Here is a 55,469-nt window from a genome sequence, read left to right as displayed (position 1 = left end):
TTGGGGCGGCGACACGGTCCGGACGAGCGGACCGTTGATGCTTTCGCTCACGGCCATTGGAGAGTTACCTCAAGGAACGCTGCTTGCGCGGGGTGGGGCTCACCCGGGAGACGATATTTATGTTTCCGGTACGCTGGGCGATGCGGCGCTCGGCCTGGAAGTGTTGAGGGCGAAATTGGATGACCTCAGTCCGGAAGACAGGGCGCAGCTCGTCCGGCGCTACAGGGAACCGGAACCTCGCTGTTCGCTCGGGCCGCGGCTGCGGGGGGTGGCCAGCGCCTCGCTCGACATCTCGGATGGCCTCTTCGCCGATCTCGGGCACTTGTGCGGGCAATCCGGCGCGGGCGCGCGAATCGAAATGGATCGGCTGCCCCTTTCGGATGCAGCGCGGAGAGCTGTGGAAGGACAACCGGAGCTTTTTCAGCTGATCGTCGGGGGGGGAGATGACTATGAAATCCTCTTTGCCGCTCCACCCGAAAAGGCCGGGCAGGTGGCGGCTGCCGCTGCGGAAGCCTCTGTCAGCGTGACCCGGATCGGTGAAGTCAGGGAGACTGACGAAGGGGTGAAGCTTGTGGACCGCGCAGGGCAGCCAATTCCGCTCAAGCAATTGGGATATCGCCACTTTTAAGCTCCGGGGCGTTTCTGTCTGCCGGTTGCTTTCCTAATGCGTATTTGGCATCTTTCCGCGCGATTTCTGCATTCGGCAGGGGGGAGGACTTCCGGCGTCAATGCTGGAAGGAAGAGTGGTAATTCCCGCCGGTCATCCTTCGAGGGAACCTAAGGAAAAAACAATGAGCACTGCTTTGTGGGCTATTATCGGCTGCGGCGTGCTTGCTGTCCTCTACGGTATCTGGGCTGTGCGCTCGGTGCTGAAGCTGGACGCGGGCAATGCACGTATGCAGGAGATCGCGGCAGCGATCCAGGAAGGCGCAAGCGCATATCTCGCGCGTCAGTACACGACCATCGCCATCGTCGGCGCTGTGATTTTCGCCGTGGTCTGGTACCTTCTCACGCTGAAGGTTGCCGTCGGCTTCCTCGTCGGCGCGACGCTGTCGGGAGCCGCTGGTTATATCGGCATGCTGGTTTCGGTGCGCGCCAATGTGCGCACGACGCAGGCATCGAGCACAAGCCTTGCGGCCGGTCTCAGCGTTGCTTTCAAGTCGGGCGCTGTTACGGGCATGCTGGTTGCCGGTCTCGCGCTTCTTGCTGTTGCTGTGTATTACTCTGTTCTTACGGTCCACCTCGGCTATGCGCCGGGCTCGCGTGAAGTCATCGATGCGCTTGTCGCGCTTGGCTTCGGCGCTTCGCTGATCTCGATCTTCGCGCGCCTCGGCGGCGGTATCTTCACGAAGGGTGCTGACGTGGGCGGCGATCTCGTGGGCAAGGTCGAAGCTGGTATTCCCGAAGACGATCCTCGTAACCCGGCGACCATCGCGGACAATGTCGGCGACAATGTCGGTGACTGCGCGGGCATGGCGGCGGACCTGTTCGAAACCTATGCCGTGACCGTGGTCGCGACGATGGTTCTTGCCTCCATCTTCTTCGCGGGCGAGGGGATCGCCGCGATGATGACTTATCCGCTGGCCATTGGCGGCGCGTGCATCGTGACGTCGATCATCGGTACGTTCTTCGTGCGTCTCGGCAAGAGCAATAACATCATGGGCGCGCTCTACAAGGGCTTCATCGCCTCGGCCGTGCTCTCGCTCGTCGCGCTCTACTTTGTCACCGACTGGGTGATCGGGCTCGACACGGCCTTCACCGTGGGCGCGCTGAACTTCACTGGCATGACGCTCTATTATTGCGGTATCGCCGGTCTGGCCATTACCGGCCTCATCATCTGGGTCACGGAATACTACACTGGCGTAAACTTCCGCCCGGTGAAGTCGATTGCCGCTGCGTCGGCAACCGGTCACGGCACGAACGTGATCCAGGGACTGGCGATTTCGATGGAAGCAACGGCTCTGCCGGCTCTTATCATCGTCATTGGTATCTTGGTCACCTACAGCCTTGCCGGTCTCTTCGGTATCGCCATCGCCGTGACGACGATGCTTGCGCTTGCGGGCATGGTGGTCGCGCTCGACGCTTTCGGCCCTGTGACGGACAATGCCGGTGGCATCGCCGAAATGGCCGACCTGCCCGAAGACGTTCGCAAAACGACGGACGCTCTCGATGCCGTCGGCAACACGACGAAGGCCGTTACCAAGGGCTATGCGATCGGTTCGGCGGGCCTCGGCGCGCTGGTGCTCTTTGCGGCCTATACGGAAGACCTGAAGTTTTTTGCGGCTAACTCCGACACTTACGGGTACTTCGCCGGTGTCAGCCCCGACTTCTCGCTCTCCAACCCCTATGTGGTAATCGGGCTCTTCCTTGGCGGGTTGCTGCCTTATCTCTTCGGTTCGATGGGAATGACCGCTGTCGGCCGTGCCGCCGGTTCCGTGGTTGAGGAAGTGCGCCGTCAGTTCAAGGCCGATCCGGGCATCATGGCGGGCACGTCCAAGCCCGACTATGCGCGTGCGGTCGACATGCTGACCAAAGCGGCGATCAAGGAGATGATCATCCCGTCGCTTCTGCCGGTCCTTTCGCCGATCGTTCTCTATTTCGCGGTGAATGCGGTCGCCGACAAATCGGCCGCCTTCTCCGCGGTTGGCGCGATGCTACTCGGCGTTATCGTGACGGGGCTCTTCGTTGCGATTTCCATGACGTCCGGTGGCGGCGCCTGGGACAACGCGAAGAAGTACATCGAAGACGGTAACTATGGCGGCAAGGGCTCGGAAGCTCACAAGGCCGCTGTGACTGGCGATACGGTCGGCGATCCCTACAAGGACACCGCCGGTCCGGCCGTCAACCCGATGATCAAGATCACGAACATCGTGGCGCTCCTGCTTCTTGCGGTGCTCGCGCACTAGCAAGTCTGGTGTTTCCAAAAGACAAAGCCCCGCGGAGCGATCCGCGGGGCTTTTTTATCGTGAGCCTGCGACGGCAAGTCCATTTGACCTTGTGGGGCTTTAACGAAAGACTGATTTCGGGGCGTTGCAAGGAGGTATTGCGTGCTGGAGGTGTCCGTTTTCTATGAGGTGGCGATGCTCCTGATGCTTGCATCGGTGATTGGCCTCATCGGTGTACGGCTACATCAGCCCATGATCGTCAGCTTCATCGTTGTCGGGATGCTTGCCGGACCGGCCGGTTTCGACATCGTTCAGTCCACCGGGCATCTGGAGCTCTTGTCCGAGCTGGGTGTCGCCCTGCTGTTGTTTCTTGTGGGGCTCAAGCTCGATCTCAACCTTGTCCGAACGCTGGGCGCGGTCGCGCTGAATACAGGCCTCGGACAGATCGCCTTCACGTCGCTCACGGGCCTCTTGATATGTCTGGGCCTCGGTATGCCGATGCTGACGAGCGTCTATGTTGCGGTCGCGCTGACTTTCTCCAGTACAATCATCATCGTCAAACTGCTCTCGGATAAACGAGAACTGGATGCGTTGCACGGCAGGATCGCGCTGGGCTTTCTGATCGTGCAAGACCTTGCCGTGGTTCTCGCAATGGCGGTGATGTCGGCGTTGACCGCCGACGCGGCGGGCGGCGGCGGACTCGGCGGCGCGCTGCTGGGGCTTGCGGCTGGCGCCGTGCCTCTCCTTCTCCTGTGGCTGATCGTCTCGTGGGTGGCGAGCCCGCTCCTTCAGAGCATGGCGAAGGCGCCAGAACTGCTGATCGTCTTTGCCCTCGGTCTTGCGACTGCCTTTGCCGCGCTTGGTGACTATCTGGGTTTCAGCAAGGAGCTTGGCGGTCTCATAGCAGGGGTCGCACTCGCGACCACACCTTACCGCGAAGCCATCGCTTCACGCCTGGCCAGTCTTCGTGATTTTCTTCTTGTCTTCTTTTTCATCTCGCTCGGAGCGCATCTGGATTTGCGGGTGGTTGGAGCGGCGGTGGGAGATGCGCTGTTGCTTTCGTTTTTCGTGCTGATCGGAAATCCTCTGATCGTCATGGTGATCATGGGGGCCATGGGCTACCGGAAGCGGACGGGGTTTCTTGCCGGACTGACGGTTGCGCAGATCAGCGAGTTTTCGCTCATCTTTATCGCGATGGGATTGGCGCTTGGGCACGTGGATGAGGAAGCCGTCGGACTGGTTACTCTTGTCGGCGTTATCACGATCGGTCTCTCGACCTACATGATCCTCTACTCACAGCAGCTTTATGCATGGGTTGAACGTTTTCTCGGTGTTTTCGAACGCCGGGTCGCGCATCGCGAGGAGAAATACCTCGAAGGCAATGTGGGCGAACGCTATGATATTCTTCTCGTGGGGCTCGGACGATATGGGAGAGCGCTTCATTCCCGCTTTTCCGATGCGGGGTTCAATATCCTGGGCGTCGATTTCGATCCCGATGTCATAAGGCAATGGAAGGAGAGCGGCGCGACCGCGGTTTATGGCGACCTCCTGGATCCGGACATGTGCGAAACGCTCCCTGTCGACGGCACCAAATACGTCGTTATCGCTGTCCCCCCGCACGAAATCGGTCTGACGCACGAGGATCCCCGGATAACGCTTGTCGAGGCGTTGCGGCAGCGCGGCTATAGCGGGCAGATAGCCGCGATCGGCCGAAGCGAGAGCGACATGGCGGTGCTTCGCAAGAAGGGCGTGGATATCGTTCTTAGTCCGTTTGCGGATGCCGCCGAACGCGCAATGGAAAGGCTTTTTGCAAGGCCTGCTTCCGCCGGGTAAGGGGATGACAATGGCATCTGGAGACAAACATGTCTGCTAACGAAGAAAGACAGGTTTTGCCGGGGATAAGGAGCATCCTTATAGCGACGGATCTGTCCGGCCGTTCAGACAAGGCGCTCGCACGGGGGCTCCTGCTTGCCGCAGCCTATGGAGCAAGCGTCAAGGTCGTGCATGTCGTCGATGACGATCAGCCGAAATCGCTGGTTGAAGACGAGGCCGCGCGCGCCGCAGATCTTATTCAGGCGATGGTGAAGCCGATGGCGGACCGCTTGAAGATCGCGGCTCCCGAGATCGATATATGGCGGGGGCTTGCCTCCGTTGCGATTGCGAAGCTAGCCACGGAAACAAAACCCGATCTTCTGGTCATGGGCGCGCACCGGCGGCAGCTCTTGCGCGATGTTTTTGTGGGTACAACCGTGGAACGTGTCATCCGAACCTGCGAGCGGCCCGTCTTGATGGTCAATCTCGATGCAGATGTTTCGTATCGGAAAGCTCTCGCCGCGGTCGACCTGTCGCAACACTCAATCGATGCCTTGACGTTCGCGTCCAGGGTTGGATTCCTGGGCTGCGAGAAGCTGGCGATTATTCACGCTTTCGTACCGCTCGCAGACGGGCTCATGCGCTACGCCGATGTCGAGAAGAGCAAGATCGATGAATATGTGGAATCGATAGCGGACGATGCGCACAAGGCGCTGGTGCATATGTTGAGCGAGGAAGGGCTGACGGCGCTGGACCCGGAAATGATCGTCGAGGAAGGCGAAGCTGTCGGCGTGATCAAGGCGGCTGTCGAGCGCCTCAATCCCTCGCTCGTCATTCTGGGAACGCGAGGGCAAACGGGATTCAAGCGGATGCTTATCGGCAGCGTTGCCAATGCGGTGCTTCGTGACGTGGAATGCGACTTGCTGGCTTTCCCCAAGCGCACGGGCGAGGACTGAGATATCCCCGGTAGCGCCGCCCGCTAGCGCCGGTTGGTGGGATTACCTGTACCGACCGAAGGAATTCCCGAGCTCTGGTTGTTGAAGCGGCCAAGATTGCCGAAGAGCTGGCCAAGGATGGTGAGCTCCTTGCCGCGAGTCGGGGTCTTGCGATCGACAAAATTCACGATCTGGCCGTCCTCCAGACCGTAGTAGGCCACTTGCTGGACAACATCGGTTTTATCGAAGTAGACAGCGGCGACGGAGCGCTCGACTTCCTCTGGTGCATAAAAGGCGACAGTTTCGAACTTGCTCGAAATGTAGTACCAGGCCTCCCCATCGACGGTAGAAACGGTCGAGGGGGAGCCCATGACGCTCCTGACCTGTTCCTTCGACGAGCCGGATTGAAGCTGGTCGAGATCCGCAGGATCGAAGATATAACCGCGTTCCTCTATCAGAGGCGAGCAGGCCGACATCGTGACGGCGCCCATTGCCAGACAAACAGCTGTCAGGGCGAGACGGGCAGGGCGGCGCAGTCGGAACGATGTCATTGCAGAGGCCTCCTGGAGCCTGAAAGGTCTGCCGTTGACCTACCCTTGTCGCGGGGTAAATTCAATCGGCATGTACAATATGGGCCAGAACCTACCACCTGAGGCTGGAGTGAAGCCATGATATGGAAAAGGATTTTTGGCCGTTCCCGTAGTGACGATACACCATATGCGCTTTACGGGGCGCTGGTGGATCAGGCCCGGAACCCAATTTTTTACACCGATATGGGCGTCCCGGATACAGCGGAAGGCCGATTCGAGATGGTTGCGCTGCATGTCCATCTGGCGCTGCGCCGGCTGCGGGCGGGTGGCGAGGCAGGCAAGGAACTTGGCCAGAAGATTTTCGATTTGCTGTTCGACGATATGGACCAGACATTGCGCGAAATGGGCGTTGGCGATCTGTCCGTGGGCAAGAAGATCAAGGCTCTTGCCTCATCCTTCTATGGGCGGATGCAGGCCTATGATGAAGGGCTTGCCGATCTGGACGGCGGCAAGCTGGAAGCAGCCCTGCGGCGGAATGTGATACCGGATTCCGCGGGGGCTGAAACAAATGCAATGGCCCTTGCGGGATATGTTCGAGCAACCGATGACGAGCTTTGCGCCCAGCCCGTTGAAGAAATGATTGCCGGGCGGGTGATATTTACGCGCCCGAAGCCGCTTGCCACTGCGGGGGCTTCCTGATGGGGCCAGGACCGCACCAGAATTTCAGGCTGTTTGTCTCCGCGAGCGATGTACCGCCAAGCGGCAAGGACGTTCATTTCGAGGCTGACAAGGCGGTGTTGAAGGAGCTTGCAACCCGCTTCGGCATCGTCGAGGTCGTGGCGCTGTCGGGCTCCGCGAAAGTACGGCCTTACAAGAAGGCCGGTCTGACGGTGGAGGCGAGTTTCAAAGCGGAAGTGGTGCAAAGCTGTGTTGTCAGCCTCGAGCCGGTTCGCGAGACAGTTGAGGAAAGTTTCACCCAGCGATATCTGCCCGAGCATATGATCGTGCCGGATGTGCCGGAAGAATCGACCGAGCGCGAGATCGAAATAGATATCGAGGCCGAGGATGCGCCCGAACCGATGACGGGGAACGGTGTGGAAATCGGTGAGGCTGTGGCGGAAAGGCTGGCGCTTGCACTCGATCCTTATCCCCGCAAGCCGGGTGCCGCTTTCGAGCGACCTGCGGAGGAGACGGGCGACGCTCAGGAAAGCAAGCCAAATCCCTTTGCCGCGCTGGAAAAACTGAAGAAAAATTCTTGAGTTGGCACGATTCGGTGCCGCTTCCGGCTATTGTCTGACACTCGCAAGGCTGTATCTTCGGGGCGCGCGCGGACCAGGTTTGCGATGGGCGCCGGATCAACGATGGGGGTAGCCGGGTGACGCAAGGATTGACGATAGCTCTGGACGGGATGGGCGGCGACCACGGACCGGAAACGGTTATCGGTGGCGCCGAAGTCGCGTCCGTTCGTCGGCCCGATGTGCGTTTCCTGATTTTCGGAGACGAAGCCCAAATCCGGCCATTGCTTGAGAAACATCCCCGGGTCGCGCAGGCGAGCGAGATTATCCACACCGACGTCGCCATTTCGATGGACGACAAGCCGAGCCAGGCGCTGCGCCGCGGCCGCAAGACGAGCAGCATGTGGATGGCGATCGACGCGGTGAAGGAAGGCCGCGCCCAGGCTGCCGTCTCTGCGGGTAATACCGGTGCGCTGATGGCGATGGCGAAGGTGATCCTGAAGACGATCCCGAATGTCGAACGGCCTGCGCTTGCTGCGCTGTGGCCCACGGCGCGTGGCGAGTGCGTGGCGCTCGATCTCGGTGCGACGGTCGGAGCGGATGCCTATCAGCTCGTTCAGTTCGCAGCGATGGGCGAAGCCTTTGCGCGGGTGATCTTCAATATCGAACAGCCGACTGTCGGCCTTCTCAATATTGGCGAGGAGGAGGTCAAGGGAACCGAAGAGGTGAAGGCGGCCGCGCAGATGCTGCGTGAAACGAAACTGCCGATTCGTTTCCACGGTTTCATTGAAGGCGACGATATTTCGAAAGGCACCGTCGATGTGGTGGTGACCGATGGCTATACGGGCAATATTGCGCTGAAGACAGCCGAGGGAACCGCCCGGCTGATGGTGACTTTTTTGCGCGGCGCGATGCAGAGCTCGCTGATGTCCAAGATCGGCTATCTCTTTGCGCGCGGCGCATTCAAGGCGCTGGCCACGAAAATCGACCCGCGCGCGTCGAACGGCGCGGTCTTTCTCGGGCTGAACGGGCTTGTCGTGAAGAGCCATGGCGGCACGGATGCCATTGGTTTTGCCGCTGCAATCGATGTGGCAGCCGATGTCGCGTCGGCGGATCTTGTGGCCAAGATCTCTGCCGATGTCGACCGCCTGACGGGGATCGAGAGTGCCCGGCGTGCACAGAACAATGAAATAGCGGAATCCGAGGCAGCCCTGTCGTGAGTGTTATCAGAACCGTCGTTACCGGCGTCGGCAGCTACCTGCCGTCGCGTGTTGTCACGAATGAAGATATTTCGAAGATCGTCGATACGACCGATGAGTGGATCGTGGAGCGCACAGGCATCCACAGCCGCCACATCGCCGCAGAGGGCGAACTGACGTCGCATCTGGCGCTCGCCGCCGCACGCAACGCCATTGCCGATGCGGGGATCGACGTCCAGGAGATCGACACGATCATTCTGGCGACGACCACGCCGGACAATACATTCCCCGCGACCGCAACCACGGTGCAGGCGGAGCTTGGCCTCTATCACGGGGCGGCCTTCGATATTCAGGCCGTTTGCTCGGGTTTCGTCTATGCCATGACGATTGCCGATACTTTCATCAAGACCGGCCAGTCCAAGACAGCGCTGGTGATCGGGGCCGAGACGTTCTCGCGGCTGCTCGACTGGACCGACCGGACCACTTGCGTGTTGTTCGGCGATGGCGCGGGCGCGGCCATTGTGACCGGGGAGCAGGGGGCGGGGACAAATGCCGACCGCGGTATCCTTACTGCCCACCTTCATTCAGACGGACGCTACAAGGAAAAGCTCTATGTCGACGGAGGGCCTTCCTCCACACAGTCGACCGGCCATGTACGTATGGAGGGCCGCGAGGTCTTCCGTCATGCGGTCGTCAATATTGCGGAGGCGATCAAGGAATCGCTGGAGGCAACAGGGCTTACGGCAGAGGACATCGACTGGTTTGTGCCGCATCAGGCAAACAAGCGCATTCTGGACGGCACGGCAAAACGGATCGGGTTACCGCCGGAGAAGGTGGTGATGACGGTCGGTGAGCAAGGCAATACATCCGCGGCTTCCGTTCCGCTCGCGCTGGACACGGCGGTGAAGGATGGGCGAATCAAGCGCGGTGACCTCGTATTGCTGGAAGCGATGGGCGGGGGCTTCACCTGGGGGTCGCTTCTTTTCAGATTCTAGGTGAAATACCGTCCGGGAAGGCGCGGCGAACCGCCTGAAATTACGAGATATCCTGAATCTGCTGTATCAGGGAAAACTGCCATCCCTTTGATATTGACGGGTTTCCGGGCGGGCAATAGGCTTCACAACGAAACTTCAGAGGTGGAGGCCATGGGGGATACAGTCACGCGCGCGCATTTGAGCGAGGCGGTCTATCAGGAAGTCGGTCTGTCACGAAACGAGTCCGCGGAACTCGTCGAGCTCGTGCTGGCCGAGATAGCCGACAGTCTTGCCAAGGGCGACACGGTGAAGCTTTCGTCATTCGGTTCGTTCTCGGTTCGCAAGAAGGGCGGCCGGATGGGGCGTAATCCGAAAACAGGCGAGGAAGTGCCGATCAAGCCGCGGCGGGTGCTTGTTTTCCGGCCGAGCCATGTGCTCAAGGAGCGCATCAACAGTGCGCTCAGCGGACAGCCGGCAGCCGCCGAATAAACCCTCGAGGACGCGCCCTTGAGTAAGTCCGAGTTCATACTTCGGATTGAGGAAGACCAGCAGGGGCCTCATTTGTCTGTGCAAAAGTCACCCGACGCCTTTCGGACCATCAGCGAGGTCGCGAGCGAACTCGACGTGCCGCAACACGTGCTGCGATTCTGGGAGAGCAAGTTCAACCAGATCCGGCCGCTGAAGCGGGGCGGCGGGCGGCGCTATTACCGGCCCGAAGATGTGGACCTGCTGCGGGGTGTGCGAACGCTGCTCTACAATGACGGCTATACGATCAAGGGAGTCCAAAAAGTCTTTCGCGAACAAGGCATTAAGTTCGTCACGGAAACGGGGCGCGGCACTGTGGACACCTCTCTTGCGGAGCTGGCACGCGAGGCCGTGGAACGCGGCGAGCAAGAAGAGCGCGAACCTACTGCAAAGCCCGTCAGCGCGAGCGGACGCAAGCGCCTGGAGGTGCTGCTGGAAGACCTCATATCGCTTAAAGACGAGATCGACGAGACCTTGTGGGAGAGCGAGGACGAGGAAGGCTGAGCCCCCCTCGAAAATCCGAAAATTCCTTAAAAAATGCGGGTTTGGGCCGTTGCCGCAATTGAAAGCGGCGTCTATATTCCGCGCCTCTGGAAGGGGATTCCCCTTCTGGCGACACCGGTTAGTCGGAGCGTAGCGCAGCCCGGTAGCGCACTTGTCTGGGGGACAAGGGGTCGTCGGTTCGAATCCGGCCGCTCCGACCATTTCCGCCTCGAAAGAGGCAAGGTATCCGCGAGCCTCAAGGAGCCAGCTTCATGATTGGCCAGATTCTTCCGATCGTCCTCTTCCTCGTCGCGATCTTCGTGCTGAACAAGATCGTGACCGGCCGCTTCGGCTGAAGCGGGGATAAAGACGGCCTTCGGACAGGCGACTGTCACAAGAACGTCATCAAACCGTCATAAATGGAAAGCGGATGCGTCAGGCGTCCGTTTTTACGCCTCGTCTGGACGGACCATCCAGACGATGAGGTATTTGGCGGGAAATGCCCAAATTACACCAGCGGTGATGTAATAGAGGAACTGGACCAGGCCGTGTTCCGGCAAGTGTCCGCTCACCGCAATCGTCATGATCAGAAACGAATAGAGCGTGAGGCCGATCAGCAGGATGATCGTGCCGATGAGTTTGCGGGTGCGGATGCCGAGGCGCATGGGGCCGTCTCCGGGCTTTTCATTTTTGCGTTGGGTCTTACGCCGGGTTCGAGGTTGCCTTCCATACGGCATCCGCGAGAATTGCGCAAAGCGGGGAAGGCCGCGCGAGGGGATGCGCGGCGACCTGTCGCGGCGGTGTGCGGCTAGGCTTCGGCCAAGGGGCGGGGTAAGAGTTTTCCATGAGCGTTCTTCCACGGATCAACGCGGTCGAGAGGGCCGATGCAAACCGGCGGGCCATTGCCTGGTGGCTGTTCGGCGTTGCCGCGCTTGTCTTCATCATGGTGGTGGTGGGCGGCCTGACGCGGCTGACCGAGAGCGGGCTGTCGATCACCGAATGGAAGCCCGTGACGGGCGCACTGCCGCCGATGAGTGAGCAGCACTGGCAGGAGGAGTTCGACCTCTATCGCCAGATCCCGCAATACCAGCTCATCAACAAGGGCATGTCGCTCGACGAGTTCAAGACGATCTACTGGTGGGAGTGGAGCCATCGTTTTCTCGGGCGGCTGATCGGCTTCGCCTTTCTCGTGCCGTTCCTCTGGTTTGCGGTGACGCGCCGCATCGAGCGCGCGATGGTACCGCGGCTGCTCGGGCTTTTCGTTCTGGGCGGGATGCAGGGTGCGCTCGGCTGGTGGATGGTGAAGAGCGGGCTCGTCGACCGGACGGAGGTGAGCCAGTACCGCCTGGCCGCGCATCTCGGCCTTGCGACGCTTATCTATGGCGCGCTGATCTGGACGGCGCTCGACATGTGGCACGGGAAGGGCTCGCGGTTCCTGAGCGGGCTATCCAAGGCCGCGCTGGCGCTGATCGTGCTCATCTTCGTACAGACGATCCTCGGCGCCTTCGTGGCCGGCATCCGCGCCGGGCTTATCTACAACACATGGCCGCTGATGGCGGGCGCGATCATCCCCGACGGGCTTCTGGCGATGAAACCCGTCTGGCACAATTTCTTCGAGAGCCATCTGACCGTGCAGTTCCAGCACCGGATCATGGCCTATCTGCTGCTGGCGGTGACGGGATGGCATGCCTGGCGCGCGCGGAAGACGGAAGCGGCGGGCACGGCGAACCTGCTGTTCGCGGCGGTTGTCGCGCAGGCTGCGCTCGGCATCTGGACGCTGCTCTGGGTGGTGCCGATCCCGCTCGGCGCGGCGCATCAGGGCGGCGCGATGATCGTCTTCGGCATTGCTGTGTGGCATGCGCACAGGCTGGCGAAGTAGGGACGCGGTTGCGCTACCCCTCCCCAAACGGTCTTCGACCGAAAGCCCTACGCTTTCGCTCCGGGCGTTCGAGGCTCGACAAGGTCCACCGGACCTTTTCGTTCGCTTGCGCGAACCGCCTCTCACCCCACAGGGGGAGGGTGGGTGAGTTCTGTGTTTGTGGTTCCTGGATTGCTTCGCTTCGCTCGCAATGACGGGCTTTAGTGAAGAGGGACGGCGCGTTCCGCGCCTTCTGGATTGCCGGGTCACGGACCTACGGTCCGGCCCGGCAATGACAGTTAAAGAAAGACGTGGGTGGCCCGGTCAAGCCGGGCCATGACGTGTTGGGGCTGCTAAGCCTTCAGGGCCTGGTCGAGGTCGGCGATGATGTCGCCGGCGTCCTCGATGCCGACGGAGAGGCGGACGACATCGGGGCCCGCACCGGCGGACTTCTTCTGATCGTCCGTCAACTGACGATGCGTTGTCGAAGCCGGATGGATGATGAGGCTGCGCGTGTCGCCGACATTGGCGAGGTGGCTGAGCAGTTCCACCTTGCTCACGAGCTTCACGCCCGCGTCATAGCCGTCCTTGAGGCCGAAGGTGAAGACGGCGCCCGCGCCCTTGGGCGAATATTTCTTCATCAGCGCATTGGACGGATCATCTTCGAGACCGGCATAGGACACCCATGAGACCTTCGGGTGGCCCTTCAGGAACTTCGCGATCTCAAGCGCATTGTCGCAATGCTTCTGCATGCGCAACGGCAGCGTTTCGATGCCGGTGACGATCATGAAAGCATTGAAGGGCGAGATGGCGGGGCCAAGGTCACGCAAGCCGAGAACGCGGCAGGCGATGGCAAAGGCGATGGGGCCGAAGGTCTCGTGGATCTTCAGGCCGTTATAGGAGGGGCAGGGCTCGGAAAGCGTCGGGTACTTGCCATCCTTCGACCAGTCGAACTTGCCGCCATCGACGATGATGCCGCCCATCGAATTGCCGTGGCCGCCAAGGAATTTCGTTGCCGAATGGACGACGATATCCGCGCCGTGGCTGAGCGGCTGGCAGAGCCAGGGCGAGGCAAGGGTGTTGTCGACGATGAGGGGAATGCCTGCCTCATGCGCGATTTTCGCGATGCCCGCAATGTCGGTGACGAGGCCGCCGGGGTTTGCGAGGCTCTCGATGAAGACGGCTTTGGTCTTCGGGCCGATAGCCGCCTTGACCGCGGCGAGGTCCGTCACGTCGGCCCAGTCGACTTCCCAGCCGAACTTCTTGAAGGCGTGGCCGAACTGGTTGATCGAGCCGCCATAGAGCTGCCTGGCGGCGACGAAATGGTCGCCCGGTTCCAGCATGGTGTGGAAGACGATCATCTGGGCGGCGTGGCCCGAGGCGACGGCGAGCGCGGCCGTGCCGCCTTCAAGCGCGGCGACACGCTCTTCAAGCACGGCGGTCGTCGGGTTGGTGATGCGGGTGTAGATGTTGCCGAAAGCCTGAAGGCCGAAAAGCGAGGCCGCATGATCGACATCATCGAAGACGAAAGAGGTCGTCTGATAGATGGGCGTCGTGCGCGCGCCGGTCGTCGGGTCGGGCTGCGCGCCTGCATGAATGGCGAGAGTTTCGAATTTACGGTCGGTCATGTTTGCCTCTTTGGTTTTCTTTCTTGTCTTGCGTTCCGTCTGCCCCCTCACCCGATCCTCGCTGTCGCTCGGATCACCCTCTCCCCGGAGGGGAGAGGGAAGGGGCCCGCCGAAGAGGCGTAGCCGGTGAGGTGGGAAGGGTGAGGGGGGCTACATCCCCAGTCTCGGCATTTCGATTTTCGGGCAGCGGTTCATGACGACGCGCAGGCCGGCGGCGCGGGCGCGCTCAGCGGCTTCCTCGTTCACGACACCGAGCTGCATCCAGACATATTTCGCACCGGCCTCCACGGCTTCGTCCGCGACGGGGCCCGCCGCTTCGGAATTGCGGAAAACATCGACCATATCTATTTTTTCTGGGCCGATCTTCTCCGCAACGTCGCGAAGTGACGCATAGACGGTTTCGCCGTTCAGTTCCTTGCCTGTGAGGCCGGGGTTCACGGGGATGACGCGGTAGCCCTTGCCTTGCAGGAAACGCATGACCTCGTGGCTGTCGCGCGCGGGGTTTGCGCTGGCGCCGACAAGGGCGATGAGTTTCGTGTTCTTCAGGATGTGTTCGACGTCGCCGGGTTCGACTTCACTCATTACCTGTCTTCCCATTTCGGTTCGCGCTTTTCGATGAAGGCGCCGATGCCTTCTTCCGCGTCGCGGGCGAGCATGTTCTTCACCATGACTTCGCTTGCGTAGTCATAAGCCTCGGCGAGCGGCTTTTCGAGCTGTTCGTAGAATGCCTGTTTGCCGATGGAGACGGTAAGGGCGGATTTCGACGCAATAATGTCTGCGAAACGCGAGACGGCGGCATCGAGTTCCGACGCGGGGACGGCGGCGTTCACGAGGCCCATTTCTGCGGCGCGGGCAGCCGGGATCATCTCGCCGGTCAGCAGCATTTCCATCGCGTGCTTGCGCGTGACGTTGCGCGAGAGGGCGACCATGGGCGTCGAGCAGAAGAGGCCGATATTGACGCCGGGCGTCGCGAACTTCGCTTCCTCCGCCGCGACGGCGAGATCGCAGCTTGCGACGAGCTGACAGCCCGCGGCGGTCGCGATGCCATGCACACGGGCGATGACGGGTTTGGGACAGTTCACGATCGCCTGCATGAGCGTGCTGCAAAGTTTCATCGTGTTCTGAAAGAAGGCGCGGCCGCGATCATCATGCTGGCGAGCGGCGGTGAGTTCCTTCAGGTCGTGGCCGGCGCAGAAGCCGGGACCGGCGCCTGCGAGCACGACGGCGCGGATGGAGGCGTCCTGACCGATGGCCTCGATCTCGCGGGTGAGGGCGATCATCAGCTCTTCGGAGAGGCTGTTGCGCTGCTTCGGGCGGTTGAGCGTGAGGGTCGCGACGCCGTTCGCATCCTTGCGCATGAGGACGGGCTCGGCAGGGGCCGCTTTTCCGGCGGGCTCTTTCGCTGTCTGGCTCATGACGCTCTCCCTTTGTTTCTTTTGAGGGAGCATAGCGGGCGGGAGGGGAGGAGTCAGGTTGCCGTTTCTTTTCCTGCCACCCGCCCCCAAGGGCGGGTGGGAGGAAACGCTGAATGTTATCGCTCGAGCCGGTAAAGCACGTGGCGCTTCAAGGGGTGGCCGTCCGGCACGTTCGGATGGTCGAAATCGTCCGCGCGGGCGCGGGTCATGCCGAGGCGGGCCATGACGGCTTGCGAGCGCGTGTTGGTGGCGGCGGTGAGGGCGACGATTTCCTCAAGGCCGAGAGGGCCGAAACCATGCGCCAGCGCGGCGCGGGCGGCCTCGGTCGCATAGCCCTTGCCCCAATGTTCATGGGCGAGGCGCCAGCCGATCTCGACGGCCTGCGCGGGCGGGGCGGGCACGAAGGGCGCGGCGAAATCCACCACGCGGATGCCGGTGAAGCCTATGAAAGGGGCGATGCCGGGAAGCTCAAGCGCCCAGAAGCCGAAGCCGCGCTGTTCGATTTCCGATTGGAGGCGGCGGGCGACGGCATCGCTTTTCTCGCGCGGGAGAGGGCCCATCAGCGTTTCCATGACGCGCGGGTCTGCCGACATGGCGGCGAAGGGGGCGAGATCGGCCTCGCGCCAAGGGCGAAGGATGAGGCGGTCTGTCGCGAGCGTGGTCATGGTGGTCCTCCGGGGCGGGTTTTAGCGCGGGCGGCGTTTTTTGTCGCGGCGCAGCTTTGGGGTAAAAGCGGCGGGCAGTAGAGGGAGGGGCGTATGGCCGATCTGAAGCCGGTGATGAGCGTTGCGGAGCTGGAAGCCTTCATGGAGCGCGAGTTCCCGCAGATGCGGATGGGGGCCGATACGACGCGGATCGACGCGGTGGGGCCCGGTTTCGCGCGGCTGAGGCTTGGCTTTTCGGAGCGGAACCTGCGCCCAGGGGGCACGATTTCCGGGCCTGCCATGATGGCGCTGGCGGATTATGCGATGTATGCGGCGGTGCTGGCGCATGTCGGGCCGGTGGCGCTGGCCGTGACCACCAGCCTCCATATCGACTTCATGCGGCGGCCGGAACAGGCGGATATTCTGGCGGAAGCGCGGCTGATGAAGCTCGGCCGGGTGCTGGCGGTGGGGGCAATCGAGCTTTCACAAGAGGGCTTGAGCGGGCCCGTCGCCCATGCAAGCTGCACCTATTCGATACCGCCAAGGGGCTGAATGAGGTATCGAGATACCCCATTCGTAAAAGCCTGCGAATAAAGCGTTTTTCGCGCGGGGTGCCGGTTCAATGTTGTTGACAGGGAGGGCCTGAGCCCCTAGAAGCAGCGCCGAACCGGGCGGCTTTTCAGCCGTCCCCTCCAGATTTGCAGACGCCCAGGATTTTTCGCAATGAAGACCTATTCCGCGAAAGCCTCCGAAATCGAAAAGAAGTGGATCGTGATCGACGCCGAAGGCGTCGTCGTGGGCCGCCTTGCGTCGCATGTCGCGAATATCCTTCGCGGCAAGCACAAGGTCACCTACACGCCCCACATGGATTGCGGAGACCATGTCATCGTCGTGAACGCGGGCAAGGTCGCGCTCACCGGCAAGAAGTATGACGACAAGCGCTACTACCGCCACACAGGCCACCCCGGCGGCATCAAGGAAACGAGCCCGAAGCGCATTCTCGAAGGCCGTTTCCCGGAGCGCGTTCTCGAACTCGCCGTGAAGCGCATGATCCCGCGGGGGCCCCTTGGCCGCCAGCAGCTGACGCATCTCCACATCTACGGGGGTGCCGAGCATCCGCATGAGGCGCAGCAGCCCGAGAAGCTCGACTTCGCTGCCCGGAACCGCAAGAACGTCAGGATCGCATAATCATGTCCGAAACAACCACGCTCGAAGGCCTGAAGGACGCGATGGAAGGCACCGAGGCCGCTGCCCCGGTCTCGACCCCGGATGCGAACGCCGTGCCCGCCGTTCAGAAGCTCGACAAGTTCGGCCGCGCCTATGCGACCGGCAAGCGCAAGAACGCGGTCGCCCGCGTCTGGATCAAGCCGGGCTCCGGCCGGGTCAAGATCAACGGCCGCGAGCTCGAAGTTTACTTCGCGCGCCCCGTTCTGCGCATGATCCTCAACCAGCCGCTCGTCGTTGCGGCGCGCGAGAAGCAGTACGACATCACCGCGACGGTGGTGGGCGGCGGTCTCTCGGGCCAGGCGGGTGCGATCCGTCACGGGTTGTCGCGCGCGCTGACCTATTTCGAGCCGGAACTGCGCGGCGTGCTCAAGAAGGAAGGCTTCCTCACGCGCGACAGCCGTGTGGTCGAACGCAAGAAGTACGGCAAGGCGAAGGCCCGCCGCAGCTTCCAGTTCTCGAAGCGCTGATCCCTTTCACGGGTTCTCGAAGAAGGCGCTTCGTTTCGCACGAAGCGCCTTTTTTGTTTTTGGACTTCCCCCACCCGGGAAATACGCGGTGCGCATTTCCCGACCTCCCCGCAAGAGGGAGGTGGGACAGAAAGAGCAGAGAATATGACCACGAAGGTTTTCATCGACGGCGAAGCAGGCACGACGGGATTGCAGATAAGGGCGCGGCTGAACGGGCGCGACGATCTCGATTTCATTTCGCTGGGCGAGGACAAGCGCAAGGATGCGGACGCGCGGAAGGAAGCCCTGAACGAGGCCGACATCGTGATCCTGTGCCTGCCGGACGATGCGGCGAAGGAAGCCGTGTCGCTTATCGGAAATGCGCGCACGCGCGTGATCGATGCGTCGACGGCGCATCGCGTCGCCGATGGCTGGGTCTATGGTTTCCCGGAAATGAGCGCGGAACAGCGGCAGGTGATCTCGGGCGCGGCGCGGGTCACCAATCCGGGCTGTTATCCGACGGGCGCGATTGCGCTGGTGAAGCCGCTGGTCGATGCGGGTCTCGTGCCGGAAGGCTGGCCGCTGACGGTGAACGCGGTGTCGGGCTATTCGGGCGGCGGCAAGCAGATGATCGCCGAGTTCGAGGATGCCGATGCGCCGGGGCACACGAAAGAGGCCTACCGCGCCTATGCGCTCTCGCTCGCGCACAAGCATGTGCCGGAAATGCAGAAGAATATGGGGCTCCAGAACCCGCCGCTCTTCACGCCGAATGTCGGGCGCTATGCGCAGGGCATGATCGTGGAAGTGCCGCTGCAGCTCTGGGCGCTGCCGGGCGATGTGCCGCTGACGGCGCTGCACGAGACGCTGGCTGAAGCCTATGACGGACAACGCTTCGTGTCGCTCGCGCCTTACGATGAGATCGCGGCGACGGCGAAGCTCGATCCCGAACAACTCAACGGCACGAACGAGCTCAAGCTTTTCGTTTTCGGCAATCCGAAGACGAAACAGGCGCGGCTGATGGCGCTGCTCGACAATCTCGGCAAGGGCGCATCGGGGCAGGCGGTGCAGTGCCTCAACATCATGATCGGCGCGGATGAGGCGCTGGGCGTGAATCTTTAGGTTTGGTCGCGTTTCCGGACGGCGAACCGGCATCCACTTCGCCTGGAAACGCTCCTAGACCTTCAGCAGGATGACGCCGCAAGCGACGACGCCCGCGGCGGCGACCGCGCGCCAGCCGAGACCTTCCTTCATGATGAGGCCGGAGATGAGGGCGGCGAAGACGACGCTCGTCTCGCGCAGCGCCGCGACAGGGCCGAGCGGTGCCAATGTCATGGCCCAGATCACCAACCAGTAGGCGGCGACCGACATGACGCCGCCCGCGAAGCCGTAAGCCATTGCGCGCTGGGGCTTCAGGAAGGCGCGGCCGCGCCGCCAGAGCACAATCAGGAAGAAGATCAGCCCGTCGCCCGCGAAGAGCCAGAGCACGTAGATGTGCGGCGTTTCGGCGATGCGCCCGCCAAGGCCGTCATTCAGCGTGTAGGCGGCGATGAAGAGCGAGGTGCCGAAGGCATAGGCCAGCGCGCGCGGATCGTTCGGGAGCCCCGCGCCATTGGTGCGGCGGAAGGCGAGGCTGACAATGCCGAGCGCGATGAGCGCGACGCCCGCGAAGGCTTCCGTTGGGAGGATTTCGCCGAGCCAGAGCGCGCCGACGACGGTGACGATGGCGGGGGCGAGTCCGCGCGACAGCGGATAGACCTGGCCGAAATCGCCATGCTCATAGCCCTTCACGAGGAAGAGCTTGTAGCCGACATGGAGCGCGAAGGAGAGGCAGAGGATTTTCGCGACGTCCCAGCCCGGAAAGGGAATGAAGGGCAGAAAGGGGAGCGCGACGAGGCCCGTCGCCGCCGCGATCCAGCCCATCATCATGAGACGGTCGGCGCCGGTTTTCACGAGTGCGTTCCAGCTTGCGTGCAGCAGGGCGGAGGCAAGAACGGCGAGGGTGACGGTGAGGGTCAAGGCGGGCTCCGGGGGCGCCATGATGGCGGCGACCCGGAAGCTAGCCTTTTATGCGCGGAAAGCCGAGAGGGCGTTTAGGCGAAGGGGTTTGCGCCTTGTCACCCTCCCCCTGTGGGAGGGTCAAACGGCTGCAAGCCGTTTGGGGAGGGGGCTCCGCCACCGGCGAATGGTGGGTGCCCGATTATGCACGGAGTTTCCTCGCTTACCCCTCCCCGAAAACTTCTCGCTACGCTTGAATTTTTCGACCCTCCCACAGGGGGAGGGTGGAAGAGTATGCTCGGCGATGAGGAGCTTTGAGTCATGTCAAAATCATCGACCACCACAAATAGACTTCTGCCCAATTCATATCCGGGCGAAATACTGCTTGAGGAATTCCTGAAACTGATGGAGAGGGGGTGATGAAAGACGGACTAAACTAATTTTCAAGAAGCTGCAGTCCGTCTGGCTTCTCCAAAAGACCGGGAAGCTTTATTGGATTGTCCCCTCGGCGGTTCGCCTCTAGGTGTTCCCAGATATTAATTCCACTCTGAAAGAGCAAGTGGCAAGTTTTGCTATATTTCTGGATGGTCTCTAGGTCAAAAAAATAAGTATTCAATTTTTGTCGAGATCGTTTTGTTAGATAAACCCCACCTTCATTTGGAAAGAGCATCCCGTGAACGACTATGTTTCTAGTTTCTAAGCACACTTTGTATACGGAAATATGGTTCGCAATCACATTCACCGTTCCCAGCGCTACGTTTCCCGATGCCAGATAGCTTTCTAGCAACGATATTCGCGTGTGGTTGGGCATGTTCTTGACAACGGAATACGTATGCCCACCCATAAAGTGATTGAGTATCTGACTCAAAGCACTTTCAGCTGCGTTCCAATTCAAGAGAAACGCCCCTAGAGCTTCCGCAAAGCCGTTAGGTAGTCGCTCAAACAGATAGGTCGTTGTTGGAGGTGGTTCGTACACGTAATTGCCTCAATCCTCGCTTTTCACCAACACATATGAACCCGGCGCGTCTTCGAGCACCTTGAGTTTGCCGCTACCGGGTTTGCGGGCGGGGACCATGTCGCCGGACTTCGCCGAGAGCCATGCGTTCCAGTCGGGCCACCAGGAGCCCTTGTGGTCGGTCGCGCCCTTGAACCAGTCGTCGGGCGTGTCCGGCAGGCCGTCATTCGTCCAGTGATTATACTTGCCGCTGGAGGGCGGGTTGATGACGCCAGCGATATGGCCCGAGCCCGCGCAGATGAAGCGGACGGGACCGCCGAAGAGCTTCGTTGCTTTGTATACGGAATTATAGGGCGAGATGTGGTCCTCGCGGCTCGACTGGAGATAGACGGGCACCTTCACGTCGCCGAGATGGAGCTCCTCGCCGCCCAGCACCATGCGGCCTTCGGCGAGTTTGTTTTCGAGATAGCATTCGCGCAGATAGAAAACATGCATGGCGGAGGGGAGCCGCGTTGCATCCGAATTCCAGTAGAGGATGTCGAAGGGCATCGGCTCGCGGCCGAGCAGGTAGTTGTTGACGACGTAATTCCAGATGAGGTCGTTGGAGCGCAGCATATTGAAGGTAGAGGCCATGGTGGACCCCTTCAGGTAGCCGCCCTTTTCGTGCATCTGCTGTTCGATTTCGGAAATCTGTTCCTCGTCGATGAAGACCTTGAGTTCACCGGCCTCGGTGAAATCGACCTGTGTGACGAGGAAGGTCGCCGACTTGATGCGGGTATCGCCACGCGCGGCCATGTGGGCGAGCGAGCAGGCGAGCAGCGTGCCGCCGATGCAATAGCCGACGGCGTTGACTTCCTTTTCGCCGGTCGCCTTTTCGACCGCGTCGAGCGCCGCATAGACGCCCTCATGCATGTAGTCCTCGAAGGTTTTCAGCGCGAGGCGCGCATCCGGGTTCACCCAGCTTGCAACGAAGACCGTGTAACCCTGATCGAGGCACCACTTGATCAGCGACTTCTCGGGGCCGAGATCGAGGATGTAATATTTGTTGATCCAGGGCGGAAAGATGACGAGGGGGCGCTTGTGGACCTGCTCCGTCGTCGGCTCGTACTGAATGAGCTGCATCAGGTCGTTCTGATAGACAACCTTGCCGGGCGTGGTCGCGATGTTTTCGCCGAGCGTGAAGGCGGACATATCCGTCTGCTGAATCTGGATATGGCCGTGGCCGCGCTCGATATCTTCGAGCAGATGTTCCATGCCGGAGACAAGGTTCTCGCCATTCGAGGCGAGGGTGGTGCGCAGGATTTCAGGATTGGTGAAAAGAAAGTTCGAGGGCGAGACGGCATTCGCCATCTGACGGACATAGAAGTCCGCCTTTTCGCGCGTGTGCTGGTCGATGCCGTCGGCGTGGCGCACGCGTTCCGTCAGCCATTTGCTGGTGAGCAGATAAGACTGCTTCATCAGGTCGAAGACGATATTCTCCTGCCAGTCGGGGTCGCGGAAACGCTTGTCGCTCCGGCCGGGGCTGGCGACGGGTTTGACGTCCTCGCCGAGGAGGCGGCGCGTGATATTGGAGGCGAGGCCGAGATAGCCTTCGAAGAGGGCGGTCTGCGCCTCGACGATTTTTGCAGGGTTGCGCATATAGCTCGCGGCGACATCCATCAGCGTCTTGCCGACGCGCTGGAGGTCGTGGACGGCGTGGCTCGCGTCGGATGTCGAATCGTCGGCCTGCATCAACTGGCGCGCGGCCTTCTGGCCGAGGTTTGCGGCATGCATGAGATTGAGCGCGAGGCGGCCAATATCCGGCATGACAAAGTCTTGACCATCGGCGGCCGCGGCGGGCTTTGCGGCTTCCGGTTTTTCAGGTGCAGATGTTTCCGGTGCGGGCGTTTCCGGCGCCGGGGCGGCGGCCTTGCCCTTCTTCCGGGATTTCACGGGTTTCGATGAAGCGGTTGAAGCCTTGGCGGCAGCGGATTTTTTCCCGCGGGGTTTTGGCTTTGCGGGTGTTTCCTTCGCGGGCACGGCTTCCTTTTCGCCGGTCGTGTCCTTGAGGTCCATAGACGCGCTTCCTTGAGGGCTTGTGTCATGAGTTTCGGGCTTTTTCCGCCGCCCTGCGGAAATGCCCGGTTACAGATGGTTTCACCTGAGAAGCGTATACTATACGCTTGCATGTGTCCGCCCGATGACGCGGATATGGGTCAGGAAACAGGCGCGAACAAGCGCAATAGCAGGAGTGCGACGATGCCGGAGATGGCGACAGGCCGTAATGTGAACAGGGTTGCCGCAGCGGCCCGCGGATGCGGATTTGCGGCGGTGCTGATCATGGCCGGGATCGCGGGCGGCTGCTCCATGCTGTCGGACGACGCGAAGCCGGATGCTGCCTATGGCGGCACACCTGACGCGCCACCCGCGGATGCGGCTTTCCCGGACCTGCGCGATGTGCCCGAGCAACAGCCCGCCGCAACGCCGCTCGGCGAACGCAAGGACATCGCCAAGGGCCTGGCCGCGGACCGGCAGAACGCGCTCCACAGCGACCAGGTGCTGCGCGGCGGCACGGAGGCGCCCGCGCCTGCGCCCGTTGTGGCCCAGCCGACGCCCGTGCCTGCGCTTGAGGATGTGCCCGAGGGGCCGACAGACAAGCAGTCGCTCTATGAAGCCGCACCGACCATTCCGCTGCCGGGCGGGCGGGGCGGCCATAGCGACTATTCCAAGGTGCTGCCGGAGAGAGAAGTGCAGACGGCCGCCAAGGAGCCGGATGAAGAGCCGGAGGTTGTGAGCGAGGACGGGGCCGCGGCCGCCGAGCCCGCGGCGGATACCGGACCGGAAGTGACGGCTGCGCCGACGAAGCGCGTGACGGTGAAGCCCGCGATCGGCCAGCCCTGACAAGCCGGGCCGTGAGGCCCTGAAAAGGGCGATTTTCGCCTGGCCTGCCTTCTCTCCAGAGCCCTCTTGCCGGTCCCGAAACCGCTGAAGGGCTCCAAGCCGTTGTTTTGGCGCGTTTTCGAACGGCGAACCGCCTGCTTTTGTTCAAAGGAGGCTTCGCGTGGAAGCGCTCTGGCGTTATAAGACGCCGTGAACCGCCGCGGGCTCGAATCGGGCGCCGGGGACGGTGTGCCGCGTCTCCAGGATTTGGTCATGAGCGAAGAGTTTCACCGCATAAAGCGCCTGCCGCCTTACGTTTTCGAGAGCGTCAACAAGCTCAAGGCGAAGGCGCGCGCCGAGGGCAAGGACATCATCGATTTCGGCATGGGCAATCCCGACATGCCGACGCCGCCGCATATCGTGGAGAAGCTTGTCGAGGCCGTTCGCGACCCGAAGACGCATCGCTACTCCGCCTCGCGCGGCATTCCGGGGCTTCGCCGCGCACAGGCCGGCTATTATGAGCGGCGCTTCGGCGTGAAGCTCAATCCCGAGACGGAAGTGATCGCGACGCTCGGCTCCAAGGAAGGGCTGGCGAACCTTGCCCAGGCGATTACCGCGCCGGGCGACGTGATCCTCTGCCCGAACCCGAGCTATCCGATCCACGCCTTCGGCTTCATCATTTCCGGCGCCGTGATCCGCTCCGTGCCCTTCGAGAGCGAGATGGGCTTTTTCGACATGCTGGAGCGCGGCATCCGCCACAGCGTGCCGAAGCCGACGGCCATCGTGGTGAGCTATCCCTCGAACCCGACAGCGCAGGTGGCCGATCTCGATTTCTACCGCGAGCTGATCGCCTTCGCGGCGAAGAACGACCTTTATGTGATTTCGGACCTCGCCTATTCGGAAATCTATTTCGACGGCAACCCGCCGCCCTCGATCCTGCAGGTGCCGGGCGCGAAGGAGCGGACCGTCGAGTTCACCTCGCTGTCCAAGACCTATTCGATGCCGGGCTGGCGCATGGGTTTTGCGGTGGGCAATGAACGGCTGATCAATGCGCTGGGGCGCGTGAAGTCCTATCTCGATTATGGCGCCTTCACGCCGATCCAGGTGGCGGCGACGGCGGCGCTGAACGGGCCGCAGGAATGCGTCGCGGAAATTCGCGCGACGTACAAGCATCGCCGCGATGTGCTGGTGGACAGCATGGCCCGCGCGGGGTGGGACATTCCAAGCCCGCCGGCCAGCATGTTCGCGTGGTCGCCGATCCCGGAAAAGTTCCGGCATCTGGGCTCAATGGGGTTTGCGACGCTGCTGCTCGAACAGGCGGATGTGGCGGTGGCGCCGGGCATCGGCTTTGGCGAATATGGCGACGGGCATGTGCGCATCGGTCTCGTGGAGAACGAGCAGCGCATCCGGCAGGCGGCGCGCAATGTGAAGCGCATGATGCAGAACGCCGACCAGATCGTCGCCGAATATGAAGACCGGCTCGGCATTGCGTCGAGCGTGGTTCCCCATCCGAATGCAAAGCAGACAAGCGGGGCCGGGCGGACGTGAGTAATTCCCTACGGATCGGTATAGCCGGCCTCGGCACGGTTGGGGCGGGCGTCGTCAAGATTTTGGCCGAACGCAGCGCGTATCTCGCGGCGGCCTGCGGGCGGCCGCTCGAACTCGTCGCGGTGTCGGCGCGCGACAAGACGAAAGATCGCGGCATCGACCTTTCCGGTGTGCGCTGGGAGGACGATCCGATGGCGCTGGCGAGCGCCGGTGACATCGACCTCGTCGTGGAGCTGATCGGCGGTTCGGAAGGGATCGCGCGTGAGCTCGTCGAGGCGTCGCTGAAGGCGGGCAAGCATGTCGCGACCGCGAACAAGGCGCTGGTCGCGCATCATGGCACGGCGCTGGCGCAGGCGGCGGAAGGCAAGGGCGTCGCACTCAACTACGAGGCGGCGGTGGCGGGCGGTATCCCCATCGTGAAGACGATGCGCGAGGCGCTGGCGGGCAACGAGATCCGCAGCATTCACGGCATCCTCAACGGCACCTGCAACTACATCCTGACCGAGATGGAGACGACCGGGCGCGACTTCGCCGATGTGCTGAAGGATGCGCAGGATCTCGGCTATGCGGAAGCCGATCCGACATTCGACGTGGGCGGCATCGACGCGGCGCACAAGCTCGCGATCCTGGCGAGCCTTGCCTTCGGCACGGAAGTCGATTTCGACAATGTGCATATCGAGGGCATCGAGAAGATCAGCGCCACGGATATCGCCTTTGCAAAGGATTTCGGCTTCAAGGTGAAGCTGCTCGCCATCGCGGAAAAGAGCGATGCGGGCATCGTGCAGCGCGTACATCCGGCGCTCGTGCCCGAGGGAACGCCGCTGGCGGCTGTTTCGGGCGTTTACAACGCGGTGGCCGTCGATGGCGACCGGGTGGGGCATCTCGTGCTCGAAGGGCGCGGCGCGGGCGAGGGGCCGACGGCATCGGCCGTTCTCTCCGACATCGCGGATATTGCGCGCGGGCTCATCGTGCCGCCGTTCATCGTGCCGGCGACGAAGCTCAAGGCACCGGCCAGGCCGCTTATGGAAGCGCACAAGAGCTCCTTCTATCTGCGGCTGCGCGCCGTGGACCGCGCGGGCAGCATGGCCGCGATCACGCGGGCGCTGGCGGAGGCCTCGATTTCAATCGAGCGCATCGTGCAGCGCGGCGGCAAGGGCGACGACAGCGGCAGGCTGCCGGTTGTCTTCGTCACGCATGAGACGGACGAAAGCACGATGGCGCGCGCGCGGACATTGCTTGCGCAGCACGAAGACGTGGCGGGCACACCGCTGATGATCAGAATTGAGGATGGCGAGCTCCGCTGAGCCGCTTGCACATATGACGCCCGGCGGAACGGGCAGAGGAACGGGGACTGAGATGGTTGAGAAAAAAGCTGGCCTGAACCGTATGCTTGCGCTGGAGATGGGGCGCGTGACGGAACGTGCGGCTGTCTGCTCGGCCCTGTGGGTGGGACGCGGCGACGAGAAGTCCGCCGACCAGGCTGCGGTCGATGCCATGCGCAAGGAACTCAACGTGCTCGATATCGATGGCACGGTGGTGATCGGCGAGGGCGAGCGCGACGAGGCGCCGATGCTCTATATCGGCGAGAAGGTTGGCACGGGCAAAGGCCCGAAGGTCGATATCGCGCTCGATCCGCTGGAAGGCACGACGCTGACGGCAAAGGCGATGCCGAATGCCATGGCCGTGCTCGCGGCGGCGGAGGGCGGCACGCTGCTCAACGCGCCCGACACCTATATGGACAAGATCGCGATCGGCGGCGGCTTTCCCGAGGGCCTGATCGACCTCGACGCGACCCCGGCCGAAAACATCAAGGCGCTCGCCAAGGCGAAGAAGGCCGATGTTTCCGAGATCACGGTGTGCATTCTCGACCGGCCGCGCCATGCCGAACTTATCCGCGCGGTGCGCGAGGTAGGTGCGCGCGTGACGCTCATCACCGACGGCGATATTGCCGGTGTGATTGCGACCACGGACCCGGAGACGGGTGTCGACCTCTATATGGGTGTTGGCGGTGCGCCGGAAGGCGTGCTCGCGGCGGCGGCGCTTCGCTGCATCGGCGGGCAGATGCAGGGCCGTCTGGTGACGTCGAGTGAGGAGCAGAAGGCGCGCGCGGCGAAGATGGGCGTGAAGGACTTCAACAAAAAATACGACCATACGGAAATGGCTTCCGGCGACGTGATCTTCGCGGCGACGGGCGTGACCGATGGCTGGCTGCTGGACGGCATTCATCACCGCAATGGCGGCGTGACGACCCACACCATCGTCATGCGCTCGGCGACAGGCACCGTGCGGCGGCTGAAGTCTTTCCACGCCTATCTCGACAAGTTCCAGTAAGGCCGCCGTCTGCCGGGCCGACCCCCGCCTCGCGCGGGGGTGAGCTTGTTTCATGAACGATTCCCCCGGGACATGAGCGACCTAGCATTCGTTTCGGGCGCAACGACACCATGACGGGAGCCTGGCGCGATGAAGGGTGAAACCTTTTCCTCGGTGGAACGCATCTTTCCGAAGAACCTGAAGTTCCTCGCAAAGCAGTCCAACCGGCTGATAAAAGGACGCCTCTGGCTTCAGGTGCTCATCGGTATGGCGTTGGGCATCGTAACGGGCCTGCTGCTCAATCCCGATATGGGCTTCGTATCCCGATCAACGGCGAATGTGCTGGGGGAATGGCTGGCATTGCCGGGCAACCTGTTTCTCGCCTTCATCCAGATGATCGTCGTGCCGCTGATCCTCGCCTCCATCGTCCGGGGCATTGCGGCGGCTACCGATGTCCGCCAGCTCAAGAGCACGGGCGTCGGGCTCGCTTTCTATTTTGTTGGCTCGACCATTGCGGCGGCTGTCCTCGGCGTTGTGATCGGTCTCGTGCTCAAGCCGGGCGAATATGTGGACAGGGCCGCAGCCCCGCAGGTGGAACTGACGGGGCAGGTTGCCGAACTTGCCGAAAAGGGCGAGGCGGAAGCCGCGAAGACATTCAGTCTGGTCAGCATTCCGAACGAAATCACGGAGATACTGCCAACCAATCCGCTGGGTTCCATCGTTCGCGGGGATATGTTGCAGATCGTCATCTTTGCGATTGTGCTGGGTGTTGGGTTGCTCAGCGTTCCGCCGGAATCATCGAAACCTCTTTTCGAATTGCTCGGGTCGGTGCAGGAAATTTCCATGTCCATCGTGGCGACGGTCATGACCTTTGCGCCGGTGGCCGTGTTCGGGATGCTGGCTCAGGTCATGATCAAGACGGGCCCCGGCATTCTGGCGGGGCTGGGCGCCTATGCGGCGGTTGTTGTTTTCGGCATGGCCATATTGCTCGCCTTCTATCTCGCGATCGCGGCTGTGCTGGGAGGACGCAACCCGCTTTTCATGCTGCGTTCGATCCGCGAGCCTTTCCTGCTCGGCTTTTCCACCAACAGCTCAGCGGCAACCATGCCCGTCACGGTGAAAACGGCCGAAGATGTGCTGAAGGTCCGGCCATCCCTTGCGCAATTCATCGTTCCACTGGGAGCGACGATGAATATGGGCGGTACGGCGCTCTATCAGGCACTGGCCACGATTTTCATGGCGCAGTTCTATCAGATCGACCTGCCGATCGGTGTTCTTCTGGCGCTTGTTGCGACCACGGTCGGCGCCTCCATCGGCACACCCGCCGTGCCCGGTGTCGGCATTGTCGTCCTGGCGTCGGTTCTTTCCAGCGTGGGTGTGCCCTTGACGGGGCTGGCATTGATTGTCGGGCTGGACCGTATCCTTGAGCGGTTCAGGACAAGTCTCAATGTAACGGGTGACCTTGTGGCTTGCGTGGTGATGGATCGATTTGTGCCTGCGGCGGTCTCGCGGGAAAGCGAGGCCCGCAGCGCGGAGCAACGAGAGCATATACAGGAAACCCGCAATGAGGACGTGGTCATCAGCCCCTGAATGGCGGCTCGAGATTGTTCGTTCGACCTTTCCCGATCCGAGGGGCTATCCTCTTTCCATGTCCATTTTGTACAAAAAACCGGCCCGTACCGATGAGCGCTGAGGCCGCCTCCAGAGGTTTTCTTGGCGTCGAGCGCTCGGCCACGGGGCGCTCCTGGGCGAGCCGCCTTGGCGATGAACGTCTTGCGCTTGCGATTGCGCAACGCGAGGGGTTGCCCGAAATCATTGCGCGGGTGCTTGCGGGGCGCGGTGTCGCGCCGGAAGATTGCGCGGCCTATCTCGCACCCTCGCTGCGCTCGCTGATGCCGGACCCTTACGAAGTCACGGATATGGAGAAGGCGGCCAAGCGCGTGGCGCAGGCCATCATGGCGGGTGAGAAGGTTGCGGTCTTCGGCGACTATGACGTAGACGGAGCAACATCGAGTGCGCTGCTCTACCGCTTCTTCAAGGCGGCGGGGAGCGAGCTGCGGATCTATATTCCAGACCGCATTCGCGAAGGCTATGGCCCCAATGCGCCCGCGCTGACGCGACTGAAAGACGAGGGGACCGATCTCGTCATCACCGTCGATTGCGGGACAATGGCGCACAAGGCGCTGGGGCTGGCCGCGGATTACGGGCTTCCCTCCATCGTCGTCGATCATCACCAGGCAGAGCCATCGTTGCCGCCCGCCTTTGCGCTGGTCAATCCGAACCGGATGGACGATGCCAGCGGACTCGGACAGCTTGCCGCCGTGGGGGTGACTTTCCTTTTTGTGGTGGCGCTCAACCGTGCGCTGCGCGAAGCGGGCTGGTATGCCGACCGGGAGGCACCGGACCTCATGCAATGGCTCGACCTTGTGGCACTGGGCACGGTTTGCGACGTGGTGCCGCTGACAGGTCTCAACCGTGCGTTCGTCGCACAGGGGTTGCGCGTGATGCAGCGAAGGCAGAACAAGGGGCTTGCGGCGCTTGCGGATGTCGCGCGAATGAACGGGACGCCATCGCCCTATCATTGCGGTTTTCTGCTCGGGCCCCGCGTGAATGCGGGCGGGCGCGTCGGCCGGGCCGACCTCGGCGCAAGACTGCTGACGACCGAAAACGAACTTGAGGCGAACGCCATCGCCGAAGAGCTCAATGTGATGAATGTCGAGCGTCAGGCCATAGAGGCGCAGGTGCTGGAAGAAGCGATCCATCAGGTCGATGAGAGGCTTTCGTCCCGGCGTGCGAACACGATGCCGCCGCTCATTATTGCAGCGGGCAAGGGCTGGCACCCCGGTGTCATCGGCATTGTGGCGAGCCGCCTCAAGGATCGCTACGAACGGCCGAGCCTCGTCATCGCGATCGACGAGAAGGGGGAGGGGAAAGGTTCGGGCCGCTCGCTCTCCGGCGTCGATCTCGGGCGCGCGGTCACGGCGGCGCTGGAAGCGGGACTTCTTGTTAATGGCGGCGGACACGCGATGGCTGCGGGGCTGACGCTGCGCGAGAACAAACTTGAAGAACTGGAAGCCTTTCTCGGCAAGCGGCTTCAGGACGATGTGACGGTTGCCTCCGAGGCGCGGGCACTGAAACTCGATGGCGCGATTGCCGCGCGGGGGGCAACGCGAGAGCTATACGAACTGCTGCAACAGGCGGGGCCCTATGGCGCGGGAAATGCAGAACCGCGATTCGCGGTGCCATCGGTGCGTGTCGTGAGGGCCGATATCGTAGGCAAAGCGCATGTGCGGGTGATCCTCTCGGGTGAGGACGGAGGCCGGCTGAAGGGCATTGCCTTCCGGGCTGCGGAATCGCCGCTGGGCGCGCTTCTGATGGACAAGGGAGCCGGACTTCTGCATATAGCGGGGCGGCTCAGCGCCGACGAATGGCAGGGGCGACGGGATGTTCAATTCACCATCGAGGATGCCGTTCCGACGCGGGATGCGACGCCGTAACTTTCAGCGAAGGGCCCTTGCGACTTGATGCAGCGCTTCCTTGAGAGTGGGCTTCCGGGCACGCAACTGGTTTGCCTTGGTCGCGACGGCGGCAAGCGTGACGAGGTCTTGTGTTTTCGGCATCGTCTTGCGCAGTCCGGCAACGAGATATGGGTCGCTGAAAATTTCGTACCACATTCGCTGTTCGGTGAGCCGCTTTCCCGCGGACATTTCCCGGCGCCGCATTGCTGGAAGATTCAACCCCGTCGTCATTGATGAGGCACCGAATTTGATGCCGGGCGCGGCAAGCCATTTGCGCCACATGTGGAGGTCGGTCCAGATATCGGCAGGCGCGGGGCTCCAACCTTCCGGCAGTTTTTCATAGGCATCCATGCGATGTCCGGCAAAGGACAGCCCGAAGATATTGGTTTTCGTCTTGCGCATGAGTTGCCGTATATCCCGGTCGCGAATATCGCCCGCATAGCCCCTTACATGAAGAGCATCGACGATGGATGTGTGGCGCGTATGGGCGAAGTCAGCCTTGGTGAGGAGGCGGCTCATGACCTCCAGGTGGTCGGGGAACCAGAAGTCGTCATCGCTAAGATAGCATACGGCCTCACCCGTTGCTTTCTGAAGAGCGTCGTGACGCCAGCGTTCGCCATGCCGCTCGCCTTTCTCGTAAGCCAGCAGTTTTACGCGCGAGTCTTCTTCGGCGAATTTCTCGACAATCAGGGCGGTTGAAGCCGGGGCGCCATCGGCAACGACCAGAAGCTCGAAATCGCGGTGCGTCTGACGCAACACACTCCTGATGGCGCAACGGATAAGCCGTCCGTTATTGAAGGTGGGGATCATGACGGTGATGCGCATGATCAGCCGAATGCAAGATCAATGGCGCGCTGGATCGCAGCCACGATGAGGGTTTCTTCATTCAGGCCGGTAAAAGGGGCGGGGCCGCCCTCGACATGGCTCAGGAAGGCGGCAACTTCCTCGCGCAGCGGCATGTCGGCGGGAACGGAACGCTGTTCGAATTCATCGGTCTGCAGCGTGTTGCGCCTGCGGATGACAATTCGGTCGTAGCTGCTGTCGTCCAGTTCGCAGGCGGCATCGCGACAGGCGAGGATAACGGAGCGATGCTTGTTCGGCTTGCCGGCGGAGACTTCGCTTACAACCGGGATTCCGGTTGAGGTTCGCGCGTGAACGATCATGCCATCGTCACCCACAACGGTGGGGTCCGGGTGAGCGTTTTCGACAGAGGGCACTTCGCCGAAGATATGCAAGGCAATCGACATGTCATGCGGCAGGAGCGTCCAGATCGCATTCATATCCTTGTGGTGATTTTCCCAGCCCATGCGAAATGTTCGCAGACCAATGACGGGGCCGAACTCTTCGGTGGCGGCGATGCGCGCGAGTTCCAGGATGCCCGGGTGGTAGCGCCATTTGTGCATGGTGAAGACGAGCCCGGCGGCCGCCGGCGGAAGCTGGCGAATGCGGGCAATGTCGTTCGACAGGGGCTTTTCGACAAAGATCGGTTTGCCGCGAGAAAGAAGCGCTTCGACGGCATCGAGATGAACGGTGGTAGGCGATGCGACGACGTAGCCATCGCAGTCTTCGGACAGTTCTTTTGCCGATGCGACGATGCGAGAGGCGCCGCCGGAACGAGCGCGCTCCACCGATGCGGCAGAGTTTGCTACAGCTTCCACATCTACGCCGAGGGCCCGCAGGTCGCGCAGGATATGGCGCCCCCAATCCCCGACACCGACGAGACCGATCTTCGACCGGCTAGCGCACATTCTGTTCAACCTTTTTTGGAGCGGTTGCCGCGTACTGCGATTTTTGCCGGAGATATTCCTCGACCATTTCGCGGCAGGTACCTGCCTGGGTGTCTTTGGGAGAAAGGAGCGGTGCCTCGATTTCCCAGGGAAGCGTTAGTTGTTCGTCATCCCAGCGGCATCCCAGCTCGTCGTCATGCGCCCAGTATTCGTCGACGGCATAGATGTGAACCGATGGCTCGGGGAAATAGAAAGCATGGCCGACGCCCGGAGGAATGGTGACGGCGGCCGGTTCGCTGCCTTTGAGATCGAGAACGACGGCGAGAGTATGGGTGGACGAATCAGGCCGGAAGTCCTGGAGACCGAGAAGCATTCGCCCCGAAATCGTCACGAGATAGTCGGCATGGCGGACGTGCAGATGGAAACCGCGCAGCACGTTCGAACCGCTGTGGACACCGTTCCACTGGACGGGGGAGATGTTCGTATCCCAGTTTGCACGGAATAACTCGGAGAGAGTGCCGCGCTCATCGGAATGGGGCGCCAGCGGTGTTATAATCACGCCATTCGGCAACTGACCGGCAATGGCCGGACCGTTGATGCCGGACGGTCCGGTGCTGTCTCTATCCATGGAATCAATTTACTTGGCTCGCCCCCACGGGGTTAAGCATTTTCTGCGGGAGAGAAGAAAAACCCGCGGATTTCTTGCGGAACGGGACTGAAATTGGGGTTGCCAGAGGGCGCGCCGCCGCTTATAAGGCGCGCTCGTGGCGGGTGTTCCCGCCCGGCCTTTTTCAAGGTACGTGCGCCCTTCGTCTATCGGTTAGGACGCCAGATTTTCATTCTGGAAAGAGGGGTTCGACTCCCCTAGGGCGTACCACTTCCCCCTCAGTCATCCCCGGCGTTGAGGTCCGTGACGTTCACGGCGGTTAGCCGCGCGTGATGCGGTCCCATATAGTGAAACCAGCCAATGGCGCTGACGATGCGGCCCTTTTCGTCATGGACAGGGGTGGCAGAGGCCTGAACCCTGATGGCGTGACCGGTGATTTCATTGCGTAGCACGATGGCCTCGTCGATAACCGTCTGGCCCTTCAGGGCCCGGGGAAAGATGCGGTAGGGGCCTTCAAGAAGGGTGATGCCGTCCTCGCGATAGAAACCGGCGGCGGTGGGCCACTCGTTCATGCCGACGCCCTGCATCAGATCTCCGACATGTTTTCGGGTGAAGCGGTTCATATAGCGAATGCTTCCGTTCACATTCACGATCACGACGCTGCCCTCGATGCCATCCATAGCTTCGAGAAGAATGTTCCGATGCTGCCTGAACCGCTTTGCCTGATATTCCAGGCTGAGTTCGCGCGTGACGGGGCGAAGACCCAGCACCCATGAAACCTTGCCGGGAACAAGCGTAAGGGTGAAGGCTTCACCCGCGACCGACACGTCCTTACCGCGAAGGGGTGTGCCCTGGTGCAAGGCATCAGCTACCAAATCGCAGAGGTAAACATAATCCGGGCCGCAGAACTCAACCAGGTTGAGCGGATGCGCGGGAATGCCATAAGGGCGAAAAAGCCTCTCGGCTGCGCTGTTGACGTGGAGAATGGCGAGAGAGAAATCGAGAATGAGAACCGGGTTTTGACTGCTCTCCAGAAGGTCGCTGAAGAGAGCGAAATCGCCGCTTGCCGATTCAACCGGCGCTGTCATTTTATGTATTCCCACAGCACTTCCTTCGTATATCGGATTATCTTGACGGGGTTATTCTTGTTGCCCGAAGATTTTTTGCCGGTGCGAGGATGGAATACATCGACCGGGTTAATATCTCGCTTCTTCAAAAAAGAAATAACAATTTTACCAATGTAAACAGTTTTATGACTGCTCACACAGGAGAGTGCTTATACAGGCAGGTGCTCGGGCGGCGCGTGAAGCGATCAGTAGCGGAGAGGTCCGTTGGGGGAGCCGGGAACGACATAAGTCTTGCCGTCGCCGTCATAGCACTCGGCGTAGCCGAAGCGAACGGCGCTGTCAGAATCGCCCGTGAGCTTCTGGCGGCATTCGGCCGGATCGAGGCCGGGATCGCGCTGGTCGTAATAGCCCCACTCAGGAGAAAGCCTGTTGTAGTAGGCATCCCTGTTGCGCTGCTGGACATAGGGTTCCCAGCGGGAGTCGAGCTCATTGCCGACGCCGGGGCGAAAACCGTTGAGGCCGGGATGCATGGCGTCGATCTCGTCCGCCGCCGCGAGGGAGGCGGAGAGAAGGCCGAGGGCCAGAACGGCCATGTGAGCCAGCATTCTCAACATGGCCTTCAGGATAGCATGACGCTTTACCAGTGTCCCGTGTTCGGCATGGAGACCCAGGGCTCGCTGGCGGGCAGGGGTGTGCCGGCTTGCAGCAATTCTATGGAAACATTGTCGGGCGAGCGGACGAAAGCCATGCGGCCGTCGCGGGGCGGGCGGTTGATGGTGACGCCTGCTTTCATCAACTTGTCGCAGGTCTCGTAGATGTTATCGACCTGATAGGCGAGGTGGCCGAAATTGCGGCCTTCGCCAAGTTCTTCGGGATCCCAGTTCCAGGTGAGCTCGATTTGGGCTTCCTTCTGGCCGGGAGCGGCGAGGAAGACGAGGCTGAAGCGGCCTTCCTCGATATCGAAGCGACCGATGTTCTCAAGGCCGAGCTTGTTGCAATAGAAGTCCAGCGACTTGTCGAGGTCGCTGACGCGCACCATGGTGTGCAGATATTTCATTTGTTGTCCTTGATGTGTGCGGCAATTGCCGCATGATTCCCCATGATGAGGGCGAGGTCAAAGGAACGGGAGGGCCATGTCGAGCGAATTGAAGCGGGCCATTGAAGAGGCCTATCGCGTGGTGATTTTCACCGGCGCGGGGATCAGCACGGAATCCGGGATTCCCGACTTTCGCAGTCCGGGCGGCTTGTGGACCAAGATGGCGCCTATCGACTTTCAGGATTATCTCGCCTCTGCGGAAACGCGCGCGGAAGCCTGGCGGCGGAAGTTCGAGATCGACAAGACCATCGTGAAGGCAGAACCGAACAAGGGACATATGGCGATTGCCAAGCTCGTGGACGAGGGCAAGGTCAGCCACGTCATCACGCAGAATATCGACAATCTGCATCAGAACTCGGGCGTGCCGGGCGAGAAGATCATCGAGCTGCACGGCAACGGAACCTACGCGAAGTGCCTCGACTGCGCCACGCGCTACGAACTCGATTGGGTGCGCACGCAATACGAGGTCTCGTCGGCGGCGCCGGATTGCACGTCCTGCGGCGGTATCGTGAAGTCGGCGACGGTTTCGTTCGGGCAGGCCATGCCGGAAGAGGAAATGAACCGCGCGCATGAGGCGACGCTTGGCTGCGATCTCTTCATCGCTATCGGCTCATCGTTGCAGGTCTATCCGGCGGCGGGTTTTCCCATTCTCGCAAAGCGGAACGGGGCGCGGCTCGTCATTCTCAATCGCGAGCCGACGGAACTCGACCAGATCGCCGACCTTGTGATCCATGACGAGATCGGCCGCACGCTCGCGCCCATCGCGATGTTGAACTAACGGTTGAGCTAGCGGGCGGTGGCCCAGCCGCCCGCGACGGGGATCAACTGTCCGGTGATGAAATCCGAGGTCGGGCCGGCGAGGAAGGCGACGATGGCGGCGGCTTCCTCCGGCTTGCCGAGACGGCGAAGCGGGATGTTGCCGAGGATCTTGTCGCGCGACTTCGGATCGTCGAGGAGCGAGGCCGGAAAATAGTCCGGGCTCTCGATGAAATTGAAGCCAAGCGCATTCACCTGAATGTTGTGGGAAGCGAGTTCCTTGGCCAGCGTCAGTGCGAGCGAATTGGCGGCGCCCCGTGCAGCGGCATAGATGCTGTAGTTGGGGATACCGTTCATCGGCGCGGCGGAGGAAAGGAAGAGGATCTTTCCTGCCTTCTGCGCTTTCATTTGAGGCACGGCGGCGCGGGTCATGGCGAAAGATTTGAAGACCAGTGCCTCGAAGGTTTCATGCATGTCCTTGTCGGTGGCCTCGTCCACGGGGCCACGCACGGCTGGCCATGCGTCGTTGTTGATGAGGACGTCGAGGCGACCCTCGGCCTCCATGACGGCAGCGACGGCTTCTTCCGGCTTCTGCACGGCCAGGGTTTTGACGCCGGGCGCTTTCTCTTTAAAGGCGGTGCGGGCGGCGGCATCGGTGAAGCTCGCATCGACACCATAAACGGAGGCTCCCTCGGAGATGAGTGCGCGGGCGGAGGGCCCTCCCACGAAATGAGCGATATCCGTGATCAGAATGCTGCGTGCCATGCGTTTCCTCCGCCAAATCGGGATTGTCAGTTCTTGTGTGGCCGTGAGACTGTGTTGCCTCAAGAAGAAGGTCAAGAACAAGCAAGGACAGGGACGTGGGAAGCAAGGTCGAGTGGTGGAAGGGTGCCGTCGTCTATCAGATCTATCCGCGCAGTTTTTGCGACACGAATGGCGACGGCATCGGCGATCTCAAGGGCATTGAGGAGAAGCTCGACCATGTGGCGGGGCTCGGCGCGGACGCGATATGGCTGTCGCCTTTCTACCCGTCGCCGAACAAGGATTTCGGCTATGACGTTTCCGACTATTGCGACGTTGCGCCCGAGATGGGGACGATGGCGGATTTCGACCGGCTGGTCGCGGAGACGCACAAGCGCGGCATGAAGCTCATCGTGGATCAGGTGCTTGCGCATACGTCCGAGCAGCATCAGTGGTTTCAGGAGAGCCAGCTTTCCGCGAACAACGAGAAGTCAGACTGGTATGTCTGGGCGGATGCGAAGGAAGACGGGACGGTGCCGAACAACTGGCTCTCGGCCTTTGGCGGGCCGGCATGGTCGTGGAACCCGGTCAGGCGGCAGTACTACCACCACAAGTTTCTCAAGAGCCAGCCGAAGCTCAACTTTCATAATGAGGAAGTGGTGGAAGCGTGCATGAACGTGCTGCGCTTCTGGCTCGACCGGGGGGTGGACGGCTTCCGGCTCGATGTCGCGAATGCCTATCTGCACGACGCAACGCTGAGCGACAATCCGCCGCTGCCGATGGAGAAGCGGACTTTCATGGACTGGGCGCACGCACCGCGCCTGCAGCAGCATGTCCGCGATGCGAACACGCCCGAGAACGAATGGGCGATGAAGCGCGTACGCGCCGTGATGGAGGAATATGACGAGCGGCTCGCTTTCGGGGAGTTTTCCGAACGGCAGGAAATGCTCGGGCTCTATGCGGGCGGGCTGGAGCGGCTGCATACAGGCTATACGTTTCATTTCCTTGAGGACTGGAGCTTCGAGCCGCCCGTCTTCCGCGAATATTACGAAGACCTTCTTGCGCCGCTCGTTGATCTCTTTCCCTGCGTGACCTTTTCGAACCATGACATCGTGCGGCCCGTGACGCGCTGGGGCGGCGGGCAGGGCGACGATGCGCTGGCAAAACTTGCATTGACGATCCTCGTAGCGCTCAAGGGCACGGTGCTGATGTATCAGGGCGAGGAACTGGGGCTGCCGGAGGCGGATCTCGACCGGAAGGACATCAAAGACCCGGTGGGCGATCTCTATTTTCCGTGGGTGAAGGGGCGCGACGGCTGCCGCACGCCAATGCCGTGGGAAAGCAAGCCGGAAGGCGCGGGCTTCACGAGCGGTACGCCCTGGCTGCCGATCCCCGACTATCACAAGAGCCGAGCGGTTGATGCGCAAGGCGGGCCCGGTTCGGTGCTGGCGCATGCGAAGAAAGTCGTGGCTCTCCGCAAGGCGCATCCGGCGCTGAAGTTCGGCGATATCCGCTTTCTCGATACGGAAGGCAAGGTGCTTGCCTTCACGCGGGAGGCGGAGGGCGGGGCATTGTTTTGCGTGTTCAACCTCGGCGCGGAGGCGGCGAGCTACACGCTGCAGGATGGCGCGGGCGAGACTGTGTTCGAGCTAGGCGATGTGAAGCGCCAGAGTGCGGAATTATCACTCGGCGCGCGGGCTGGCGTGATCGTGAAGAATCCGAAGGCGGCATGACAAGCCGGGCAAACGGCGCGGGGTGTCATTTTTTCTTTTCTGTATCTGCCTGATTTTTGAGCGTCAGATACATGAGCGCGAGATAGACGATCGGAACAATTCCCAAGACGATGAATTCGACGAACCCGCCCGGATGCCCGCATTCCATGCAGGAAAAACGATAAGCGAAATAGATCACGATGGCCGCGATGATCAGCAGCCCAATCCACCATGCCAGAAGCGGGTTGCGCGGAGATTGTGTGGGCATCGTTCGTTCCTTCGTTATTCGGGCCTTCGCTATTCCAGCGGTGCCTGTGGCCGAAACTGAACTGTTGTATTGAAGCCTATACTACCTGGCCGTTATTCTGAAATAAGCTTTCTTGCTTCGAGTTCCGCCTGCGTGTCGATGTCGGTGAGGGTGGCGTCGTCCGGCATCGGGACTTCGCAGACGGCGTCTCCGTTTTCGCCGATGAGGTGCCTGGCGCCGGTGTCGCCCCTCACCTCCATCATGGCGTCGAACCAGTCGCGGCCCCAGAGGACGGGGTTGCCGCGCTTTCCGGCAACGGTCGGTACACAGATGGTACGGCCTTCTTCCGGGTCGAAGGCGGCGATCAGCTTGTCCAGATGGCTCGCGCGGATGTCCGGCATGTCGCCGAGGCAGACAAGCACACCGTCGATATCGTCCGGGAGGGCCGTGAGCCCCGTGCGGAGCGAGGTCGACAGGCCGTCCGCATAGTCCGGGTTGTGAACGAAGGTGATTTCCGGCTCCGAGAGCGCGGCGCGGACTTCCTCCTGCGCATTTCCGGTGACGACGAGGACGGGTTCGGCGCTGCTTTCGAGGGCGGCTTCCACGACATGCGCTATCATCGGTTTGCCGCTGAGAGGCATCAGGAGCTTGCTCGGGATAGCTGCATCGGCACTCTTCATCCGCGTGGAGCGGCCGGCGGCGAGGACAAGGGTGGCGATGCGCGCGCGGGCACCGGGAGCGGCCGCACCCTCGCGAGGCTGGGGCCGCGTCGGGATTTCCTTCAGCAGGCCGCCGAGGCCCATTCCCATGATGTCTTGCGGTGTGACTTCGAGGCCCGCCGCCAAGCGTGCGAGCACCCAGTCGAAACCGTTGAGCTTCGGTGAGCGGGCGCAGCCGGGCAGGCCGATGACCGGCGTCTCGCCATGGCGCGCGAGAAGCAGGAGATTGCCGGGATCGACGGGCATGCCGAAATGGAGGACATCGCCGCCCGCCAGCACGATGCCCGCCGGGACCACATCGCGCCGGTCGACCGTGGCAGAGGCGCCGAAGACGAGGATGGGCGAGAGGCCTTCCTTCGCGAGTGCCTGCACGGCGCCGGCAACGCCCCGGGCCGTATGCGGCGCGCGGATTTCCCGGGCGATGCTGCTGCCCATGGCGGCAAGGCGCGCATCGAGGATGGTACGGCTTTTTTCGAGGACGCTCTCCTTCGTGTTCGGAAGCTGGGTTGCGACGAGGCCCACCCGCCGGGGTTCGAAGCGGTGCAGAGTGACGGGGGCGGGGCCGTCTCGGGCAATCGCAAGCGCCTTGTCGAGATCGGCACGGGGGACCGCGAAGGGGATCACCTTCACCGTGGCGAGCATCTGGCGTTCGGCGACGGTTTCGTGGGGCGCGATGGTTGCGACAGTGATCGCCTCGCCGATGCGGTTTATGGCGTCTATGCGTGCCGGGTCGATGCCAATCACACCCGCGGCCTCAGCATGGAGATTGGCGCGGCCCGTGAAGGGCGCGGAAGCGCGAACGGAAAAACCGGCAAGGGCGGCGGCGAGGGCGCCTGCCGCCTCGTCTTCGGGGACGTCGTTTTCTTCGAGCCGTGCGGCGACGATATGACCGATGCCGGCATCCTTCAGGGCGGCTATGTCCGCCCGGCTCAGGACGCGGCCCTTCTTGAAGGTTTCGCTGCCAATCTTTTGCGAATGGGCGAGGATCGCGCCTTCCGCCTCGTCAGGGGCCATGTCACCGAAGATCATTTGCGGAGTGTCTCCGTTATCTGGGCCATGATCGAGATGGCGATTTCGGCCGGGCTTTTCGCGCCGATGGAAAGGCCGACCGGGCCATTGATACGGGCGATCTCGTCTTCGGCGAAGCCTGCCTCCGCGAGCCGGGCGGCGCGGGCGGCATGGGTCTTCTTCGAGCCCAGCGCGCCGACATAAAAGGCCGGGCTGCGCAGCGCCACATGGAGGGCGGGATCGTCGAGCTTCGGGTCGTGGGTGAGGGTGACGATGGCGGTGCGGGCATCAGGGGCGAGGGCGGCCATGGCTTCGTCCGGCCAGCCGGTGACGAGGTGCGTGCCGGGGAAACGCTCTTCAGAGGCGAAGGAGGTGCGTGGATCGACCACCGTCACGTCATAGCCGGCAAGGCTCGCGATCCGGGCCAGCGGTTGCGCGATATGGACGGCACCAACAAGGATGAGGCGGAGCGGCGGGTTGAACGGATTGAGGAACCATTCGCCATCGGGGCCTTCTACAATGCGTCCTCGGTCGCTGGCGAGAATCTGAGAAACAGCTTCAATTAACCATTTTTCTTCTTGTTTATCAGTTAGATAAACAAGTTTCTGCACTCCGTCTGTTAATCTTGTCGCAAGCGCTGTGGCGCGCTTTTCAGCACGGTCGCGGACGAGTTGCTGAAGGATGCGGGCGTCCATCTCAGGCTTTCACCGGCTCGACCATGACGCGGATGCGTCCGCCACAGGCGAGCCCGACCTCCCAGGCCATCGCGTCAGAGACACCATATTCGAGGATTTCCGGCTTGCCGGATTCCAGCGTTTCGAGCGCGCGGGTGACGACATCTCCCTCGATGCAGCCGCCGGAGACGGAACCAATGAAGGTTGCATCGTCGCGGATCGCGAGTTGACTACCGACCGGGCGCGGGGCCGAGCCCCAGGTTTCGATGACGGTCGCGAGGGCGACCTTGCGGCCTTCGGCCTGCCAACGGGCGGCTTCTTCCAGCACATTGTCGTGGTTCAGGGCTTCGCTCATGCGGCCTCCCTTCTTTCGGGCTTCCTGCCGATATGGGCATCGGACAGGGCATCGACCAGAGCTACGAGCGAGGCGATGTTATGGACCGGGCGGAACTCGTCCACATGAGGGAGCAGCGCCTTGACACCCAGGGCCTTGGGTTCGAAGCGCTCATAGCGCAGCAGCGGGTTCAGCCAGATGAGGCGGCGGGCCTGACGATGGAGGTGGGCAATCTCCGCTTCGACGCCTTCGCCTGCATCGCGGTCCAGCCCGTCGGTCACGAGGAGGACGGTCGCGCCCTGACCGAGCACGCGGCGGGCCCAGTCCACATTGAAGCGGTGGAGCGTCTCGCCGATACGGGTGCCGCCATCCCAGTCCTCGACGCGGGCGGCGACGCTGGCGAGCGCCTCGTCCACATCGCGATGCTTCAGCTCGCGCGTGACGTTGGTCAGGCGCGTGCCGAAGAGGAAGACGTGAACGCGGTCGCGGTCGTTGGTGAGAGCGTGCAGGAAGTGCAGAAAGACGCGGGCATAGGCGGACATGGAACCAGAAATATCGCAAAGGACGACGAGGGGCGGGCGGCGGTGGCGATAGTCTCGGCGTTTCAGCGGGATGACGCCACCGGAGCGGAGCGTGGCGCGCAGCGTCGAACGCATATCGACAAGCTGACCGCGAGCGGCGGGTCTTGTGCGCCTTGTGCGGTGTTCATCCAGCGTCAGGCGGAGGCGGGAGATGGCGGCCTTTGCCTCGGCCAGTTCCGCGACCGACATTTTCTCGAAGTCTTTTGTGCGGAGAAGTTCGTCCTTGGAGAAGGTTTCGCTGCGATCCACCTCGATATCGGGTTCATCCTCGGTGGCGGGGCTTCCTTCGCCGAAAAGTGCTTCGGCGAGACGGCGGCTCTGCTCTTCCTCGCCGGTGTTTGGCGGCGTTTTCACATCCGGCAGCATGAGCGACATCATCTTGTCGAGGAGCTTCGGGTTGCGCCAGAAAACGTGGAACGCCTGCCGGAATATCTCCTGTTCCTCGTGACGCTTTACCAGTGTCGCATGGAGCGTCCAGTAGAAATCCTCGCGTGTGCCTATGCCCGCTGCCTCGACCGCTTCGACAGCATCGAGAACCTGCCGCGGGCCGACACGGAGACCGGCGCGGCGCAGGACGCGGGCAAAATGCAGAATGTTTTCGGATAGACGTCCGGGCGCGGTTTCCATGTCATTCCGCCGCCGTGGCCATCCGAATTTCCTCCAGAATGCGGGCAGCTTCGCTTCCGGCGACGCGGGCGATGTCATCCTGATATTTCAGAAGCGCGCCCAGCGTGTCGTTCACCGACTGCTTGTCGAGGGAAATGGCGTCGAGCGCGGTCAGGGCTTCCGCCCAGTCGATCGTTTCGGCGATGCCGGGATTCTTGTAGAGGTCGAGGGTGCGGAGCTTCTGTACGAAGGCGATGATATCGCGGGAGAGTTTTTCCGGTGTGCCGGGTGCCTTCAGTTTCAGGATCGCGAGTTCGCGCTCCGCGTCGGGGTAGTCGACCCAGTGATAGAGGCAGCGGCGCTTCAGCGCGTCGTGGATTTCGCGCGTACGGTTGGAGGTCACGATGACGATGGGCGGATGCTCGGCCTTGATGGTGCCGATTTCGGGCACACTGACCTGGAAGTCGGAAAGGACTTCGAGGAGATAGGCTTCGAAAGGCTCGTCCGTGCGGTCGAGTTCGTCGATCAGCAGGACGGGCGGACCTTCGACAGCGGGCTCCAGCGCTTGCAGGATCGGACGGCGGATGAGAAAACGCTCGGAAAAGACATCCTTGCCGAGTTCGGTGCGATCCTCGACGCCCTGAGCTTCGGCAAGGCGGATCTCGATCATCTGCGCCTGATAGTTCCACTCATAGACCGCCGCGCCGGTATCCAGGCCCTCATAGCATTGCAGGCGGATGAGGCGGCGGCCAAGCGCCTGCGAGAGAACTTTCGCGATTTCCGTTTTGCCGACGCCTGCCTCGCCTTCGAGCAGGAGCGGACGGCCCATCTTCAATGCGAGGAAGATGACGGTCGCAAGGGAACGGTCGGCGACATAATCGCCGCGCGCGAGAAGCTCGACGGTTTCGTCGATATTGGAAGGCAACGTCATGAACTCAACCTAGAACGGGAACGGGCCCTCGCCAAGTCAGCCCGCCGCCGCGACGGCGCGCTTTGCCATAACGGTGATGAGGTGGGCGCGATATTCGGCGGTGCCGTGGAGGTCGGCGTTGAGTCCTTTTGCGGGCAGATTGATGCCGGCGACGGCATCGGGCGACCAGTTTTTCGCCAGCGCCTCTTCCATTTCGGCCACGCGGAAAACGCCGTTCTGACCGGCGCCGGTGACGGCGACACGCACGCCCCAGGGGCCTTTCGAGACAAAGACGCCGACCATCGCATAGCGCGAAGCGGGGTTGCGGAACTTCATAAAGGCCGCCTTCTCGGGATGCGGAAAGGTGACTTCCTTGATGATCTCGCCATCCTGAAGCGCCGTCTCAAACATGCCCTTGAAGAATTCATCCGCCTCGATGAGACGCTTTGTTGTGTGGATCTTTGCGTCGAGACCGAGGCAGGCGGCTGGATAGTCCGCTGCCGGATCGTTATTGGCGATGGAGCCGCCCAGCGTACCCATGTGGCGGACGGCGGGGTCGCCGATCCCGCCCGCGAGCGCGGCAAGGGCGGGGTTGTGCTTCTGCACATCCGCAGACTGCGCGACGGTAGCATGGCGCGTGCCGGCTCCGATCATGATGGCATCGCCTTCGGCACGGATGAAATCAAGTTCCTTGATGCCGCCGATGTCGATCACATCGCTCGGCATGGCGAGGCGCTGCTTCAGCGTGGGGATCAGCGTCTGGCCACCCGCAAGTATTTTCGGATCGTCCGCCTTGCCGAGAAGAGCTTCGGCATCCGCCAGTGTTTTCGGGCGCTCATAATGGAACTGATACATGGGGCGTTTCCTTTGGCTGACTTTATTCGGCGGCGGCGCGCGGGGCGGCGGCTTGCAGGGCGGACCAGACGCGCGCAGGCGTCGCGGGCATTTCGATGTCACGGATGCCGAGCGCATCCGTAATGGCGTTGATGACGGCGGGCGGGGAGGCGATAGCGCCTGCTTCGCCGCAACCTTTCATGCCTAGCGGGTTGGACGGGCTTTCGGTTTTCGTGAAGCCGAGCGTGAAGCTTGGCAGATCATCCGCGCGGGGCATGCAATAGTCCATGTAGGAGCCGGTGATGAGCTGGCCGGACTCTGCATCGTAGACGCCGTGTTCGAGCAGCGCCTGACCGACGCCCTGCGCGATGCCGCCATGAACCTGACCTTCGACGATCAGCGGGTTTATGACAGTGCCGAAATCGTCGACGGCGACAAATTTCGCGATCTTTGTGATGCCGGTATCGGGATCGATCTCAACTTCGCAGATATGGCAACCGGCGGGGAATGTGAAGTTCGTCGGATCGTAGAAGGCGCCTTCCTTAAGGCCCGGTTCGATCTCGCCGGAGGGAAACCCATGCGCCGTGTAGGCGGCGAGGGAAAGCTCCGCCCAGGCGAGCGACTTGTCGGTGCCCTGAACGGTGAAGGTACCGTTTTCGAAGGTAATATCCTCGACGGCCGCTTCCATGAGATGGGCCGCGATCTTCTTTGCCTTGGCTTCGATCTTGTCGAGCGCCTTCACGATGGCGCTCATGCCGACGGCGCCGGAGCGCGAGCCATAGGTGCCCATGCCGAACTGCACCTTGTCGGTGTCGCCGTGAACGATCTCGACCTGCTCCATCGGGATGCCGAGACGCGAGGCGACGAGTTGTGCGAAAGTTGTTTCATGGCCCTGACCATGGCTGTGGGAGCCGGTCATTACCTCGACATTGCCGGTGGGGTTCACGCGAACCTCCGCACTCTCCCAGAGACCGACACCGGCGCCGAGCGAACCGACGGCGGCAGAAGGGGCGAGGCCGCAGGCCTCGATATAGGAGGACATGCCTATACCACGCAATTTGCCGCGGCTGGCGGCTTCCGACTTGCGGGCCGGGAAGCCGGCATAGTCGATGGCCTTCATGGCGGCGTCCAGCGAGGCTTCATAGTCGCCTGCGTCATAGTTCATGATGACGGGGGTCTGATGCGGGAATGTGCGGATGTAGTTGCGGCGGCGAAGTTCGGCGGGGTCCATGCCGATTTCGCGAGCCGCGGTTTCGACCATGCGTTCGACGAGATAGGTTGCTTCCGGCCGGCCTGCGCCGCGATAGGCATCCACCGGCGCCGTATGCGTATAGACGCCATCGACCTCGACGTGGATCGCGGGGAGGTCGTATTGGCCGGAAAGCAGCGTACCGTAGAGATAGGTCGGCACGGCGGCCGAGAAGGTTGAGAGATAGGCGCCGAGATTGGCGATGGTCTTCACCCGCAGTCCAAGAAACTTGCCTTCACTGTCGAGCGCCAGTTCGGCATGGCTCAGATGGTCGCGGCCATGCGCATCCGACAGGAAGGCTTCCGAGCGGTCGCCCGTCCATTTGATCGGACGGCCGACTTTCGCCGCCGCCCAGACGCAGGCCGTCTCTTCCGCATAGATGAAAATCTTGGAGCCAAAGCCGCCGCCCACATCAGGCGCGATGACGCGGAGCTTGTGTTCGGGTGCGACGCCGACAAAAGCGGAGAGGACCAGCCGCGCCACATGCGGGTTCTGGCTGGTGGTGTGGAGCGTGTAGATGCCGGAGCCCTTATCGAACTCGCCGATAGCGGCGCGAGGTTCCATCGCATTCGGGATGAGACGATTGTTCGTGAGGTCGAGCTTCACGACACGATCGGCCCTGGCAAAGGCCGCTTCCGTTTCGGCCTTGTTGCCGAGTTCCCATTCGAAGCAAGTGTTGCGCGGGGCTTCGGGATGAACCTGCGCGGTCTTTTCATTCTGGCAGGTGGAGAGCGCGACAGCGGCGGACAGCGCCTCGTAGTCGACGTCGATCAACTCGGCGGCCGCGCGGGCGTCGGCAAGTGTTTCGGCAACCACCATGGCAACGTGATCGCCGACATAGCGGACCGTATCGAGGGCGAGGATCGGATGGGCGCCGACCTTCATCGGCGTGCCGTCTTTCGAGGTAACCGTCCAGCCGCAGATGAGGCCGCCCAGTTCGTCATCGGCGACATGCTTGCCGGTGAAGACGGCGACGACGCCCGGGGCCGCCTCTGCGGCAGATGTGTCTATCGATCTGATGCGGGCATGAGCGTGGGGTGAGCGAAGAAAACAGGCCCAGGTTTGGCCGGTACGGTTGATGTCGTCGGTGTAGTGTCCATTGCCCGTGATGAAACGAAAGTCTTCCTTGCGGCGAACCGGCTGACCGATGCCTTCTCCCGAAGCTTTGTCCGACATCTGGATTTCTCCTCCCGAGAAAATTCCTCCGCTCTCTCCGTCAGCGCATCTCCTGAGATGCGGCGAGGATTGCCTTCACGATGTTGTGGTAGCCGGTGCAGCGGCAGATATTGCCGTCGAGTTCCTCGCGCACCGTTTCCTCGTCGAGATCCGGCTTGCGGCGGATCATATCCACGGCTGTCATGATCATGCCCGGCGTGCAGAAGCCGCATTGCAGTCCGTGATGTTCGCGGAAGGCCGCCTGCATGGGATGAAGATCGCCATTTTTTGCGAGACCTTCGATGGTCAGGACTTCCGCGCCTTCGGCTTGCGCGGCGAGCATGGTGCAAGACTTCACCGCGCGGCCATCGACATGAACGACGCAAGCGCCGCATTGGCTGGTGTCGCAGCCGACATGCGTACCGGTGAGACCAAGCTCATCGCGGATGAACTGGACAAGCAGCGTTCGCGCCTCGACGTCGGCGCTAGCGGGCTTGCCGTTGACCGTCATGGAAACAACGGACATGCGACTTACCTCCCTTGAGTAGCTGTGCCTCTGGCGGAGTTATATTTCCGCAGCGTTTTGAAGAGTCTCGGCTCTCGACCCGCCGCCGTCAAGCGCGGGCCCTCGAAGCAGCTTCAAAAGCCGATGAACCAGAGGAGCAAGATGAGAGCGATTATCACCAGAGGGCCCCAAACCCAGGGCGAAAGGCTCATGCCTGCTTCCTCGTCGGGCATCATCGGGACGCCCGTGGGCGAGATTGCGTCGTAGTCCGGCGACTTGCCGGGAATGCCGTGCTCCATCTCGTTGATGAGCTCTGGCGTTTCCGATGCGGCAGGCTCGACACGGCTGCCGCCCGCGAGTTGCGAGAAGTTGTCGAAAAACTCCTGCGACATGCGCGACGCCGTAGAGTCGATGAAGCGCTGACCAATCTGGGCGAGCTTGCCGCCCACTTGCGCATTCACGGTGTAGGCGAGAAGTGTACCGCCATCCGCCTCGGTGAGCGTTACCTTGGCGGACCCCTTGGCGAAGCCTGCCGCGCCGCCATTGCCTTCACCGGAAATCGTGTAGCCATTCGGCGGGTCGATGTCCGTGAGCTTCACCTTGCCCTTGAAGCGGGCACTGACGGGGCCGACCTTTGCCTTAGCCACGGCTTCGAATTCATCGTCGGCTGTCTTGGTGACGGATTCAGCGCCGGGGATCGATTTCTGCAGGACTTCAGGATCGTTGAGTGCTGCCCAGACTTCTTCACGCGGGGCCGGAATTTTGTATTCGCCTGACATTTCCATGGGGCGTCTCCTTCTGATCTGGTTTCCGGCGTACGGGTCGAGTTTTATTCAGGATATCATATGTAGGCCAGAACCAGCGTCATACCCAGAAGTACCGCCATCCAAAGCACCATCGAACCTGTCGGCCAGGTGCGGGCGAGCGGACCTTGCGGGCCGTGGGTGCGGTAGATGGCGGCGATGAACCTGTCCAAGCGGGCCAAGGTGATGCGGGATGAAAATTTCCATGTGCCGTTCACGAGCCTGTAGAGGCCGATGGTCAAGGCGAAGAAGAACTTTCGATAGATCCAGTCGGAGTCGAGCAGGATGCCGCGTTCGGGCTTTGCCAGCAGGCCGAAGCGGACACACATCGCGAAGCCAAGCGCTACGAAGGCGAGAAGCTGCAACTGCGTGACGATGTGGGAAAGCGTATAGGGCTCATAAGCGACATCGTTGGGCAGCAATCCATAGAGCACGGCCGGAAAGCCCCCGATACCGGCGCAGAGCAGCGCGGTAAGCCCCATGGCGAGGTTCATATGTGCGGGCGCCTCTTTCGGCCGCTTGCCGCTATCCGAACCGAAAAAGGCCAGCCAGGGGAGCCGGAGCCCGGTGTGGACAAAGGCGCCTATCGAAGCAAAGAGAAGAATGAGCCAGACGTAGAAATATTCCTCATAGCCGCTTGCGCTCAGGATGAGCGATTTGGAGACAAAGCCCGAAAGGAGCGGGAAAGCGGAAATCGACGCCCCGCCGAGCAGACAAAAGAACATCGTCAGCGGCATGGTGCGGTAGAGCCCGCCAAGCGCCGATGCGCGCGCCGTGCCTGTGCGATAGAGAACGGCGCCGATGCTCATGAAGAGCAGCGCCTGATAGAGAATGCTGCAGATGGCATGCGCGACCGCGCCATTTATGGCGAGCGGCGTGCCTATGCCCGCGCCGACAACCATGAAGCCGAGCTGGCTGTTGAGGGAATAGGTGAGCACACGGCGGAGGTCGTTTTCGAGCAGAGCGAAGAAAACCGGGAAGAGTGCCATCGCCGCGCCGATATAGATGAGCAGTTCGGTCCCGGGGAAGCCGCGCAAGAGGGCGTAGACGGCAAGCTTTGTCGTAAAGACCGAGAGGATGACCGTGCCGGACACCGTCGCGGACGGATAGGCGTCGTGCATCCAGTTATGCAGAAGCGGAAAGGCGCATTTGACGCCGAAGGCGATGAAGATCATCCATGTCGCCAGGCTTCCAAGCTCCATCGCTCCAAACGCAACAGATCCGGTTTCACGATAAAGCAGGATGACGCCCGCCATCAGCACCACACCGGAACTGATCTGCACGATGAGATAGCGCATGCCGGCGGCGTAGGCGCCTTCGGTACGCCGCGCCCAGATCAGGAAGACGGAGGCGATGGCCGTGCCTTCCCAGAAGACGAAGAGGGAGACGAGATCGGCGGCGAAGACCGCGCCGATGGCAGAGCCCGCATAGAGAAGGCCTGCGACCTGCTGGATCGTATCGCGCACATGCCAGGCATAAATGGCGGCGAGAACGGCGGCGATGGAAAATATCAGGCCGAAGATGCGAGAGAGATCGTCTATCTGCATGAGCCCGACATGAAGGCCCATGAGATTGAAGGAGCTGTAGGTGCCGGGTGGCAGAGACCAGAAAACGGCCACGCCCGCGAAGGGCACGAGGACGCAAACGATCTGTCTGAGCAGGCCCTTGGGAAGGAAGGGCAGAAGGATGGCGGCAGCGATATAGAGTGTGGCGGGCGTCAGAAGTTCAGGCATGGGTATTCTCCCGCCCGAGATCCGCTTCCGGGTGCTCTTCCGATTCCACCGAGTAAGGCGCGTAATAGTCTTCGTTTCGTTTCACGAGGACGCGCAAAACCTTGGCGGCAATGGCCATCGCGACACACATGATGAAGCCGTAGATCCCGTAAAAGCCCGGGATGTCTTCAATCTCGAAGTAGACGTGCTTGTGATAGAAAAAATCCGCGAGAGCGAGACCCGTGCAAAGAACCGCGAGCGCCCAGACGAGGCGCCTGACCTTGATCCGGTCCTCTGTCCAGAGCAGGTGGCGGCTCAGCCAGGGCAGGCGAGCCGGACTACCCGCGCGAGGGGGATTCGGACCTGTCATGGTGTGGCCTCCGGCAAGATCGGGATGCTGAGCAGATATTCATAGAGACCGCCTGCGGCGAAGAAGAGGACGATGCAGCCCAGCGCCGTGACGCAGATGGGAACCAGGCAGAAAAGCGGTGCTTCTTCCACGCCACCTGAAACGGCGGCCTGACCTTTTTGCGGCGCGAAGAAAGCCCGGCCGGGAATCGACAACAGGTAGGCGACGTTCAGGAGCGAACTCAGCATGAGGATACCGATGGCAACGAGCTGTTCCGCTTCGGCGGCAGACAGCAGCAGATACCATTTGCTCCAGGCGCCGCCAAAGGGAGGCAGTCCGATGATGCTCAAGGAGGCGATGGTGAAGCAGATGAAAGTGACGGGCATTTTCCGGCCCAGCCCGTCGAGCTCGCTCACTTTCGTTTTGTGTACGGCGACATAAATCGCGCCAGCGCACATGAAGAGCGTGATCTTGCCCATTGCATGCATGACGATATGCATGGAGCCGCCAATGACGCCCATCTGGTTCGCAAGCGCGACGCCCAAGGTGATGTAGGAAAGCTGACTGACCGTTGAATAAGCGAGGCGGGCTTTGAGGTCGTCCTTGGTGAGGGCGATGACGGAGGCGATCAGAATAGAGGCGCCGGCCACCCAGATGAGCCAGTCGGACGCACCGGTCCTGCTGAGGAAGCCAACGCCGAAAATATAGGTACCCACCTTCAGCATGGTGAAGACGCCCGCCTTCACGACAGCAACGGCATGGAGCAGCGCGCTGACGGGCGTTGGCGCGACCATGGCGGCGGGGAGCCAGCGATGGAAGGGCATAAGCGCGGCCTTGCCGATACCGAAGGCGAAGAGCGCCAACAGGAACGGCACATAGACGGGATCGATATGGCCTTCGAGAATGCCCCCGGCGCGGAACTCCATTGTTCCGGTGAGGTTCCATGTCCAGATGACAGCGACCAGCAGAAACAGGATTGAGGTCGTCATCAGAATGCCGAGATAAACGCGGGCACCAGCACGCGCTTCCGGCGTCTCCTTGTGCGCGACGAGCGGATAAGTCGAGATCGTCAGCACTTCGTAGAAGATGAAGAGTGTGAAGAGATTGCCGGAGAAGGCGATTGCCAGCGCTGAAGCGATGGCCAGAGCAAAGCAGATATAGAAGCGTGTCTGCTTCTTCTCCTGTGCGCCCCGCATGTAACCGATGGAATAGATAGCCGTAACGATCCACAATCCCGACGCAACTGTGGCGAAAAGCATGCCAAGAGGTTCGATTGAGAAGTTGATGACGAGGCCGGGCATGACCTCCACAAGTGTCACGGAGGGACGCGCGCCGCCTATCACGGATTGGAGAAGCCGCAGAACGACCGCGAAGGTGGCGATGGACGCAACAATGCTGATGCCATCGCGGATATTCGGGCGGCTGCCTGCGGCTGCGATCAGAAACATTGCGGCAGTTGGAATGGAGAGAGCGAGAAGGAGTGCGCTGGCGTCGGTCATGGCGACTTACTCCTCCCAGAGAATTTGCGACGAGCCGATCAGCACGTCTGCGGCGCGGCTTGCAGCGGTGGTGGTGAGAGTGGCGTTCACGCCGAACCAGATGGAAAGGCCGACGAGTATCCACGCCGGCACAAGCATGGAAAGTGGTGCTTCCTTGCGCGTGACACCTTCAGGGGCGGGCTGAAGATAGGCTGCCTCGACCACGCGCCAGACATAGACGACGGCCAGCAGAGATGAGGCCATGATGAGCAGCGCGACCGGCCACCAGCCGAGTTCGAGGGCGGCCTGCACGAGATACCACTTGCTGACGAAGCCGACCGTGAGCGGCAAACCGATAAGGCCCATGCCGCCCACAACGAAAGCCGCTGTCGTCCAGGGCATATCGCGACCGATACCGCGAAGGCCCGATATGGAACTCGTGCCGGCGGCGAGAATATAGCACCCCGCGATCATGAAGAGCGCGCCCTTGGTGACGGCGTGATTGAAGAGGTGAACGATGGTTGCCATAAGGCCGGTAGGCGTCAGGAAGGCGAGGCCAAGCAGCATGTAGCCAATCTGGGCGATGCTCGAATAGGCGAGCATTCGCTTGAGGTCATCCTGGAAGATTGCGACGAGTGAGGCTGCAAACATCGCGATGATTGCGACCGGCAGCAGCACGTTTTCAAGCGTGGCGGCCTGGAACTCGTAGTCGAAACCGAAGACGGTGAACATGAAGCGCAGAAGCACGTAGATAGCGACCTTCGTTGCTGTCGCGGCAATAAACGCAGTGACCGCAGAAGGCGCGAATGTGTAGGCGTTCGGCAGCCAGAGATGCAGCGGGAACATCGCCAGTTTCAGGCCGATACCTATGAAAATGAAGACGAAGCCCATGCGCAGGGTGCTGCTGTCGCCGTGGTTCGCAATCCTCGTAGAGAGGTCGGCAATGTTCAGTGTGCCCGTTATCATGTAGAGCATGCCGATGCCGATAACGAAGAAGGTCGCGCCAATGGTACCCATGATCAGGTAGTTGTAGGCAGCCGTAAGCGCGCGCTGGTTTCGCCATGCTCCTGCTGCGACGAGCGCATAGGTCGAAAGCGACGAGATCTCGAGGAAAACGAAGACGTTGAAGGCATCGCCGGTGATCGTTACGCCGAGGAGGCCTGTCATGCACACCAGAAATGCGGTGTAGAAGAGGGGCTGCCGGTCGGCAGGGATCTCAAGGGCAACACTTCGCCGGGCATAGGGCAGGACGAGTGCGGCCATGCCGGAGATAATCATCAGAACGAATGCGTTCAGGACGTCGACGCGGTACTCAATTCCCAGGGGTGGAGCCCAGCCGCCCATTTCATAGGGAATGACCTCGCCGCCATAGGTCGCGATGAAAAGCGATATGGAGATGGCAAAGGTCAGGAATGCGGCAAAAGTCGCAAAAGCCCAAGCCCGATTACCCTTGCCCAGCATCGCGCAGATGGGGGCGGCCACAAGCGGCAGCACCACCTGCAAGGCAGGCAGGTTCGCTTCGATCAGCGCAATCATTGACTGTAACCTCCCTGCGGGTTGCCCGCCGGAGTTTCCATCTCGCGCTCGATTTCCACGATATCGTCCTCTTCGACCGTCCCATAGGCCTCGCGTATACGCACGACCAGCGCCAGGCCGACCGCTGTCGTCGCGATGCCGACGACGATGGCCGTGAGGATCAGGACGTGAGGCAAGGGATTCGAATAAATTGTCTCGGGTTGTTCCGTGAGAACGGGGGCGGTGCCACCCACGACCTTTCCCATAGAGATGTAGAGCATGAAGACCGCGGTCTGGAAGATGTTCAGTCCAACGATCTTCTTGATCAGATTGCCACGGCTCGCCGTTATGTAGAGGCCCGTCATCATCAGAATGACGAACATCCAATAGTTGTAGCGGCCGAGAATGAATTCGAGGTCGAAGACGATATCGGACATTACCAGTCCTTATCGTCGAGCGGAGGATTCTGGCTCGTAAAGGCGATGAAGAGCGACAGCATGACGGATGCCACGGTGACGCCGACGCCGAACTCCACGATTACAATACCCCACTCCTGTGCGTGGACAGGGTTTTCCGTCAGGGCATTGTAGCTGAGAAACGCCTCGCCGAGCAGCATGGTGACAATGCCGGTGCCTGCGAAGATCAGCACGCCGATGCCCGTCAGCGCATGAAGAAGACGCGGCGGCACGACGCGCGTCAGCTCGTCGACGCCATAGACGAGCGAAAAGAGAATGAAGGCGACGGCGAAAACGACGCCTGCCTGGAAGCCGCCACCCGGGCTGTATTCGCCGTGGAATTGCACATACAGGGCGTAGACCAAAATCGGCGGGATCAGCAATTTGGAGACGACCCGAAGAATGGAGTGATGTTGCATAGCCTATTCTTTCCCTTCTTCGGTCCTGCGGGCCCCTGTCTTGTGACCACCGGTCTTGCTGGGGTGGCCCCGGCCGGAGGTGCCAAGCATGAGAAGGACGCCGACGGCAGCCGTGAAAACGACTACCGCCTCGCCTAGCGTATCGAAACCGCGATAGCTGGCCAGAACCGCCGAAACGACGTTCGGGATTCCGATTTCGACGGGTGTCCGGGAGAGGTAGTCGGGGGCGACATGCGTCTGGACAGGATTGTCCGCGGCACCGAAGGGAGGCATGTCCAGTGTGCCGTATATCAAGGCTGCTCCGGCGACCAGACAGACGAAGAGCGGCAGAAAGGCAGAGTGGGCCGGCTTCTTCTCCTCCTTGCCTGTTAGCGCAAGTGTGCCCAGCATCAGTACGGTCGAGATGCCCGCGCCCACGGCCGCTTCCGTGAAGGCCACGTCCATTGCGTCCAGCGTGACGAACAGACCGGCTGACAGAAGGCTGAAGACACCTGCGAGCATCGCCACCGCGAAGAGATTGCGGAGACGCGCAATGGCAATGGCGGTTATCACAAGGAAGGTGAAGAGCAGAACATCGATGATTGCGATGCCGACAAGATTGGCGGTCATGGCTTCTGCTCCTCTGCCACGCTTTCCCCCAGAACATTTGCCGTTTCGTTGCGCCGTAGCCTGACAGGCCGGATGCCGGCCACGAAGGACGCGTTGGCGACGGCGTGGGTCGCCGTGGGGCTGGTGACGAAAAGGAAAAGGCTGATCAACGCGAGTTTCAATGTCGTCTGGGTGAAACCGGTCTGGAACATCATGCCGACGAGTATCAGCTCTGCGCCAATCGTATCGACGATACCGGCTGCGTGGATGCGCGACCAGACATCCGGCAAACGGACAAGGCCGAAAGAGCCTATCAGAATGAAGATGCAGCCGACTGCGAAGGCCAGGCCGCTCGCGATATCGCGGGCGAGTTCGAGGAAGGCCGCGTCCATCAGCCCTTCTCCGTGTTTGTCAGTCCGCGCCCGAGCCCCCGGTAGCGGAAGAATTTGAGAATGGCGATCGTGCTGACGAAATTTATCAGCGCATAGAGAATGGCGATGTCCAGAAAGTCCGGGCGCTCGGTAACGAAACCGAGGGCGCTGAGGAGCAGAACGGTGAGGGTGCCGAACGTGTTGACGGCAAGCACACGGTCATAAAGCGTCGGCCCGGCGAAAAGACGAATCATGACAAGCAAAATTGCA

57 protein-coding genes, 2 tRNA genes and 2 pseudogenes (2 of these 61 cut by a window edge) are annotated in these 55,469 nt (G+C 61.5%); 26 read left to right on the top strand and 35 right to left on the bottom strand.

The features are described from left to right. The 4 genes from thiL to ABJO61_RS05825 form a co-directional block, all read left to right on the top strand. On the top strand, positions 1–628 hold the 3' portion of the coding sequence (gene thiL / locus ABJO61_RS05840; RefSeq protein WP_348326312.1) for a thiamine-phosphate kinase. It extends 380 nt beyond the left edge of the window; the window shows 628 of its 1,008 coding nt (coding positions 381–1,008); the start codon falls outside the window, past its left edge; it ends in the stop codon at positions 626–628. 163 nt (positions 629–791) lie between these two features. Next, the gene (locus ABJO61_RS05835) at positions 792–2,906 is read left to right on the top strand and encodes a sodium-translocating pyrophosphatase (protein ID WP_348326310.1); all 2,115 of its coding nucleotides are present in this window, start codon (positions 792–794) and stop codon (positions 2,904–2,906) included. Between the two features lie 141 nt (positions 2,907–3,047). Beyond that, positions 3,048–4,718: a cation:proton antiporter family protein gene (locus tag ABJO61_RS05830; RefSeq protein WP_348326308.1), complete on the top strand. Its 1,671-nt coding sequence runs from the start codon at positions 3,048–3,050 to the stop codon at positions 4,716–4,718. A 29-nt stretch (positions 4,719–4,747) separates the two neighbouring features. Further along, on the top strand, positions 4,748–5,653 hold the full coding sequence (locus tag ABJO61_RS05825) for a universal stress protein (protein ID WP_348326306.1): 906 nt from the start codon (positions 4,748–4,750) through the stop codon (positions 5,651–5,653). A gap of 23 nt (positions 5,654–5,676) precedes the next feature. Here ABJO61_RS05825 and ABJO61_RS05820 read toward each other — a convergent pair whose 3' ends face one another. After that, positions 5,677–6,183, bottom strand: coding sequence for an outer membrane protein assembly factor BamE (locus ABJO61_RS05820; protein ID WP_348326304.1), 507 nt, complete (start codon positions 6,181–6,183; stop codon positions 5,677–5,679). A gap of 117 nt (positions 6,184–6,300) precedes the next feature. On the opposite strand from ABJO61_RS05820, the gene ABJO61_RS05815 reads away from it, so the two are divergent. The 7 genes from ABJO61_RS05815 (at position 6,301) to ABJO61_RS05785 (ending at position 10,799) form a co-directional block, all read left to right on the top strand. Continuing rightward, positions 6,301–6,861 carry a ubiquinol-cytochrome C chaperone family protein gene (locus tag ABJO61_RS05815; protein WP_348326302.1) on the top strand — a complete coding sequence of 187 codons (561 nt, stop codon included), beginning with the start codon at positions 6,301–6,303 and terminating at the stop codon, positions 6,859–6,861. After that, positions 6,861–7,421 (top strand): DUF177 domain-containing protein, encoded by a 561-nt coding sequence (locus tag ABJO61_RS05810; protein WP_348326300.1) that lies wholly within the window; start codon positions 6,861–6,863, stop codon positions 7,419–7,421. Before ABJO61_RS05815 ends, ABJO61_RS05810 begins: the two co-directional genes overlap by 1 nt. A gap of 116 nt (positions 7,422–7,537) precedes the next feature. After that, entirely contained in the window at positions 7,538–8,617 is a 1,080-nt protein-coding gene (gene plsX, locus ABJO61_RS05805; RefSeq protein ID WP_348326298.1) for a phosphate acyltransferase PlsX, read from the top strand. Continuing rightward, entirely contained in the window at positions 8,614–9,591 is a 978-nt protein-coding gene (locus ABJO61_RS05800; protein WP_348326296.1) for a beta-ketoacyl-ACP synthase III, read from the top strand. Before plsX ends, ABJO61_RS05800 begins: the two co-directional genes overlap by 4 nt. A 150-nt stretch (positions 9,592–9,741) precedes the next feature. Further along, positions 9,742–10,059: an integration host factor subunit alpha gene (locus ABJO61_RS05795; protein WP_348326294.1), complete on the top strand. Its 318-nt coding sequence runs from the start codon at positions 9,742–9,744 to the stop codon at positions 10,057–10,059. Between the two features lie 72 nt (positions 10,060–10,131). After that, a complete protein-coding gene (locus tag ABJO61_RS05790) occupies positions 10,132–10,599 on the top strand; it encodes a MerR family transcriptional regulator (protein WP_348326454.1) in 468 nt (155 codons plus the stop codon). Positions 10,600–10,722: 123 nt separating this feature from the next. Then, a tRNA-Pro gene (locus ABJO61_RS05785) sits at positions 10,723–10,799 on the top strand. A gap of 228 nt (positions 10,800–11,027) precedes the next feature. On the opposite strand, the gene ABJO61_RS05780 is transcribed toward ABJO61_RS05785, so the two are convergent. After that, on the bottom strand, positions 11,028–11,243 hold the full coding sequence (locus tag ABJO61_RS05780; RefSeq protein WP_293331843.1) for a DUF2842 domain-containing protein: 216 nt from the start codon (positions 11,241–11,243) through the stop codon (positions 11,028–11,030). A gap of 179 nt (positions 11,244–11,422) precedes the next feature. Between ABJO61_RS05780 and ABJO61_RS05775 the strand changes: the two genes are divergently transcribed. Continuing rightward, positions 11,423–12,457: a COX15/CtaA family protein gene (locus ABJO61_RS05775; RefSeq protein WP_348326292.1), complete on the top strand. Its 1,035-nt coding sequence runs from the start codon at positions 11,423–11,425 to the stop codon at positions 12,455–12,457. A 332-nt stretch (positions 12,458–12,789) separates the two neighbouring features. Here ABJO61_RS05775 and ABJO61_RS05770 read toward each other — a convergent pair whose 3' ends face one another. The 4 genes from ABJO61_RS05770 to ABJO61_RS05755 form a co-directional block, all read right to left on the bottom strand. Further along, positions 12,790–14,064, bottom strand: coding sequence for an O-acetylhomoserine aminocarboxypropyltransferase (locus ABJO61_RS05770; RefSeq protein ID WP_348326290.1), 1,275 nt, complete (start codon positions 14,062–14,064; stop codon positions 12,790–12,792). Between the two features lie 150 nt (positions 14,065–14,214). Further along, a complete protein-coding gene (locus tag ABJO61_RS05765) occupies positions 14,215–14,646 on the bottom strand; it encodes a CoA-binding protein (RefSeq protein ID WP_348326288.1) in 432 nt (143 codons plus the stop codon). Beyond that, positions 14,646–15,479, bottom strand: a complete 834-nt coding sequence (locus tag ABJO61_RS05760; protein ID WP_348326286.1) for an enoyl-CoA hydratase — start codon at positions 15,477–15,479, stop codon at positions 14,646–14,648. The genes ABJO61_RS05765 and ABJO61_RS05760 overlap by 1 nt, the downstream gene beginning before the upstream one ends. Before the next feature lie 116 nt (positions 15,480–15,595). Continuing rightward, positions 15,596–16,144 (bottom strand): GNAT family N-acetyltransferase, encoded by a 549-nt coding sequence (locus ABJO61_RS05755; protein ID WP_348326284.1) that lies wholly within the window; start codon positions 16,142–16,144, stop codon positions 15,596–15,598. Positions 16,145–16,237: 93 nt separating this feature from the next. On the opposite strand from ABJO61_RS05755, the gene ABJO61_RS05750 reads away from it, so the two are divergent. From ABJO61_RS05750 to argC, 4 genes are all read left to right on the top strand, one after another. Further along, on the top strand, positions 16,238–16,675 hold the full coding sequence (locus tag ABJO61_RS05750) for a PaaI family thioesterase (protein ID WP_348326282.1): 438 nt from the start codon (positions 16,238–16,240) through the stop codon (positions 16,673–16,675). A gap of 171 nt (positions 16,676–16,846) precedes the next feature. Then, positions 16,847–17,311 (top strand): 50S ribosomal protein L13, encoded by a 465-nt coding sequence (gene rplM / locus ABJO61_RS05745; protein WP_348326280.1) that lies wholly within the window; start codon positions 16,847–16,849, stop codon positions 17,309–17,311. A gap of 2 nt (positions 17,312–17,313) precedes the next feature. Further along, the gene (gene rpsI / locus ABJO61_RS05740) at positions 17,314–17,817 is read left to right on the top strand and encodes a 30S ribosomal protein S9 (protein WP_348326278.1); all 504 of its coding nucleotides are present in this window, start codon (positions 17,314–17,316) and stop codon (positions 17,815–17,817) included. Between the two features lie 144 nt (positions 17,818–17,961). Next, complete coding sequence (gene argC, locus ABJO61_RS05735; protein ID WP_348326276.1) at positions 17,962–18,915, top strand: N-acetyl-gamma-glutamyl-phosphate reductase; 954 nt, start codon at positions 17,962–17,964, stop codon at positions 18,913–18,915. A 54-nt stretch (positions 18,916–18,969) separates the two neighbouring features. Here the strand turns inward: argC and ABJO61_RS05730 are convergent, their stop codons facing one another. Beyond that, positions 18,970–19,812, bottom strand: coding sequence for an EamA family transporter (locus ABJO61_RS05730; protein ID WP_348326275.1), 843 nt, complete (start codon positions 19,810–19,812; stop codon positions 18,970–18,972). A gap of 300 nt (positions 19,813–20,112) precedes the next feature. Here ABJO61_RS05730 and ABJO61_RS05725 point away from each other — a divergent pair. After that, positions 20,113–20,199 (top strand): annotated as a pseudogene (locus ABJO61_RS05725) (addiction module antidote protein, HigA family); the annotation flags it as partial. A 28-nt stretch (positions 20,200–20,227) separates the two neighbouring features. Here ABJO61_RS05725 and ABJO61_RS05720 read toward each other — a convergent pair. Together ABJO61_RS05720 and phaC are read right to left on the bottom strand one after the other, a co-directional pair. Beyond that, positions 20,228–20,767, bottom strand: coding sequence for a hypothetical protein (locus ABJO61_RS05720; protein WP_348326273.1), 540 nt, complete (start codon positions 20,765–20,767; stop codon positions 20,228–20,230). Between the two features lie 9 nt (positions 20,768–20,776). After that, on the bottom strand, positions 20,777–22,801 hold the full coding sequence (gene phaC / locus ABJO61_RS05715; RefSeq protein ID WP_348326271.1) for a class I poly(R)-hydroxyalkanoic acid synthase: 2,025 nt from the start codon (positions 22,799–22,801) through the stop codon (positions 20,777–20,779). Positions 22,802–22,984: 183 nt separating this feature from the next. Here phaC and ABJO61_RS05710 point away from each other — a divergent pair, with 183 nt between their 5' ends. The 6 genes from ABJO61_RS05710 (at position 22,985) to recJ (ending at position 30,960) form a co-directional block, all read left to right on the top strand. Next, positions 22,985–23,626 (top strand): hypothetical protein, encoded by a 642-nt coding sequence (locus ABJO61_RS05710; RefSeq protein ID WP_348326269.1) that lies wholly within the window; start codon positions 22,985–22,987, stop codon positions 23,624–23,626. 252 nt (positions 23,627–23,878) lie between these two features. Next, the gene (locus ABJO61_RS05705) at positions 23,879–25,153 is read left to right on the top strand and encodes an LL-diaminopimelate aminotransferase (protein ID WP_348326267.1); all 1,275 of its coding nucleotides are present in this window, start codon (positions 23,879–23,881) and stop codon (positions 25,151–25,153) included. Beyond that, positions 25,150–26,457: a homoserine dehydrogenase gene (locus ABJO61_RS05700; RefSeq protein WP_348326265.1), complete on the top strand. Its 1,308-nt coding sequence runs from the start codon at positions 25,150–25,152 to the stop codon at positions 26,455–26,457. Before ABJO61_RS05705 ends, ABJO61_RS05700 begins: the two co-directional genes overlap by 4 nt. Positions 26,458–26,509: 52 nt before the next feature. Beyond that, positions 26,510–27,484 carry a class II fructose-bisphosphatase gene (glpX, locus tag ABJO61_RS05695; protein WP_348326263.1) on the top strand — a complete coding sequence of 325 codons (975 nt, stop codon included), beginning with the start codon at positions 26,510–26,512 and terminating at the stop codon, positions 27,482–27,484. Positions 27,485–27,613: 129 nt separating this feature from the next. Then, on the top strand, positions 27,614–29,053 hold the full coding sequence (locus tag ABJO61_RS05690; protein ID WP_348326261.1) for a dicarboxylate/amino acid:cation symporter: 1,440 nt from the start codon (positions 27,614–27,616) through the stop codon (positions 29,051–29,053). A gap of 92 nt (positions 29,054–29,145) precedes the next feature. Then, positions 29,146–30,960, top strand: coding sequence for a single-stranded-DNA-specific exonuclease RecJ (gene recJ, locus ABJO61_RS05685; RefSeq protein ID WP_348326259.1), 1,815 nt, complete (start codon positions 29,146–29,148; stop codon positions 30,958–30,960). Between the two features lie 3 nt (positions 30,961–30,963). Here recJ and ABJO61_RS05680 read toward each other — a convergent pair whose 3' ends face one another. The 3 genes from ABJO61_RS05680 to ABJO61_RS05670 are packed head-to-tail and all read right to left on the bottom strand — an operon-like array spanning position 30,964 to position 33,336. Further along, positions 30,964–31,806, bottom strand: coding sequence for a glycosyltransferase family A protein (locus ABJO61_RS05680; RefSeq protein WP_348326257.1), 843 nt, complete (start codon positions 31,804–31,806; stop codon positions 30,964–30,966). Between the two features lie 2 nt (positions 31,807–31,808). Further along, positions 31,809–32,729: a Gfo/Idh/MocA family oxidoreductase gene (locus ABJO61_RS05675; RefSeq protein ID WP_348326255.1), complete on the bottom strand. Its 921-nt coding sequence runs from the start codon at positions 32,727–32,729 to the stop codon at positions 31,809–31,811. Then, a complete protein-coding gene (locus ABJO61_RS05670; protein ID WP_348326253.1) occupies positions 32,719–33,336 on the bottom strand; it encodes a dTDP-4-dehydrorhamnose 3,5-epimerase family protein in 618 nt (205 codons plus the stop codon). Before ABJO61_RS05670 ends, ABJO61_RS05675 begins: the two co-directional genes overlap by 11 nt. 174 nt (positions 33,337–33,510) lie before the next feature. On the opposite strand from ABJO61_RS05670, the gene ABJO61_RS05665 reads away from it, so the two are divergent. Then, positions 33,511–33,585 (top strand) — tRNA-Glu (locus tag ABJO61_RS05665). 8 nt (positions 33,586–33,593) lie between these two features. On the opposite strand, the gene ABJO61_RS05660 is transcribed toward ABJO61_RS05665, so the two are convergent. From ABJO61_RS05660 to ABJO61_RS05650, 3 genes are all read right to left on the bottom strand, one after another. Continuing rightward, the gene (locus tag ABJO61_RS05660; protein ID WP_348326251.1) at positions 33,594–34,403 is read right to left on the bottom strand and encodes a PAS domain-containing protein; all 810 of its coding nucleotides are present in this window, start codon (positions 34,401–34,403) and stop codon (positions 33,594–33,596) included. A 224-nt stretch (positions 34,404–34,627) separates the two neighbouring features. Beyond that, positions 34,628–34,975 carry a hypothetical protein gene (locus ABJO61_RS05655; RefSeq protein ID WP_348326249.1) on the bottom strand — a complete coding sequence of 116 codons (348 nt, stop codon included), beginning with the start codon at positions 34,973–34,975 and terminating at the stop codon, positions 34,628–34,630. A gap of 44 nt (positions 34,976–35,019) precedes the next feature. Continuing rightward, a complete protein-coding gene (locus ABJO61_RS05650) occupies positions 35,020–35,439 on the bottom strand; it encodes a VOC family protein (RefSeq protein WP_348326247.1) in 420 nt (139 codons plus the stop codon). Positions 35,440–35,515: 76 nt separating this feature from the next. Here ABJO61_RS05650 and ABJO61_RS05645 point away from each other — a divergent pair, with 76 nt between their 5' ends. Beyond that, positions 35,516–36,256 (top strand): Sir2 family NAD-dependent protein deacetylase, encoded by a 741-nt coding sequence (locus tag ABJO61_RS05645; RefSeq protein ID WP_348326245.1) that lies wholly within the window; start codon positions 35,516–35,518, stop codon positions 36,254–36,256. 8 nt (positions 36,257–36,264) lie between these two features. Here the strand turns inward: ABJO61_RS05645 and ABJO61_RS05640 are convergent, their stop codons facing one another. Further along, on the bottom strand, positions 36,265–36,999 hold the full coding sequence (locus ABJO61_RS05640) for an SDR family oxidoreductase (protein ID WP_348326243.1): 735 nt from the start codon (positions 36,997–36,999) through the stop codon (positions 36,265–36,267). A 95-nt stretch (positions 37,000–37,094) separates the two neighbouring features. On the opposite strand from ABJO61_RS05640, the gene ABJO61_RS05635 reads away from it, so the two are divergent. Beyond that, positions 37,095–38,708, top strand: a complete 1,614-nt coding sequence (locus tag ABJO61_RS05635) for an alpha-glucosidase family protein (protein WP_348326242.1) — start codon at positions 37,095–37,097, stop codon at positions 38,706–38,708. A gap of 25 nt (positions 38,709–38,733) precedes the next feature. Here the strand turns inward: ABJO61_RS05635 and ABJO61_RS05630 are convergent, their stop codons facing one another. From ABJO61_RS05630 to ABJO61_RS05540, 19 genes and pseudogenes are all read right to left on the bottom strand, one after another. After that, positions 38,734–38,955, bottom strand: a complete 222-nt coding sequence (locus tag ABJO61_RS05630; protein WP_348326240.1) for a hypothetical protein — start codon at positions 38,953–38,955, stop codon at positions 38,734–38,736. Positions 38,956–39,047: 92 nt separating this feature from the next. After that, positions 39,048–40,682: a molybdopterin-binding/glycosyltransferase family 2 protein gene (locus ABJO61_RS05625; protein ID WP_348326238.1), complete on the bottom strand. Its 1,635-nt coding sequence runs from the start codon at positions 40,680–40,682 to the stop codon at positions 39,048–39,050. After that, a complete protein-coding gene (locus tag ABJO61_RS05620) occupies positions 40,679–41,356 on the bottom strand; it encodes an XdhC family protein (RefSeq protein ID WP_348326236.1) in 678 nt (225 codons plus the stop codon). The genes ABJO61_RS05625 and ABJO61_RS05620 overlap by 4 nt, the downstream gene beginning before the upstream one ends. A gap of 1 nt (position 41,357) precedes the next feature. Continuing rightward, entirely contained in the window at positions 41,358–41,690 is a 333-nt protein-coding gene (locus tag ABJO61_RS05615; protein WP_293331776.1) for an XdhC family protein, read from the bottom strand. Then, positions 41,687–42,877, bottom strand: coding sequence for a VWA domain-containing protein (locus ABJO61_RS05610; protein WP_348326234.1), 1,191 nt, complete (start codon positions 42,875–42,877; stop codon positions 41,687–41,689). The genes ABJO61_RS05615 and ABJO61_RS05610 overlap by 4 nt, the downstream gene beginning before the upstream one ends. 1 nt (position 42,878) lies before the next feature. After that, positions 42,879–43,787: a MoxR family ATPase gene (locus ABJO61_RS05605; RefSeq protein ID WP_348326232.1), complete on the bottom strand. Its 909-nt coding sequence runs from the start codon at positions 43,785–43,787 to the stop codon at positions 42,879–42,881. A gap of 36 nt (positions 43,788–43,823) precedes the next feature. Next, positions 43,824–44,621 (bottom strand): xanthine dehydrogenase family protein subunit M, encoded by a 798-nt coding sequence (locus ABJO61_RS05600; protein WP_348326230.1) that lies wholly within the window; start codon positions 44,619–44,621, stop codon positions 43,824–43,826. Positions 44,622–44,643: 22 nt separating this feature from the next. Next, positions 44,644–47,025, bottom strand: a complete 2,382-nt coding sequence (locus ABJO61_RS05595; RefSeq protein WP_348330674.1) for a xanthine dehydrogenase family protein molybdopterin-binding subunit — start codon at positions 47,023–47,025, stop codon at positions 44,644–44,646. Positions 47,026–47,065: 40 nt separating this feature from the next. Next, positions 47,066–47,530, bottom strand: a complete 465-nt coding sequence (locus ABJO61_RS05590; RefSeq protein ID WP_348327588.1) for a (2Fe-2S)-binding protein — start codon at positions 47,528–47,530, stop codon at positions 47,066–47,068. A 326-nt stretch (positions 47,531–47,856) separates the two neighbouring features. Continuing rightward, a pseudogene (locus ABJO61_RS05585) lies at positions 47,857–48,294 on the bottom strand (carbon monoxide dehydrogenase subunit G); the annotation flags it as partial. Between the two features lie 56 nt (positions 48,295–48,350). Continuing rightward, entirely contained in the window at positions 48,351–50,045 is a 1,695-nt protein-coding gene (locus ABJO61_RS05580; RefSeq protein WP_348327585.1) for a Na(+)/H(+) antiporter subunit D, read from the bottom strand. Further along, positions 50,038–50,394, bottom strand: a complete 357-nt coding sequence (locus ABJO61_RS05575; protein ID WP_348327582.1) for a hypothetical protein — start codon at positions 50,392–50,394, stop codon at positions 50,038–50,040. Before ABJO61_RS05575 ends, ABJO61_RS05580 begins: the two co-directional genes overlap by 8 nt. Beyond that, entirely contained in the window at positions 50,391–51,872 is a 1,482-nt protein-coding gene (locus ABJO61_RS05570; protein WP_348327579.1) for a monovalent cation/H+ antiporter subunit D family protein, read from the bottom strand. The genes ABJO61_RS05575 and ABJO61_RS05570 overlap by 4 nt, the downstream gene beginning before the upstream one ends. 6 nt (positions 51,873–51,878) lie before the next feature. Continuing rightward, positions 51,879–53,387, bottom strand: a complete 1,509-nt coding sequence (locus ABJO61_RS05565; RefSeq protein ID WP_348327576.1) for a monovalent cation/H+ antiporter subunit D family protein — start codon at positions 53,385–53,387, stop codon at positions 51,879–51,881. Further along, the gene (locus tag ABJO61_RS05560) at positions 53,384–53,803 is read right to left on the bottom strand and encodes a cation:proton antiporter subunit C (protein WP_348327573.1); all 420 of its coding nucleotides are present in this window, start codon (positions 53,801–53,803) and stop codon (positions 53,384–53,386) included. Before ABJO61_RS05560 ends, ABJO61_RS05565 begins: the two co-directional genes overlap by 4 nt. Continuing rightward, positions 53,803–54,240, bottom strand: a complete 438-nt coding sequence (locus tag ABJO61_RS05555) for a Na(+)/H(+) antiporter subunit B (RefSeq protein WP_348327570.1) — start codon at positions 54,238–54,240, stop codon at positions 53,803–53,805. The genes ABJO61_RS05560 and ABJO61_RS05555 overlap by 1 nt, the downstream gene beginning before the upstream one ends. Before the next feature lie 3 nt (positions 54,241–54,243). Continuing rightward, positions 54,244–54,849, bottom strand: coding sequence for a DUF4040 domain-containing protein (locus ABJO61_RS05550; RefSeq protein WP_348327567.1), 606 nt, complete (start codon positions 54,847–54,849; stop codon positions 54,244–54,246). Then, positions 54,846–55,220 carry a monovalent cation/H(+) antiporter subunit G gene (gene mnhG, locus ABJO61_RS05545; RefSeq protein WP_348327564.1) on the bottom strand — a complete coding sequence of 125 codons (375 nt, stop codon included), beginning with the start codon at positions 55,218–55,220 and terminating at the stop codon, positions 54,846–54,848. The genes ABJO61_RS05550 and mnhG overlap by 4 nt, the downstream gene beginning before the upstream one ends. Next, a protein-coding gene (locus tag ABJO61_RS05540) for a monovalent cation/H+ antiporter complex subunit F (RefSeq protein WP_348327561.1) crosses the window boundary here: on the bottom strand, positions 55,220–55,469 show its 3' portion. The gene runs 38 nt beyond the window's last position; 250 of the gene's 288 nt are visible here — the last part of the coding sequence; its start codon lies off the right edge, out of view — the gene reads right to left on this strand; it ends in the stop codon at positions 55,220–55,222. The genes mnhG and ABJO61_RS05540 overlap by 1 nt, the downstream gene beginning before the upstream one ends.

Source organism: Parvibaculum sp. (assembly GCF_039973015.1).
In the GTDB taxonomy this organism is placed as follows: domain Bacteria; phylum Pseudomonadota; class Alphaproteobacteria; order Parvibaculales; family Parvibaculaceae; genus Parvibaculum.
Note: the sequence above shows the minus strand (reverse complement) of the source record. Positions and strands in the feature narration are given on the sequence as shown.

Coding starts and splice junctions, on each gene's coding strand:
- ABJO61_RS05835 (WP_348326310.1), top strand. CDS start 792: ATGAGCACTGCTTTGTGGGCTATTATCGGCTGCGGCGTGCTTGCTGTC.
- ABJO61_RS05825 (WP_348326306.1), top strand. CDS start 4,748: ATGTCTGCTAACGAAGAAAGACAGGTTTTGCCGGGGATAAGGAGCATC.
- ABJO61_RS05820 (WP_348326304.1), bottom strand. CDS start 6,183: ATGACATCGTTCCGACTGCGCCGCCCTGCCCGTCTCGCCCTGACAGCT.
- ABJO61_RS05815 (WP_348326302.1), top strand. CDS start 6,301: ATGATATGGAAAAGGATTTTTGGCCGTTCCCGTAGTGACGATACACCA.
- ABJO61_RS05810 (WP_348326300.1), top strand. CDS start 6,861: ATGGGGCCAGGACCGCACCAGAATTTCAGGCTGTTTGTCTCCGCGAGC.
- ABJO61_RS05795 (WP_348326294.1), top strand. CDS start 9,742: ATGGGGGATACAGTCACGCGCGCGCATTTGAGCGAGGCGGTCTATCAG.
- ABJO61_RS05780 (WP_293331843.1), bottom strand. CDS start 11,243: ATGCGCCTCGGCATCCGCACCCGCAAACTCATCGGCACGATCATCCTG.
- ABJO61_RS05775 (WP_348326292.1), top strand. CDS start 11,423: ATGAGCGTTCTTCCACGGATCAACGCGGTCGAGAGGGCCGATGCAAAC.
- ABJO61_RS05770 (WP_348326290.1), bottom strand. CDS start 14,064: ATGACCGACCGTAAATTCGAAACTCTCGCCATTCATGCAGGCGCGCAG.
- ABJO61_RS05765 (WP_348326288.1), bottom strand. CDS start 14,646: ATGAGTGAAGTCGAACCCGGCGACGTCGAACACATCCTGAAGAACACG.
- ABJO61_RS05760 (WP_348326286.1), bottom strand. CDS start 15,479: ATGAGCCAGACAGCGAAAGAGCCCGCCGGAAAAGCGGCCCCTGCCGAG.
- ABJO61_RS05755 (WP_348326284.1), bottom strand. CDS start 16,144: ATGACCACGCTCGCGACAGACCGCCTCATCCTTCGCCCTTGGCGCGAG.
- ABJO61_RS05750 (WP_348326282.1), top strand. CDS start 16,238: ATGGCCGATCTGAAGCCGGTGATGAGCGTTGCGGAGCTGGAAGCCTTC.
- rplM (WP_348326280.1), top strand. CDS start 16,847: ATGAAGACCTATTCCGCGAAAGCCTCCGAAATCGAAAAGAAGTGGATC.
- rpsI (WP_348326278.1), top strand. CDS start 17,314: ATGTCCGAAACAACCACGCTCGAAGGCCTGAAGGACGCGATGGAAGGC.
- argC (WP_348326276.1), top strand. CDS start 17,962: ATGACCACGAAGGTTTTCATCGACGGCGAAGCAGGCACGACGGGATTG.
- phaC (WP_348326271.1), bottom strand. CDS start 22,801: ATGGACCTCAAGGACACGACCGGCGAAAAGGAAGCCGTGCCCGCGAAG.
- ABJO61_RS05710 (WP_348326269.1), top strand. CDS start 22,985: ATGCCGGAGATGGCGACAGGCCGTAATGTGAACAGGGTTGCCGCAGCG.
- ABJO61_RS05705 (WP_348326267.1), top strand. CDS start 23,879: ATGAGCGAAGAGTTTCACCGCATAAAGCGCCTGCCGCCTTACGTTTTC.
- glpX (WP_348326263.1), top strand. CDS start 26,510: ATGGTTGAGAAAAAAGCTGGCCTGAACCGTATGCTTGCGCTGGAGATG.
- ABJO61_RS05690 (WP_348326261.1), top strand. CDS start 27,614: ATGAAGGGTGAAACCTTTTCCTCGGTGGAACGCATCTTTCCGAAGAAC.
- recJ (WP_348326259.1), top strand. CDS start 29,146: ATGAGCGCTGAGGCCGCCTCCAGAGGTTTTCTTGGCGTCGAGCGCTCG.
- ABJO61_RS05680 (WP_348326257.1), bottom strand. CDS start 31,806: ATGCGCATCACCGTCATGATCCCCACCTTCAATAACGGACGGCTTATC.
- ABJO61_RS05675 (WP_348326255.1), bottom strand. CDS start 32,729: ATGTGCGCTAGCCGGTCGAAGATCGGTCTCGTCGGTGTCGGGGATTGG.
- ABJO61_RS05670 (WP_348326253.1), bottom strand. CDS start 33,336: ATGGATAGAGACAGCACCGGACCGTCCGGCATCAACGGTCCGGCCATT.
- ABJO61_RS05660 (WP_348326251.1), bottom strand. CDS start 34,403: ATGACAGCGCCGGTTGAATCGGCAAGCGGCGATTTCGCTCTCTTCAGC.
- ABJO61_RS05655 (WP_348326249.1), bottom strand. CDS start 34,975: ATGGCCGTTCTGGCCCTCGGCCTTCTCTCCGCCTCCCTCGCGGCGGCG.
- ABJO61_RS05650 (WP_348326247.1), bottom strand. CDS start 35,439: ATGAAATATCTGCACACCATGGTGCGCGTCAGCGACCTCGACAAGTCG.
- ABJO61_RS05645 (WP_348326245.1), top strand. CDS start 35,516: ATGTCGAGCGAATTGAAGCGGGCCATTGAAGAGGCCTATCGCGTGGTG.
- ABJO61_RS05640 (WP_348326243.1), bottom strand. CDS start 36,999: ATGGCACGCAGCATTCTGATCACGGATATCGCTCATTTCGTGGGAGGG.
- ABJO61_RS05630 (WP_348326240.1), bottom strand. CDS start 38,955: ATGCCCACACAATCTCCGCGCAACCCGCTTCTGGCATGGTGGATTGGG.
- ABJO61_RS05625 (WP_348326238.1), bottom strand. CDS start 40,682: ATGATCTTCGGTGACATGGCCCCTGACGAGGCGGAAGGCGCGATCCTC.
- ABJO61_RS05620 (WP_348326236.1), bottom strand. CDS start 41,356: ATGGACGCCCGCATCCTTCAGCAACTCGTCCGCGACCGTGCTGAAAAG.
- ABJO61_RS05615 (WP_293331776.1), bottom strand. CDS start 41,690: ATGAGCGAAGCCCTGAACCACGACAATGTGCTGGAAGAAGCCGCCCGT.
- ABJO61_RS05610 (WP_348326234.1), bottom strand. CDS start 42,877: ATGGAAACCGCGCCCGGACGTCTATCCGAAAACATTCTGCATTTTGCC.
- ABJO61_RS05605 (WP_348326232.1), bottom strand. CDS start 43,787: ATGACGTTGCCTTCCAATATCGACGAAACCGTCGAGCTTCTCGCGCGC.
- ABJO61_RS05600 (WP_348326230.1), bottom strand. CDS start 44,621: ATGTATCAGTTCCATTATGAGCGCCCGAAAACACTGGCGGATGCCGAA.
- ABJO61_RS05595 (WP_348330674.1), bottom strand. CDS start 47,025: ATGTCGGACAAAGCTTCGGGAGAAGGCATCGGTCAGCCGGTTCGCCGC.
- ABJO61_RS05590 (WP_348327588.1), bottom strand. CDS start 47,530: ATGTCCGTTGTTTCCATGACGGTCAACGGCAAGCCCGCTAGCGCCGAC.
- ABJO61_RS05580 (WP_348327585.1), bottom strand. CDS start 50,045: ATGCCTGAACTTCTGACGCCCGCCACACTCTATATCGCTGCCGCCATC.
- ABJO61_RS05575 (WP_348327582.1), bottom strand. CDS start 50,394: ATGACAGGTCCGAATCCCCCTCGCGCGGGTAGTCCGGCTCGCCTGCCC.
- ABJO61_RS05570 (WP_348327579.1), bottom strand. CDS start 51,872: ATGACCGACGCCAGCGCACTCCTTCTCGCTCTCTCCATTCCAACTGCC.
- ABJO61_RS05565 (WP_348327576.1), bottom strand. CDS start 53,387: ATGATTGCGCTGATCGAAGCGAACCTGCCTGCCTTGCAGGTGGTGCTG.
- ABJO61_RS05560 (WP_348327573.1), bottom strand. CDS start 53,803: ATGTCCGATATCGTCTTCGACCTCGAATTCATTCTCGGCCGCTACAAC.
- ABJO61_RS05555 (WP_348327570.1), bottom strand. CDS start 54,240: ATGCAACATCACTCCATTCTTCGGGTCGTCTCCAAATTGCTGATCCCG.
- ABJO61_RS05550 (WP_348327567.1), bottom strand. CDS start 54,849: ATGACCGCCAATCTTGTCGGCATCGCAATCATCGATGTTCTGCTCTTC.
- mnhG (WP_348327564.1), bottom strand. CDS start 55,220: ATGGACGCGGCCTTCCTCGAACTCGCCCGCGATATCGCGAGCGGCCTG.